We start from the raw sequence: 57671 nt of genomic DNA, 5'->3' as shown, positions 1-57671 counted from the left end.
CGTCATGATTATGATTCTATTTCATGAAAATATGAAGAATTAATCCTTTTTTATTGTGGTAAAGCATCATATACATATGGGTCTGTTGGCTTATTAATTTTCTCCACTTTACTAATTTTCACAAGTGGAAATAGCGTTCTTTTATATGTCGTTTTATCTAATATCCCTGTTACTTTTACCCATGTTTCTTCTGAAATTTTCTCAACATCTTGTCCCGTAACAATCATCCCCCAGACCGATGCATCTGCAATGCAACAAGTTATGCCATATCGAGCCACTACTGCTTTATTCCCCGTCACATCTCTATCCTTATATATGAACCCTGCGAATGTAATTTCTTTCCCTTTAAATCCATTAACATCTTGACCAATTATACTCATTGTTTGAACATAGTCCTTATCCTCTACTTGTATTTTACGCTGCCCTAACATACTTTTTGTTAATTGCTCTTCTGTTTGATAATTTGTTGATAAATTCGAAATTTCATCTTGATCAACTAATACTTCTCGCCAATCTGAATTGACCTGCCCTCCTTCTATTTCGTTCTTTTTCATACTTATCGCTTGGGCACTTTGATTCATACCCCTTTTTCCTGCTAAACTTCCATCAATTGTTACACTTCCAAAGAGAAAAGCGCTAATTATCGGAACAACAAATAAAACATATACAAACAAACTTTCCATCCCTAATTTTGATTCTGTATGATGATTACAACAATTACAATCATCCTGTTTTTCTCTCCCATCTCTCCAAACTTGTAAAGAACCAAGAAGTAAGATCACTACAAAAGCTATATACGTAAATTTAATCATTTTTGGAGCGATAAAATTATATATATTTCCGGTTACAAGTAATTTAAATAAGAGCATTGCTAAACCAATTAAAATAATGCCACGGATATAACGATGATATGCTTTCTGCTCCTCTTTCTCCATTGTCTCTCACCTCCTATAACATTGTAATTTGCACGATTGTGTACACCGATAAAATAATAATTCCAATCAAAAAGAATACAAATCTCCTTTGAAAATATGCAAATAGCATGAACGTATTTTTCATATCAAGCATAGGCCCAAACACAAGAAATGCGAGAAGCGCCTTTACCGAAAAAACATGTCCAAAAGATGCGGCTATAAACGCATCGGCTGCAGAGCAAATTGATAAAACATAACCAAATCCCATCATTATAATTGGAGCAATTACTTCGTTATGTGCTACTGTATCCAGTACATTCCGATCGAAAAACGTTTGAAATACACTTGCTAAAAAAGCACCAATTAATAAATACTTACCAGTATCAAAAAACTCATCTACAGTGTGATTTATAACATCTTTCCAACTCTTATTTTTGCTTTTTTGAACGGAAACCTCTACGTCTTTTAAAACATTTCTCCCGCGATAGCAATAATACACAATTAGACCTATGAATAGAGCAACAAGAATTGTTATCCCAAAGCGTGCATATACAACGTAATCACTTTTTTGAAACGCATATATGGTAGATAAAAGAACAACTGGATTCATTATAGGTGCACTTAGTAAAATAACAATGCCCACATGAAGAGGTAACCCCTTTTGAATGAGCCTTCTTACAATTGGTATAATGACACATTCACACATTGGAAAAAGAATCCCCACAAATACTGCTGGAATCATTGCAACAATTGGAGATCTCAGCATTACTTTTTGAATCATATCTTCTGTCACAAACACTTGAATGAGTGAAGAAACGATTACGCCTAATAAAATAAAAGGTACTGCTTCAAAAATAATACTTAAAAAGAGTGTGTTCACATTCAACCATACTTGTGGCACATTTTTGTGTAAATTTGCTAGGCTTGTAAAATCTACAAAAAATAATAAAAAGAGAAAAATAACAATAAGTACTATGCCTGCTAATTCTTTTGAAACTCTATTAAAAACCAACCTTCTCGCCTCCATTTTATTTATACGTAAACATGTGCTTGTCCAAATGCTTCTGCTACTACAACACAAATTTTATAGTCTATTCCTATTCTTAAATCGTAATCATTATGATTTATTATTGATTTTTTCTTTTTCATCACTTAATATAAAACGTAATCATTACGATTTAAAGGAGAGAGAATTTCATGAAAAAAGTACCTATCACTGTATTAAGTGGGTTTTTAGGAGCCGGAAAAACTACCTTACTACATCATATTTTGACTAATAAGAACAACTTAAAAGTAGCTGTTATCGTTAATGATATGAGCGAAATAAACATTGATGCCTCCCTTATAAAAAAAGGTGGTTTTTCACGTACGGAGGAAAAACTAGTAGAAATTCAAAATGGCTGTATTTGTTGTACACTACGAGAAGATTTAATAATAGAAGTGAATCGTCTTGTTGAAAACGGAGATATTGACTATATTGTAATTGAATCTTCTGGTATAAGTGAGCCTATTCCAGTTGCTCAAACGTTTACTTATACAGATGAAGTTCTTAACATTGATTTAACAACAAATTGTCGCCTCGACACGATGGTTACCGTTGTAGATGCAAATAGATTTTGGGATGATTTTGCAGATGGAGAAAGTTTATTAGATCGAAAACAAGCAATCGATGAAAATGATACTCGGGAAGTTATTGATTTATTAATAGATCAAATTGAGTTTGCAAATGTAATTATCCTTAATAAGATAGACCTACTAGAAAAAGAAGATGTGATAGAACTTCATTATTTACTAAAGAGACTAAACCCTAGTGCAAAAATTATTGAATCTTCATTTAGCAACGTACCACTGCAAGAAATTTTAAATACAAATTTATTCAATTATGAGGAAGCCAGTCAATCGGCTGGCTGGATACAAGAATTAAACAGTGAACATCATACACCCGAAACGGAAGAATACGGTATCAATTCCTTTGTGTACCGTCGTAAATACCCTTTCCATCCTGAACGTCTTATGAATTGGTTAGAAAAATGGCCTGTTGATGTTGTAAGAGCGAAAGGCTTTTTCTGGCTTGCATCTCGAAATAATATGATAGGGCTTCTATCTCAAGCAGGTTCCTCTATTACAATTCAAGGAGCTGGTGAATGGATAGCAGCATTACCTGAAACTGAAAGAAATCAAATGATTGCAGAAGAACCGGAAGTATTAAAAAACTGGGATGAACAATATGGAGATCGAATAATTGAGCTCGTATTTATCGGAATTGACATGAATTATTCTTTAATTGAACAATCATTAGATAGTTGTCTACTAACAGAGAAAGAAATGAAACAAGATTGGGATATATTTATTGATCCTATTCCAGCTTTTACTTACAGTTCATAATAAACAACAAGAAGGCTTCCTTAAAATGGAGCCTTCTTCACTTTGTCGTACTCTTATTTAGCAGATTCGCTTTAATAATAAAAACAATTGTCCCTAAAACAACTAATATAGTATATACGATCGCAACCACATCACCTATTTTTTCTAGGCCAAACGGTAATATGATTGTGGAAACTCCGACTATATAAGAAAACACCCCTGAAAGCTTCGCTAATTTATTTTTATCTCCAACAAACGTCTCTTCCTGATAACCTGCCAACAAAAACAATCGCTTTTTCACCTGTATTTGATATCCTAAAAAGATAATAAGTAATCCAACAAATAAACAAACCAAAAATCCCGCTTGCATATCATCCCCCCTTTACAATATTTTACTACACACAAAAAAGTTTTTAATAAGAAATTTCAGTTTATTAATACTCCATTTCGTGATATATTGCATATTGTATCCAATATCTATTTTCAGAAAGGCGGATTTTAAATCATATGAATCCCAATCGATTAAAAGGAATTATAATGGTCATAATCGGTGCTTGTTTATGGGGCTTGTCCGGAACAGCTGCACAACAACTTTTTCAATATGACAATGTTTCTACTGAATGGTTAGTTACAATTCGATTGCTTATATCCGGCGTTATCTTGCTCATTATTTCATCATTCGGAACGAGAAAAAAAGAAATATTCGGCATATGGAAACAAAGATCGGATGCTTATAAAATGATATTGTTTGGCCTATTCGGTATGCTTGCTGTACAGTACACATATTTTGCTTCTATTAAAGAAGGAAATGCCGCCGTCGCAACATTATTACAATATTTAGCTCCTATATTCATCACTGTATACTTACTTTTTAAATGGAACGTTCGTCCATCAAAAATTGATTTCATTTCAATTACCCTTTCATTAGTAGGCACTTTTCTTTTATTAACAAACGGGTCTGTTCATAACTTGGCTGTTTCTACACCAGCTATTATTTGGGGTATTTTATCTGGATTATCTCTTGCTTTTTATAGTTTATATTCAAAGGAATTGTTAGAAAAATGGTCTTCCTCTGTTATCGTTGGATGGGGCATGATTATTGGGGGTATTGGTGTAACGATTCTACACTTTATTTCTACAAACGAATTCATTTTATTATCGACTATGAAATATGTAAAACTAAGTACCCTACCACTCATCACATTTGTCGTCATTTTCGGGACACTTATTGCCTTTTATTTATACTTAGACAGCATACGATACCTGACTCCGAAAGAAACAACATTATTCGGTTGCACAGAACCACTCGCAGCTATTATTTCTTCTGTACTTATATTGCACGTGCCATTTCAATCTTTTCAGTTATTAGGCGCTTTTTGTGTCATTGTTATGGTACTCATCTTAAGCCAAAAACCGGATGAAGGAAAACAAAAATTAAAGCTTGTTAATGCCAAAAAGGAAACTATACAATGAAAGGATTGAATTCACTATGCCTGTCCCTCAAAATTATAAAAAACCAGGAAGAGTTTCGGCAAAATCACTCGTTTTAAATCAACTACAAGATTGGATTATTGAAGGTGTACTGCAACCTGATGAAAAAATCAATGATGGGGAATTGGCTGAAGCACTAGGAGTAAGCCGAACACCTGTAAGAGAAGCACTTCAAATATTAGAACTTTCTGGTTTAGTGGAAATGGTACCTGGACAAAAAACGAAAATTGCTCCTATTAAGTTAGACGACATATTTATCATTTATGAAACGATGGCTGGTCTTCACTCTATTATAGGAAAACAAGCACTTCAAAACATTACAGACGTTGACATTAAAATACTTTCTGAAATAAATGATGATTTTCAGTACTCTATAGAGAAAAAAAACTCAAAACAAGCTTTAGAATTAGATATACAATTTCACAATACAATTTCTTCTATTGCTAAAAACCAATATATTGAACCCTTTCTAGAAAATATGCAACTTCACGTTTTACGCCTTGAATATTTGTTTTTCCAAAACTTTGTTCCAGCAAGTCAATCTATTGAAGAACATTATTCTATTATTCAAGCATTGCAGAAGCAGGACGAAAAACAAATGGAACAAATGATGTCTCAAAACTGGTTCCGTCCAATGAAAGAAATACAAAGAATAATTTCTACAAAATAATAAAAGAGCTGGCTACACAAAATCGTAACCAGCTCACCTTTTACTAATCTATATAGCTATGCCTGGATATTTGCATAATCTTCCATATCTTCGTACTCTTTTTCCAATTCCTCTAAAGACAGCTCGTATAATTGTCGGTCGCGAATTTTAAACACACCTGCTCCAATTAACTCATCAATTAAATGCCTCTTACGATTTTCAACAGCAAAACGGAGTTGACTACTCATCTTTTAAAAAACTCCTTTCTACAATCATTGAAAATGATAATCTTTATCAATTACCACTTTTGATTATAAAAGATGACTCTTTATAAGTAAAGTAATTTCATGAAATATTTACCTTACAAAGTATTTGTGGCCACATTATATATATGTATGCCGTGCGAAAAATGTTATGACACTTTTTCTTATCCTTTTTCTTTTATACTTTGCAAGTTGTCTCACTATGATGAAATTCACCATCTATTTCTACTTGAATGGTGACATGTTCTACATGAAACTTCTCCTTCAATACATCCGTAGCCTCTTTTAATACATTTTGCGTTTCATTACCTTTAATAATCAAGTGGCAAGTTAATACTTGAAAATCCGATGTGACAGACCATATGTGCAAATCATGAACTTCTTTTACAACCGGAATATTTAATAATGTACTTTTTACCTCTTCAACATTTATGTGCTGTGGTGCACCTTCCATTAATATATGAACCGTATCACGTGTGACACGCCATCCACTAATAATGACTAAAATAGACACAAGAATACTAGCAATCGCATCTGCAGCAGTCCATCCGAAAAATTTAATAAATAGCGCAGCAATAATCGCTCCAACTGATCCTAATAGATCGCCTAATACGTGTAAGAAAGCACTTCTTAAATTCAAATTACCTTTCACATCGCCGCCTCTCATTAATATCCAAGCTGATAAAATATTAATAAGCAGACCAAGTACAGCAATAATGAGCATTCCATTACTAGCAATCTCAACTGGTTCTTTAAAACGGCGAATTGCTTCAATAAAAATGTATACTGAAATGACAATAAGAACGACACCGTTGCATAATGCCGCTAACATTTCGACTCGCTTATATCCATATGTTTTCGCAATTGTTGCTGTTTTTTCTCCGAGCTTAAACGCCAGTAAACTTAAAGCTAAAGATACTGCATCACTTAGCATATGCCCCGCGTCAGATAGTAGTGCTAAGCCATTTGTTACAAATCCCCCAATAACTTCAGCAATCATAAAACTTGTTGTTAGTAAGAATGCAAGTAGTAACGCCTTTTTATTTTTTGAATGACCATGATCATGTGAATGTCCCATACAAATGCTCCTTTAAGTGCAATATCTGTACATTAGTATGAAACAAACTCCCCGTCTTTATCCCGTATTAACTGCCCGTAAACGCCCGCTTCCTCTGTATACACACTTCGCTACTTTTTAAATAAGTCCTTTTTCTCAACAAAAAATAAGACTACTTCTTTTTCAACTTCATATTGTTTACTAATGAAAGAATTTTTAAGGAGGTTACGAAAATGAAACGTTTATTTCTCTGTATGGAGCGTGAACTTGTTGTAGTGAAAGAACAATATGGTAACTATGAAACAGCGTATCACTTACAAAATATGCAGCCTACCTGTATCGCTGTTGATCCATTTCAAAAGAATCGTGTATATTGCGGAACATTTGGACGAGGTCTCTGGTTAAGTGACGATAGCGGAGATTCATGGAGACCGATTGGAGATTCTTATCGTTACTTTGATTTCCCGAAAGAGGATGGTATTTTACACTCTTCTATTACTTCCATTACGATAAGCCCTAATGAACAAGTTAACGGATATGGCGTCGTTTATGTTGGCACAGAACCGAGCGCTTTATTCCGCTCTGAAAATGGTGGTGAAACGTGGACGGAACTTAAAAATATGAAATCATTATTATCTTCTTATACGTGGGCTTTCCCGCCTAGACCTTTTACTCATCACGTACGCTGGATTACAGTTGATCCAAACAATCCAAATACAATTCATGTTTCAATTGAAGCTGGTGCTGTTATTCAAAGTAACGATAAAGGGCATACATGGATTGATAAAAAATTCGGTGCTCCTATCGATGCTCATCAACTACTCATGCACCCTGAAGCCCCAAATCGCCTTTATGCATCATGTGGTGATGGGTTTATGGGCGGACCTGATCGCGCATACCTTGAAAGTTATAACAGCGGAAACAACTGGATTTCATGTAGTGACGGACTGGAGCATCATTATTTATATAGCATGGCTATCGATCCAGCTGATTGCGATACAATTCTCGTTTCTGCTGCACCGAGTGCTGATCTTGCTCATCACCGTATTCCTTATGAATCTTATATTTATCGTAAAACAAAAGATACTCCGTTCCAGCAAGTACAGCAAGGACTACCATCAGCAATCGGTACAGTCATTTCGATGCTTGCGACAAATCCAGCAGAACCACATACGTTTTACACTTTAAATAACAATGGCGTGTTTCAATCCAATGATAGCGGCGAATCATGGGAACAACTAAATATTCCTTGGAAAGATGAATATAAAACGCAACATCCTCATGCGTTACTCGTGACTAGTTCTTAAGGAGAAAAAGACTGCCTAATCGTTTTAGGCAGTCTTTCTTTTATTTCTTTAAATCAATTACGATGTCATCTAAAACAATACCCTTATTGCCTCCCAGTTTTCGAGACACGAAACTCTCCTTTACGTGTCCTCCAACTATTGTTACCGAGCCATAATTTTCAGGAGTGTGAATTCTTAAATTAACGTGAGGCGTTATTATTAGTTTGGTTGCATTCTCATTGAGTTGTTGGAATGTTTTACTCCAATTAAAATTATAAGAATCCTCACCTGAGCCTCCATTTCCTTCCCCAGAATACTGATTACCTAAATCATCACTCACTTCTAAATCGATATCCACCCCATCCCATACACCCCTTATTTCTTGAGATACTTCTTGGTTATAGTATAAAATAAAAGACATTGGTGTTATTTCCATTCTCTCCATATTTACTTTTACACCATCTTTTTCTGTACTACCTCTAATCAATTGCTCTTTATTTTCTATTCCTCTTAGATTAATATTAAAATTCCAATCTCCCTTTATCGTTTCCTCTGTTTCTAAAATGTCTATACTTTTTATACTCCATTCAATGTTCACTGTAGTTTCTTTACTACTAACTAGATCGCTACTTGTTTTTATTAAACCTGTATATTTTCTATCAGCGACTTTAGTAATTTCATTGCTTCCTGATTGGACACCTGCTCCTTTAATAGTTAAAAAATCCAATGTACTTGGATTTCCGCCTAAATCTCTGTTACTTTCTATAGAATAGTTTATTGATACTGTCTTCCCATCGAAAATTGCATCATTTATCGTTATCTTAATTCCATTGCTTTCTTTTGTCATATTTAGTACTGTGGCGTATTGTTGATAATTATAATGAAGCTCCGTTTTCTTCTCTGCGTCCGCTTTATAATTTTCATATAACCCTGTTCTACCATTATCTAAAAATCGGAATATATCACCTACAATTGGCAATCCCCCTGCATATGTAGGAAATCCAATACCAAGCGTTGCAACTGATAACCCTACTAAAATAGATGCAGCAGCGACACCTTTTTTCCAACTTTTCATCTTTTTCTTCATACGTATCGATTGTTTTACATTGCGCTTCACTTTTTCTTTTTCAATTTCAGAAGCTTCAATTTCCTCAAGTTCTTTTTCATCTATATCAATATCATTTAATAGTTCATAAATGTCTTTCATATTGCACTACCTCCAAAACTAATATTCGTAGCATTTTGTTGTAGTTTCTTTTTCCCCCGGTACACTCGATTATCGATTGCTGCCCGGGTTAATCCTAACTTGTCTCCTATTTCCTCGGTCTTCATACCGAGAAGATATTTCATAATGAACACTTTTTGATCTAACGGTTCTAATTGATTAATAAGCTTCAATAATTCTTCTCTATCTTCCATAACGATTAATTCGTCTTCTGCTGATTTCTCCGTACTGATATGAAATTCATCCGAAATAATTTCTACTTTTTTAGTCGCTTTCCGGTAATAATCAATTGCTTTAAACTTCGCAATTGCCGCAATCCATTTTTTAAAATCACTCGGCTCTCCATGAAACTTATTTGCATTATTCCAAATGGATAGGAAAATATCATTTACACATTCCTCTATCAATCCATCATTTTGAACTGGAAAAAGAACTTTGTGCGTGATTCCCTTTATGAGTGGTAAATATGTATCGACAACAAATTCTAGCGCATCTTCTTTTTGCCGCTTTAATCTTTTTATATAATTTTTCTCATTTGATTTCATGTAGCGATTCCCCTTATTTTTTTGTAAAAGCTTTTACACCCTATATAACGTCTTAAAAAATATTTTCTCTCATCTTTTTATTATTTTTTGTATGTAATGGAATACTTTCCCTTAGCCATTGTCTCACATAACTATGCATTCAAAGAAAATTTTCTCAAGTCTGTAATTTAATTCATGTAGTACACTATTTATATAGTCATTCTTTAACTTAGTGTACATTTTATTTCGTTAATCTACTTTTTAAAATTAGGAGATGAGATGTGTATGTGTGGAATTACAGGTTGGGTAAATTGGAATAAAGATCTTTCTAATGAACATGTTATTTTAGAAAATATGGTAAATAGTATTCAGCATCGTGGTCCTGATGCTGAAGGATTTTGGTTTTCACCTCGTGCGGCCTTTGCACACCGGCGTTTAATTGTAATTGATCCAGAAGGCGGAACACAGCCGAAGACATTTCGTACTGGTGATTATACGTATGCTCTTACTTATAATGGGGAAATTTATAATTTCCGTGAGCTGAGGGAACAACTTCAAAAATGTGGTCATACATTTGAAACGCATTCAGATACAGAAGTGTTACTACATGCTTATTTAGAATGGAAAGAAGACTGCGTACAACATTTAAACGGCATTTTCGCTTTCGCCTTATGGGATGATCAGAAGCAACAACTGTTTTTAGCTCGTGATCATTTAGGCGTAAAACCACTCTTTTATACAGAAAGAAATGACAGTATTATTTTCGGCTCTGAAATAAAAGCATTATTAGCTCATCCATCTGTCCCTGCTGAAATTGATGCGAATGGCATAAATGAAATATTTGGATTAGGCTTATTTCGAACTCCAGGATGTGGCGTCTTTAAACATATTCAGGAAGTGCGTGCCGGACATTCTATAACATTTACACGTGATAAAAAAGTGGTTCAAAAGTATTGGAATTTAGAAAGTAAGATCCATACAGATTCTATAGAAGATACATCATCACATATTTTATCTATTTTACAAGATACAGTAAAAAGACAATTAATTGCCGACGTCCCTCTCGTTTGCATGTTATCAGGAGGATTAGATTCTAGCGGTATTACTGCACTAGCGGGGAAAGAATTTGCTGCTGAAAATAAAACACTTCATACGTATTCCGTTGACTTCGTAAATAGCGCAAAAGATTTCGAGCTGACATTTGCTCGCACTGGTTTAGACGCTCCTTGGGTAAAACGCGTTTCTGAACATGTAGGGACATCTCATCATGATATTATTGTGAATGCTGAAGAATTAGCAAAACACTTATTCGTTCCCCTTCGTGCAAAAGATTTACCGAGCGCTGGTGAAATGGAAACTTCACTATATTTACTATTTTGCGAAATGAAAAAAGATGCGACCGTAGCTTTATCCGGCGAATCTGCTGATGAAGTATTCGGTGGATACCCTTGGTTTCATCAAGAAGAATTACTATATGTAGATAAATTTCCTTGGCTAACAAATTGGAAAAATACATCTCCTCTTCTACTAAATGAAGTAAGTAACCAATGTAACTTAGAAAACTATATTGATACACGATTCCAAGAAGCGGTTCTTGAAGTACCTACTCTTGAAGGCGAAAGTAAAAAATCCGCGAAACAACGTCAAATGTTTTATTTATTTTTAACGAGATTTCTCCCATTCTTACTTGACCGTAAAGACCGTATGAGTATGGCTGTAGGATTTGAAGTTCGTGTACCATTTTGCGATTATAGATTAGTTGAATATTTATGGAACGTTCCTTTCAACATAAAAAGCATTGATAATATTGAAAAAGGCATTTTACGTAGAGCACTGAAACCTGCTTTACCTGACGATGTACGCAATAGAAGAAAAAGTGCGTATCCAACTTCACAAGACCCACATTATTTACAAACAATCCGTCATTTATCACTCGACATGTGCAGTAATAAAAACAATCCTATTTTCTCACTTATTAATCATTCCACATTACTTGCCATTGCCGATCAGAGTAATAAAGAAATTAACAATTTCGAAGCAAGAAGTGCTATGGAATATATGCTTCAAGTAAATGAATGGTTAAAAACGTATCACATCCATATCGCTTAACAAAAAGGAGTTCAAGGACAAAAACCTTGAACTCCTTTTTATATTAATTAGCACATTGTTTATTTTCAGTGTCAATGGACCATCCAATAATTGTGGCGCAATCTCTACCTTTCCACTGCAGTACATTTGTTAATACTGGTTCAATCTGCAAGCAACTTCCGTCGTGCAATATTTCTATTAAAGATTGCTCATCATCAAACCTTCGTTTATCACACTCTAAAATACCGTCCGTTGCCATTACAATGTGATTCATTCCTTTTTCTAATCCTCTTACACCTGACGTAAAGCAAGGTGTATTTGCAGCGAAAATATTTTTCCTACCGATATATTCGTAATTCTTCCGTTTATTTAATCGCCCTTTTCCATTTTTCGTTTTCTCAGAATGAAATAAATAAGCGAAGCAATCACCAACTGATAGCCAATATAAAAATTCACCTTTTCGTAAACATATTAAACATGCAAGTTCCTCATCCTCTTGATCACATTTTTCAATAAACAACTCATCTGTAAATAACGCTAATAAGTACATATGTGTATGATGAAAAGCTAAATGTATCGGGTAGGAAAATAACTCTTTTAGTTTCTCTTTTCTTTCTGAAATTGCTTCTATTATATAATCTATATTTTTTGTTTTGTGGTGTGTATCAAAAATCATAACAAATTCAAATTGTAATTCAGGATCCCACCAAGCAAGCACCGCATCTCCTCGTTCAAATGCATCACTCTCTTGATTCCCCCCATATACGCCGACTGAAAGAGGACCACATTTTTCAACATGTATTTCATCTACATACATCTGTTCATGACTCATCCATTTGAATGTATTCACAGCTATCATCCTCTCTCTTGCTAAATGTATACCTTTACACATAGATTACCTTATATTTCAATAAAAATAAACTTTTTCAATATTTTTTATCCAAATAAAAGGATTTTACTTCTAAGTTAACGAATATATCTTATTATACGATATAAAAACAGGGGGATATATTATTATGAAAGACATCAATGAACATTGGGAAAGCATTTATTATCACTTACGATATGAGTATGAAGACAACCTTTCCCACCAAGCTATTCGTATTTTACAAATCGTTTCTCGTGAGAAAGATATAACAATTGGAAAAGTTGCTACTGAGCTTAGTCTCTCTCATAACACAGCGTCTGAGCATGTAAAGCGCCTTATTCAAAAAGGATTTATCATAAAAGAAAGAAACAAACAAGATGAACGAGTGGTGAACCTTACATTAACGAAAGAAGGAATTGAAGTATTAGAAAAGCATACTTTACTAGATAAAGAAAAGATAAAAATATTAGAATCTCAGTTATCAAAAGAAGAACAACAATTAATAGAAAAAGCCTTTTCGTTATTAGCGAAGGAGGCAAAGTATGCATTTCCTCGTTAAAGTAATTGTTTCGGCACTTATTATCGGCGTTATTACTGAAGTCGCTAAACATTTTAGTACGATAGGCGGCTTTATTGCTGCCCTTCCTCTCGTAAGTTTACTAAGCCTATTTTGGATTTCTTTCGAAGGCGGGAACAAACAAGAATTGAGCCAATTTGCTATAGGCGTATTATATGGATTTCCTGCATCCGCACTACTATTATTTATCGTCTATATTGGTTTAAAAAATTCGTTTTCACTTAGTACATCTGTCCTATTCGGTATAGGTGTTTGGTGCATTGTTTTTGCTTGTCAAAAATTATTTCAAGCTTAGGTGGGGATTATTATTCGTAAAATTGTAGAGGTATTAGGAAAAAATATAGAAGTAAATATAAAAGGAAGTAGTAAACAAACTGTAGTCATTCAAACCGGAATGAGTTGTTCGTTTTATGATTGGCTTCCTATTATAGAAAAGCTTTCACAACATTTTACAGTCGTTTCATACCATCGCCCAGGTTACGGAAGAAGTCAATTAGGGAATTATTCGCGTACTACAAGACAAGTGACAAAAGAGCTACATATGTTACTACAGAAATTAGCTATTCACGAGCCTATCATTCTAATTGGTCATTCCTATGGAGGCTTATGTGCACAACATTTTGCGATGTTACATGAAGATAAGTTGCAAGCACTTATTTTAGTTGATTCTACTTCTATGAACTTACACCGATTAGATGAACTTCATTTACCAATTTCTGATCAGACTGATTCTGATGATATGTGGCTGCAAAAATATAATACATACTCCCAAATGGATGTAGACATGCTTTCTAATGAACTAAAACCAATGCTAGCCGATCAATCAAGACAGCAAATTGAATTTTCTACCTCTCCTTCATTATATAAAGCGACAGCTTCTGAACTATGTGAGTGGAAAAATTGTGCCCGCTCAATAAAAGAGCTATATAAAACATTAGAAACACCTTTAATCGTTATAGGTAGAGACCCTCAATATTCTATTACTAAGTTGACTGCGGACGGCATGCCAAAAGAGGAAGCGATACAACTTGAAGCAATGTGGCAAAAACTGCTTCATGAACAATTACAAATCTCAATAAATAGCCAATATATAGTTGCTGAACATGCTAGTCATGGGATAGAAAATGATCGACCAGATATGATCATCGAAGCGGTTCACTCCCTAAAAATAAAAAAAGGAAGCAACTAAAGCTGCTTCCTTACTTATCTATTCATAATCTTCTTCATCATCGATTTCTTCGTAATACGAATTCCCATTACTTACATATATAGGGCCATTCGCAACATCAATACGTAATACCCATGCCCATGGCACAGCTAAACGCTTATGTATTGCTCGCCAAAAGCTCATTGATTTTCTTTCGTACTCCTGGAACTCCTGAAGTAACTCTTTGTAGGAGGAACCGTCTAACTGAATATTTGCTTCTAACAAACGAGAATGGGCATAGTACTGCAGCTCTAGTTCAGCAGCAATTTCCATTTCTTCTTCCGTTGCCATACCAATAATTGTTCCATCTGCTGGTGCAATTTCATATACGTTGTGAACTTCAATAAGCCCTTCTTTCTCTTTCTCAAACATGTAAACAGCCTCCTTTAACATATATTTTTTATGTTACAAAGTCATACTTCTACAATAACATCTCTCTTTCCTCTTTTTTTGATAAACTTTTACAAATTATTTATCTGATAATCTGTAGACTCTAATCTTTCAGCAGAACTGAAACGATTATTATCAAAAACTAATTTATACACATCAGGCATATGAATGGTTTTCCAAAACTGAAAATCATATTGCGAATCAAAATAATTCATAAGTAATACCATAATATTCCCATGCGTACCTATTACAATATTCTTACCTTTATATTTTTTTAATATACTTTGCATACATATTACAGCCCGTCTTTGAGCTACATCATTTGATTCTCCGCCTTCGTATGCAAAACTCCAATCTTCCCACACATTCTCAATAGCATCATTAAAATCTGCTACTGGCTCTGAACTTAATAACCTTTCTCGTAAATCTTCTTCTATTTGTATCGATATATTATATGTATTCGCAATTTCTTGTACAGTTTGAATTGCTCTTTTGTACGGGCTAGAGATCACAACATCTATATGTTTATCTTTTAATAAGCGCGTTACATTCTCTGCATCACAATGCCCCTTTTCAGATAAAGGCCGTTCCCGTTCTTCTTTTGTATATGTAGAGTGGGCATGGCGAACGAAATATATTGTCGTCATTTATCCATCTCCCTTTTCCGTTTTTATCCAAATTCAATACATTACCATCAAATCCCTTTACCTTTATAATAAGTGCTGTCAAATTTAAATGTTGATTTTCATATTAATAAAAGGGAAACACCTCATATGGTATTTCCCTCAATTAAAATAGACTACATTCAATTAAATACTTTATCAATTTTATTTCTATCGTATTCTAATATCCAATCATTATATGTATGATAAATATCCCTAATTGTATTAGGGGAGGTAGCTAATACATCACAACCTCTATCATCATAAACGTGAAATATAGTATTCTTGTTAACATTTATAAAATACACCCTATGAAAAATACTCGGTTTTATTCCCATATCTTGATTACAAATTGCTTTTAGCATAGGAATGTATGTAAAGTCAGAGATTTTACATTTCAAAGTATATCTATGTGTTTTATATGCTCCGTCTTCATCGTCTTCTGGAAAAACATAAGGGATTGTATTTTTCTGTAACTTAAACAAATCGGACTTCTCTTTTACATACTTAGAAAAGATATTCAATTTCTGTTTGAAAGTTTCACCGTCTGCATAGTCATTTACATCCACTACGATATAAATATCATCTTCTGTTGCATGTAAAGACTGAAATAAAGTAATCGCTCTATTATAAACGCCTTCTAAATATGGGCAGTTTTCATAAATGTTATTGTAATCATAGTTCACACCTAATCTAAAGCGAATACCAATATCCCCATTATAAAATAGAGGTGGTCTAAGTTCTAAATTTGGAAACGTTTCAAGCATATACTCATTCAACCCCATCTCAACACCTACCTTTAATAGCATCTTGTTTACATAATAAAATTATTCTATTATAATTTATTTCTGAATTCCTCACTTGTTATAATATCTCGAATAAAATAGTCTACATTATTTCTCAGCTTTTGATATGCAACTTGATCTTCTATATCGTTAAACATAATGACAACTTCTACTTTATTCCCTTTCTTATCTGTAGTATACAAGCTTTTTGTCAATACGAATGCGGTAGAACCACCTTTTTGACCAGCATATTCGAACTTACTATTTTTAACTGTTCCTTTGAAAATGTTCTCGATTTCTTCTTGCATTGATTTTGGAAAATAATTTCTACTATTTATCTTTTCCATTATACTCATATAATCTTTGGCGTTTGCACCCACTAATCGATCTGACCAAATTCGCTGAAATTCCATATCTACCTTTAATGGGATATCCCGTTTTTTCCATTCTTCTTCATCTTTCATCCATTCATGTATTTGTAACACATGTTTATTATACTCATCCTTTGACATGTTACGTATCATTTCTAACGATTGATTTTCTGGCTCATGAAGCTCTTTTTCTACATACCCTCTCATATATAATGAAGCAGTATACGAAGAGAACTTGTCATGACTAGTAAGCTCTAACTCTTTTATACTTTCATTTACTCTTTCTATTCCAAGCTTATCTAACAAATATGTTGTATTTGCATTAGAACTATAATGAATCATCCCTTTAGCGACTTCTTCTAAAGCGATCTGTCCATTTTTCACTAATTCTCTCGCTTTAGCATCTTCTAACCAGTCAGGATGCGCTCCACCATCAGTGTTTTTAACGTAATATTTTTCTAACTCGTGCAATGAAATTTGTTCATCTCGACTTATTTTTCCTTCTGACACTTGCTTAGCAAATTCAACTGCTATGACGATTTTCGCCGTACTCGCTAATGGTAATTTTTTATTTGTATTTATAGAAGTTAATACTTCTCCATTTCTTTTAATAAATAATGAGCATGTTTCATCATCTTTATGTTCTTTTATGTACTTTAATACATAACCAGGATCTTCTTTTGACAAATAGTACTTCATAATGACAAAGAAAGCTATAACGGCTACTATAATCACTCCTGCAACAATTCCTATAATCTTTAATATGTTCACAATATGCCCCCTCTAATAAATCCGCTTCTATATAATCATTATAACGAATCAAATTACAAATTTATACAAAATAGAGTAACTCTTCCTAAAAAAGAAAGAGTTACTCTATTTCACATGCTGTTATTTGTCCATTTAACGTAACAACTATATTTGAGCCGTCACTTTCTTTAACACTTTTTAGTCGATTTGAATTAGGAGGACCAATTACAACTGACTCCTTAATTGGCGAAAGTTCCTTCCCTAATTTTTCTGCACTTACACCATATGCAGCTTGAAATACTTCTGGTGGTGTTAATCTAAGTATGTCTGACCCTTCTACTGTTTCAAACTGATCATTATTGAAGAACAAATGTAATTGTACTTCTTCTGTTACCGCTGTAATCCAATGCCACCATCCCATTGGAATAAATACAGTTTGCCCCGCTTTTACATGATAATTTTGCAATTGATTCGTTTCAGGATTTAAAATGGATGTAACTGCTTCTCCTGATACAACAACATCCAACTCCCACGCATTCGGATGCCAATGCGGTTCCCGCATATGCCCTTTTGTCATAAATAAATCAACAAACGCTCCTCCTATCATCGCCGGTAACTGCGTTGACGTAACTTCATAGGCAACGTTTTTCTCATCCCTTTTAAAAAAGACATTTTTTCTCGAATCAAAGAAAAGATTTGGAGTTCCTGAACTTTTCTTTAAATTTTTATTATCTGGAACATAACCTGAACTACTCATTTTATCCCTCTTTTCCACTCCGAACATTTCGACTTTCACACTGTATCGTATGGAAAAAATGTATGAATGTGCCTAAGCATTGATATAACAAAAAAACATGCCTTCATAAGGAGAGCATGTTTTATGATATTCTTCACATTGATTAGCTAAAAATAACTTTTTACTTACCATGATGTAACATTAAATCACTAAGTTCTTCTTCAATGTGATTTAATTTCGCAACGCCTTCTTTCCATTTATGAATATAACGTGAAACCCCAACGAAAAATAAAACGATAATTGTGGAAAGAATAATACCATACACGATTGCTACAGTACTCATAGTTACACTTCCTTGTAATTAGTAATGTGGTTATTAGTTATATTTTTATTATAAACCTTTTTCTTTTAAAATACTTCGATTTCAACTTTTTGTAACAAAATTGATTTTTCTAATATTTCGTTCATAAAAATGGCATATTTTTCACAAATTATACAAAACTTCACCTTATGTACTATTACCATATGAGTTATATTATTTAATAGGAAAAAGGGGATGATATAGTATGACGACTTGGTTTATTGTAATGTTAGTTGTATTTGGAGCATTTAAAATTATCGTTTCTAGCCTTCCCAACTCTGTTATTGAATCCATTATTAGTAAGTACGAAACACATCCACAGCTTGAAGAAGCGAATGCGACTGTTACAATCAATGGAAATAACGTAGAAGGCGAAAAGAAATCCAAAATTATTCATGATTTTAACGAAGGTTTATTTTTAGATCGCTATTATGCACCGCCACATAATGAGGGTACTCCTTTAATTATTCATGCAAAACGTGGCAAAAAAGATTTTACATTTTATATTTATAGTCATGAAGAGCATGTTGATGTTGTTAAGCAACATAAAAAGAAAGTAGTTGCTTATAGTTTACGCTCTAAAAATCTTCAAAATAGTGATATGTTCGTGTCAGCTGATTTAGCGTAATACTCATATATAAAAAGGAATCCATGGCATATGGATTCCTTTTTACTATTTACTGAAAAATAAGTTCTGTCTTCAAACTATCTTTCGGTAACAGCCATCCTTTTTGTTCTAAACTCTTCATTAATAATTCTCTTTGTTCTTTTGCAATACTTTCCTCATTTGTTTTAAACGACACTTCTATTACGAAATCATCTTCTATTTTCCCTGTATTACTTAGTGGCCAAACTTCAATATTCGTTTTACTATTTTCAAACTCCCCTGTATACCTTTTCATTAATACAGGACCGTAAATACGGGAATCCCTTAACATCTCTTCTCCCCAATTCGTATACAGCCATTTGTTCATTTTCCCTGGTAACTTTTCTATTAACATGTTTTGAGCAGCTTGTTCGTCTGGTAGATCAAGTACTCCATATCCTTTAGCACTGTAACTTTTCTTATTTGAAATACTTAACGTTTTCTTCTCAAATCCCCAGTCTATTTCTGCCTCATAATTATCAGTTTTACTGTCAAATCCATCTTTTTTAGCTACTTCTAGTGCATCTTGAATTGCACCGTTTTGAATCGGGTATCTTTTTTTATATGTTAGCTCAAAATCTTTACTAAATTCTTTCTTTCGAATTCTGGCAAACCAGCCTTCATTACTTAAATTTTTATTTGCCGTATCTAAAAACTGTACTTGTATTCTTTCATAATTTGTACCAGCCTGGAAATGCTCTAGTACATCTTGCTTCATCTCTTTGTTAGAACCTAATACTTGTTCTGGCTTTAATAATAACTTCACTTCAAAACTAGGTGTCATTGGACTAGCAGCAAACCCTTCCTTATCGTTATAAAGGAAACAACAAAAGAAAATACTCACGAATACAAATACTTTTTTCATATACCTATCCCCTTTACATTTCAAATAACTTCTATACGTTCCATAGTAAGTGAATATACATTTTCATACCCTGCCGTGCTAAGCTTTTTCTGTAATCGATCCGTATCCTCTTTCAAAGCGTGTACTAACACCGTATGTTCCGGTAATAATGCATTTAACATCTCTTTCACATCTCTTATACTTTGATGAACTTTATATGGAACTCGCTTCACCCTACATTCTTTACCTGCACGTTCTTTCAAAACTTTTTCTGCAAAACTCCCTTTAGCAACATGCCCAGTAAAGATAATGGAATTTCGTTCTTCATACCGAATTTGTTCATAATATAACTGCGCTCGTTCCGTTTGCATATTCGCATCGCTCATTACAACTATTCCATAACTATGTTGCGTACCAATGTCATCATCCATAACTATTACGTTTCTTTTTAAACTCTCCACTAGCTCTTCAAGTTCTTCATTATTTTTGATCCAATCTTTATATACGATCATCTCTTCGAATCCATCCAAAATTTCTTGATCTACTATAATGGGAAATCCTTTATATTTTTCATATAAATACAATACGATATCTTGCGCCCTCCCAAGCGGTGGCAATGGTAATAATGCTCTTCCCTTCTTTTGAGCAACTCGTTCAATTTCTGCACAGAGTTCGTCTACTCGTTCATGTTGCGAAACATCATCAGTGTGATACGCGGCATCTACGATTGCAACTTTTATATCGCCGCGCAATTTCTCAGGTAAATTCGCTCGTAGTATGTTAGACTCTGCTGAATAATCGCCAGAATAAAATACATATGTATGACTCATATCCACTAAAAACCAAACAGCTCCTAATACATGCCCACTATACCCCCATTGAAACCGCAATGTAGGAGTAATCTGTATCCATTCATTCGGATTACTAATCTCATCAACATATATATAATTTAAATCTTTCACATTTTGGTCGTTATAAGGTACATTCCATCCTTGCGTCACATTGTAGTTTCTCCATTTTTCATAATAAGCGGGAAGTTGCTCCTTCGTATAACGAGTTGTCCAGATTTTTTTCTTATATCCATACTTCGCTAATAAAGGTAAGCCCATCGTATGATCTTCATGAATATGTGATAAAAATACTGCATCTAAAAACGGTACAACTTCCCGCTCTATTTTTGGATAACTATCCTCATATGATCGATTAATACCACAATCAAATAATATTTTTGTCTCTTTATTTTTTACGAAATAGCAGGAACGACCGTATTCTCCCGCTCCTCCCCATACTTCTATCCTCATCATGCTACCCCTTTTCGTTTTTGCTCCATATGCTGCAGAAGTAATAAACATAGCGTTGTAAGTCCAACTGAAACGACAGCCATTGCCATTCCAATAGATACTTCTCCTTGTTCAAATTGAGCAAAAATAAATGTTGCTGACGTTTCTACTGATGGAGGTAGTACGAGAAGCGATGCTACTAACTCCCTTATCGAGATTGTAAATGTCATCGCCCATCCGGCAAGAATACCTGGGATAATAAGAGGTAATATTATTTTTCTAAAAATATAAATATAATTTCCAGAAAAAATACTTCCTGCCTGCACGAGAGAATCATCGATTTGCCCGAGCGATGCTTTTACATACTGCACTGTATAAGGTAAAAAAAGAACAACATACGTTACGATTACCATGACTGGTGTATTATAAATTGACAGGGGCATATAGGGAGAATTCCAAAATAAAATAAGCCCTACAACCATCACGATTCCTGGTACCATATTCGGTAACATACCGCACATATCAAGCCATTTTTCAGAGGACTTTTTCCCCTTTCGAATCATAAGTGCCAAAAACACTCCAATCATAACAGCAATAATCGCTGTTATAAGTGAAAAAAGAAAACTGTTCCATAAAGCTTCTAATCCTGGAGATCCAATTGTAAATAGTGCTTCATAATGACTCGTTGTAAAGTTATTTACATGTAAGCCGCCGCCTCTTAATTTCGATAATGATGCGATTAGTATAGAAAAATACGGGATTCCAATTGATACGATTAATAAACCAATTACATAAAACCATGCTACAACGCGCACAAATATAGACAAAGTATACCTTTTAGATTTCACACCTTTTCCACTAACCATTGCATATGAATACTTTCGATTCAATACATTTTGCATATACCAAATGAGCATACATGCACTAAGTAATAAAGAAGATAATGCTGTTGCACTACTAAAATCAATTGGCCAACTCGAAATAAATTTATGAATTTCTGAAGTTAACACATGAAAGCCTATTCTCCGCCCGAATGTAGCCGGTGTTCCAAATTCAGCAATCGTCTTTACGAAAATGAGTAAAGCACCCATTACATAACTTGATACTAATAGCGGCAATATTATTTTTCTTAAACGATAGAAAAAGCTTCCACCATGAACTGCTGCCGCTTCTTCTTTACTACTCCCAATCTGAAGTAACGTGTTTTTCAACATGAAATAAAGGAATGGAAATAAATGCAGACTCATAATTAAAACCATACCTCCTAAACTAAAAAATGAGGATGATATCGTCTTTAGCATCGGAAAAAACTGTTCGAAATAGCCGTTCGGTTGCATGAACAAAATCCAGCCCATCGATCCAATATACGGCGGAGTCATAAATGGAATCATAAAAACAATATCTAACTTACTATGCTTTCCAACATCTGTTTTGCTCATAATGAAAGCTAGTGGAAATGCAAAGATGGTTGCTCCTATTACTACAAGTACACCGAGAAGCATCGAGTTTAGAAAAATCCCAGCTAATCCACCACTCTGCATCACTTCAAAAGGCTTTAAAAAATCCCAACTACTATTTTCATATACACTAGAAAGTAAAATGAGAAAAAGCGGAATGACGATTAACATCGCCACAAGTAACAACGCTACCGTCATTCCAACTTGTCTTACTGATACGAATCGATTTACCATGTAATCACCATCTTATTGAAATACTTTCTTAAATTGTTTTCCTATTTCATCTTGTTCTTTCTCAACTGTTTTCCAATCAATATTTAATACTGTAATCTCTTCCACATTTGGTCTATTTTCAGCTTTTATATCTGTTCTACCAGGCAATAAATATGCTTTAGAAATTTGTTTTTGCACATCATCTGATAATAAATAATCAATAAACTCTTTTGCACCTTCTACATTTTTACTATCTTTCATAATGCCTGCTGCGCGTGGACTAATGACTGTTCCGCTTTTTGGATATACGATATCAACTGGTTCACCCTTTGCCTTTGCACTGTACGTCATATAATCAACACCCGCAATGACCATATCTTTTGCACCTGTTACAACTGGATCTAATGCTTCTTGGTTTGCCCCCGCTACTGTAACTTCATTTTTCTTAAGCTGTTCAAATAAATTCCATCCATCTTTTCCATTCTTTTTCACGTATCCTGTTACAAAGTCTAAAGCCGAACCTGAAAGTGCTGGATCTGGAAGATTCACCTTCCCTTTCCATTCTCCTTTTGTTATATCGCTCCAATCTTCAGGTGCTGCCTTCACATTTTTTGTATTGTACACAATTCCTAATGCCGAAGCACTATACCCGAAATAATGACCTTTATCATCCGACCATTCAGAACGAAGCTTATCAGCTTGTTTCGCTTCTTTATAAGCTAACGTTTGACCATCTTTCTTTAACCCTTCCATCGCTGGTAAAGAAGCAAGTACCACTACGTCAACGACTGGTTTTTTCTTTTCAGCTTCCATTCTTGCTAAAATTTTTCCAGTTGTCCCTTGAAACATTTCCACTTTTATATCCGTTTTCTTTTCAAAGTCCTTTTGAATTTTTTCTGCTAATCCTTTTGGCCCTGCACTATATACAACAATTTTCTTTTCATTAGTAGTTTTACTTTTTGCATCTGCATTACCTGTCTTTGAGCTACACCCTGTTACTACTGCAGAAAACAGTAAAGTACATACAAATAAAGACTTAAGCGAACTGAATTTCTTCATACGATTCTCCCCCTATATGATGAATACATTTTTTCGGTACATATAACGATACTGGTTTCCCGATGCTTAGCTTACTAGTGTGATAAGCTGTCCATACACCGAGTGTCCCCATGTCTACTTTCACTTCATAACGTTCTCCTACATATGTAACGTGCTGAATTTCACCTGTATACATTTCACACACTTCATTTTTCGCCCAGCTCACATGCTCTGGACGAACCATTTGTTTACCCTCTACAAGCCAATTTGCCTTACCAACAAATTTTGCAACAAATTCATGAGATGGCTTCACATAAATGTCTTCTGGTGCTCCTTTTTGTAATACTTCTCCTTGTTTCATGACAATGATTTGGTCTGACATTGACATAGCTTCTGTTTGATCGTGGGTTACATACAATGCCGTTAAACCGATCGAATGAACGATATCCATAAGCTCTAATCGCATTTCTTCTCGCAAAATTGCATCGAGTGCACTAAGCGGTTCATCAAACAAAATAAAATGTGGCTTTGTTACAATCGCTCTAGCAAATGCGACACGTTGCTGCTGTCCGCCAGAGAGTTCATGCGGATATCGTTTCTCCATCCCTTGTAAGCGAACTCGCTTTATTGCATCTTCTACTTTTTCCCGTAATTGATTCGTTTGCTTTGTAGCCCTTAAACCAAATGCGACATTTTCAAATACAGTCATGTGTGGCCATAAAGCAAAATCTTGAAATACCATACCGATATTACGTTCATGAGGAGATGTTTTTATTTTTTTTGCACTAGAATACATGCACGTATCTCCGAAATATATTTCACCTTTATCTGGCTCTTCAAGTCCTGCAATCATTCTAAGTAAAGTCGTTTTCCCGCATCCCGAAGGTCCTAAAAGTGTGGTGAATTCACCTTGTTTCATAACAATTTGTAGCGGTTTTAACGCCTGTGTTTTTCCAAAATTCTTTTCTAATCCAATAATTTTAATGTCCATCGTTTCACCTCTCTCCCCTCACTCTTAACCTGCTTTCATTCTATATGGAAGATTTATACTGAATGTTAATGTACTGTAAAGATTAAATTAAAAAACTTCTAATAAACTATTTATTTCTATAGATTTTTTCTATAGTTAAAATAAAAAAGGCGGCAATTCATAATGAATCTCTTAAAATTGGAAATTGTAGTGCTTATTAAGAAATACAAAAAGCTTACGATCGTTGCAGAAAAACTAGGTGTTAAACAACCTACTATTACATTCCATATAAAAAGCCTAGAAGAGGAACTCGGTGTATCTTTATTCGAATTACGTTCGGGAAGGTATTTCTTAACAGAGGCTGGTGAGGCATTACATCATTATGCTTGTAAAATAGATGCACTCATGAAAGAAGCTAGACGGGTCACGCAAGAGTTTAAAGATTTTCATAAAGGCGCTATAACAATTGGCGCTAGTTATGTACCAGCGACTTATCTTTTACCAGAAATTGTTCATCAATTTCAACGCGAATTTCCAAATATAAAAATAACACTTATGGTAAAAACAGCTCCTGAGATTCGAACGATGCTACAAAATCATGAAATTGATCTCGGTGTAATTTCCGCAGCACCGTTTGATGAATCATTTTTAAAACAGACGAATGTAATGCCTGATACACTTATTCTTGCCTTTTCCAAAGAACATCATTTTTCAAAAAAAGAAAATGTATCATTACAAGATATCGAAAAGGAACGAATATTACTACATCGTAATCCATCTACAACGAGAGATTTACTTACAAAATGGATGTTAGCTCATAACATTACATTCCAATCTGAAATTGAATTAGATTCATTAGAAACGATGAAACAAATTTTAAAATATGGTAATGGAGTTGCCTTTATTTCTAAACTCGCTATTGAACAAGAAGTACAACGAAATGAACTATGCTATATACCTATCCCTGGATTTGAATTTCAACGTAACATTTATACGATTCATCATGAGGACAGATGGAATTCTAAAATTATTTCTTTTTTACTACATAACATCACTTCTTATGCAACAAAAAATTAAAAGGCTGTCGTTATACACGACAGCCTTTTAAACTATAACTCTATTTATTTTTCTTCGCTTCAATTTTCGCTTGCGCCTCTTCAGCCTTATCTAATGTTTCTGAAACTTTTTTCTCTTTTTCTTTCACATCATCTATACTATCTACAGCTTTAATGAGTTTATCAATTCCTTCTTCTTCTACTTTTCTCCGCTTTGCTACTCTTTCATTCACTTTCTTTTCTACATCCTTTGCTTTTTGAAGCAAATTCTCTGCATTTGATGTTACAGCTTTTTCAAGTGCATCGTCTTTTTTCTTTTGTAACACTTCATTTGCAATGTCTTTCGCTTCTAAATACTTACCGTCTTTTAATGCTGTTGCTCCGTGATCCATTCTCTCTGCAACTTCTTTATATGATTTCGCTTCATTTCCTGATTTCTCTTTTTCTGCTTTTTCAAACCACATTGTTGCATCACTATATTTTTCATCTTTCAATGATTGCATACCTGTTTCAATATATGTGTCATAATTGCTACATCCAGCCATTACGACTAATAGAAAAAGCATAACAAAACTTAATTTTTTCATGCTGTTGTCTCCTTTTCTTTGCCTGCTCACTATACTGTAACATACATGAAAAAGAGTTTCAAAAACTAAAATACTAATTTGGTCATTTTTATAATGATACGTCAAATTTTTATTATTTTCTTATTTTTAAGCCGACACATCTACTTGTTTTTTCGCCATATGTTGCTTTACTCCAACTAATACAACTAACAATAAACCTCCGCCTATTGTCATCATAACAATGCTAGTTGGCAACATATCTAATAATAATCCATATACAATCATACCGAGTGGTGCGATTGCAGTAGCAATTGTTTCAAGTAGGCCAAACACTCGCCCTAAGTAGCTCGGATCTGTTGTTTTTTGCATATGTACTTGCATCGGAATGTTTACAATCATAATTGCTATACCAGTTAACATCATGAAAGCAATATAGTAAATAAAACTTGTCACTTTTGGAATGGTAACTAACAACGGGAATACTGTACATAAACTCAAACCAGCAAACAAAAACAGTCCAGTATAAATAGAACGAAACGGATTATTCACTTCTTTACGCACTGATAAAGCAATCGCACCCATTAGCATCCCGACTGCTAACATTCCCTCTACGGTACCGAGTTGCTTTGAAGATAAATGCAATGTATGGACGATAATGTATGGAAGTGCAACAGTTAGCCCACAAGCAAAAAAGTTTACCCACAATGCTATTTTCATTAAGCTATATATTTCATGCTGTCGTTTTACATATGAAAAACCTTCTTTTATACTCGTCAAGAAATGCTCTTTACTCTCAGCCACTTCTTTTTTATATAAATCAAACACAATAAATAATTGCAAAATAACCGCTAAAAAGAATGTAATGCTATTTAACAAAAAGAACGACTTAATTGAAAAGAAACCAAATACAACTCCACCAATAATCGGCCCTAAAATATTTGATAAAGAAGCTGCCGTTTGATTTAAAGCACTCGCTTTTTGAATACGCCCCTCATCTACTAAACTCGGAATAGACGATGTTAATGCAACAGAATAAAAACTTGCACAAATTGATAATAATGCTGCTGAAATATAAATAAAAAGAAGTGATGGTCCAAATATAGTAGCAAGAATAAACATAATAAGCATCGTTAAACTACTTAATAAATCAGTACCAATGACAAGCCACTTTCGATTCACACGGTCTGCTACAGCACCTGCAATCGGACCACAAATCATCCTTGGAAGTGATCCACAAACGAGCGTAATTGCAAACCCCATTCCTGAACCAGTTGTCTTTAGTACGTATAACCCCATTGCGAACGTATAAATACCTGCTCCTAATAAAGACGTCATTTTTCCAATCATCATTAAAATGATATTTCTCGTTGCAATCTTCATTCTTGAATCAGTTTGACCTATACTTACATCTTCCATTATGACACTCTCCCCTTAAAAGTTAAATTGTGTTAAACTTATTATATAATCAACTTTCCAATTATTACAACAAAAAGTTTAATTGTATTTAACTTTTTAATTATAAAGGAGCTACAATATGGCAACTCTCGGAGAAAAAATTAAGGCATTGCGAAAAGAAAAAAAGCTTACTCAAACAGCACTGGCAGGTTCCGAATTGACAAAAAGCATGCTTAGTCAAATCGAAAATGGAAAAGCTACACCTTCTATGAAAACATTACAATATATTGCAGAAAAACTTGAATGTGAAACGAGTTTTTTATTAGAAGAAGATGATATAGAAATTGCAGAACTCATTCAACAAATGGAACAACTAATAAAGGCAAATAAATGTGATGAAGTATATGAGGCTTTATTACCTATCGTTCAAAAAGAGCTACCTTCTACTTTAAATACAGCTCGTTTATATAAACAATTTGTAACCGCTGCGGCGATTATGAAAGATTACAACATTGAATCTTACGTAGAAAAAGCTGTTTCTATTTTTGAAAAATATAAGTTATACCGTGACAGTACGGAAACAAAATTAAAATTATCTTTTGCGATATTCACACGTAAAAAGTATGCTGAATGTTTACAACTTATAGCTAATATTAGAAATGATTATGAGGAGAAACATTTAGAAATGGATCTTATTATACATATTGAATTATGTTTATATGAAGCCATCATTTTACTAGCATGTGGCGATTATGAAAAATGTGAAAAAACGATATTAGAAGCACTCGCATTTTCAAAAGAGCATCAAGTGTATTTTAAAACAGACGAATTTTACCGGATTTTATCTTACCAAAAAGTCATTACAGCTGATAAAGAACAATATTTATATTACATAAAAAAATCGGAGCAATTTGCCATTTTTACAGAAGATACTCTATCCATTGCGATTATTGATATTTTAAAAGCTTACTACTACAACACGATTACTAATGAATATACAATCGCATTAAAACATCTAGAACAATTTCGAAAAAAACTAAAAGATAAGCCAATTTTTCAAGATGACGGATTGTATTATCTTGAAAAAGGAAAATCTTTATACGGATTAAAACGTTACGAGGAAGCTTTACAAGCATTGCAATGTGGTAGTATTATACCGGATTATATGAACCATCCACTGGATCAAGCGTGGCTTACAACAGCAGGTGCATATCGTGCACTTTGTTACGTCAAACTAAATGATAAAACAAGAGCTCTTGAAGAAGCAACAAAAGCAAATGAAATGATACAAGCTTATCCAGACTCTACTTTTTCCGAATTTATTAAAGAAACATTACAAATAATACAAAAATTTTAAGAATGTCTCGAAATGGTATATTATTCCTCTTTTTTAGCAAAGATAATAATGATGGGAGGAATATAAATGAATATTCAACGTGCAAAAGAGATTTCTGTGTCAGCGGAGCAAGCTAATGTTAGTTTTCAAGGCATGCCTGTTATGATTCAACACGTCGACGAAAGCAATGAAACCGCCCGCATATATGAAGTAAAAAATCCAGGACGCGAATTAACGGTTCCAGTTAATAGCTTAGAGGAAATATAAGAAATGCCACTTCATTTTTTTGAAGTGGCATTTTTCTTCCTTTAGATTACTTATTATAAATTTCTTCTATTTTACAGGAGCTAAAAAAATAAGAATTTTCTACTTCTTTTCTTTTTGTGACCTGCTAAAATACAAACTATGGATTAATCATTCACACTATACATTAAGGGGGAAAAATAATGGCATCTAATTTAGAAAAAAACAAGTCTTATTATGCAGTTATATTCACTTCTAATTTATCAAATGATACAACAGATTATAGTACAGTTGCCGACAAAATGGAGGAACTCGCAAAGCAGCAACCTGGATTTCTAGGTGTAGAAAGTGCACGAGACCATTCAGGGCTCGGAATCACAATTTCTTATTGGAAATCACTTGAGGCGATTGATAATTGGAAACGGAACGCCTTACATAAAGAAGCGAAAAAAAGAGGTCGTGAGCAATGGTATGAAAACTTCCACCTACGTATCTGCCTTGTTGAGAAAGAATTTAAGTTTCATAGAGGTACTTTATAAATATGAAGAAAAAATTAGCTCTCGTTGTTGTTCATGAAATATATGGTGTGAACGATCATATGCATCACGTTACCGACCACTTCACTTCATCTCAAATAGATGTATTCTGTCCTAATCTGCTACAATCGCAACCTGCATTTCATTATAGTAATGAAGAAAAAGCATATGAATATTTTGTAAATCATGTTGGATTTGATGATGGGAAATACCAAATTGAAGAATTCATCAATACTCTTTCACGTAATTATACACATATTGGACTTATCGGCTTTAGCGTTGGAGCTACCATCTCATGGCTATGTAGTAACAATCCGAAAATAGATTTTATTATCGGATGTTACGGTTCTCGTATACGCGACTATGTTCACATAAAACCTACATGCGCTACATTACTTATATTCCCTGAAAAAGAATCTAGTTTTTCAGTATCCTCTTTAATCCAAACATTGCAGCAACAAAAGAATCCTTTATTAGAAATACAACAACTACACGGTGAACATGGTTTTCTAAATCCGTACACTGAAAAATATAACGTGCACTCTACAAAACAAGCATACCATTTAATAGATTCGTTTCTTGTAAAGTGAAACTTTAATCAGTAGGGGACTCTTTATCCCCCACTGATTATTAGCCCTCACCAATCGGGCTTTTACGGGCAGTTGATCCCCCATCTAACCTCTTTTCTTAAGCTGAATTTTGAGGTGGGATCTTACTGCCCATTAATGCGGGGTAAAAACACTCTTATAAAGGAGGCTCAAATGACGCTTACATTACTCTTACTTATTTTCATATTCATTGCCTTTTTCTCAGCGCTAACTATCATTTTTATAACCATTAAAAAAGGGACATTTTTAAAACGTCCCTACTTACAATCCATTATCGTTTGCCTATTATTCTTTACAAATTGGATCTTATATTTAACATCTTTTTATACGTTACTCCCTGAGAAAGTTAGCGAGTTCATATTCTTGCCCATTTGGTTTTCCCTTTGTATTTTAGGTTTTATAACTTTCTGGCGTGAATGGAGAAATAGTCGTGTGTTCTCCATATGTATCGGTTTTCTTTCCTTTATGAGTTTTATATTTGGGCTGTTTTTGTTAGTTCTTTCGGGGATGTGACTATGAAATGGGAGTAAAGACCTAATTACTTTCTTTCATTAACAGCTTTGACCTGAACTTGGTATAATATCAAGTTTGGGTCTTTTAATTTCCCCTTAATCTTAATGTGATTATTAAATCCATAGTACTAAAGAACTGCCCGGCCGCTTCATTCTCCTCAATATACTTTTGAAGTCGTATAATCATACCAGTTTTAATCAATTCTCTAATTATTTTTTAACAATTGAACTCTCTTCTTTTAAACAAATTGAAACTATATGGCATTTTCTTAATGATCGTAAAACCAATGTAAAAAATTATTAATCTTTATACTTTATTATTTACGTGTTCAATTAAATAGATTATCCTCTTTATTGAGAAGGCCTCTCAACAATAAATTAACAGGGAGAAACATATGAAGACAAAAATTTTTTCTATTATCACTGCCTTAACTTTAATGACATGTTTCGCTATACCAACATTAGCAGCATCTAGTAGTTACAGTTTTAAAATGGACTATCGAGTGGTAGATGGTAGTAAAAACAAACAATTTCACACACTTTCTAAAGGTAGTGTATATATCAATGGGAGTGCATATGTATATTCTACTGATGGAGGAGCTGTGGGACCTTACGATGTAAATTATACTCTGTATAGATCTGCATGGGGTTCGGATCCTAGTTATGGAACAGTTAATGGCGGCATAAATAAATCTTTCTCTGGTGCATATAATGTTGATACAAATTCAAATGAATACTACTTATTTATTTGGAAAACAAATGACGATGGACAAAATATACGAGGGAATGGAAAAATATCTAATTAAAATATTACCACTAAACTATGATGTCTATTATTAGACATCATAGTTTAAATATGAAAATATGAGGGTTTTACACATGCTAATTGACTTTGATGGTTTTATTCTTATTGGAGCGTTTATTATGTTGTTATTTTTACTTCTCTTTTTTAAGTTACACCTAAAAAAGAGAAACATGCACTTACTATTTTTCTCAATATTTTATTTGTACCTTTGTATGGTATTTAATTATACCCAATTCCCAATTATTATAGATGAAAATATGAAAAAAGAAATTGGACAAAATGTATGGAGAGATGCTAATTTTATACCATTTAACACGGAACATTTTGCTATAACAACATCAATACTTAATATACTACTAACAATTCCTTTTGGCTTTGGTTTTCCTTATATAAAAAAGACGAATTTCAAACATGTTGTTTTATTAGGGATTGTATTAGGAGTCTTATTAGAAACTTTACAACTTTTATCAGCACTTTATGCCGGATTCACTTTTCGATATGTCGATATAAACGATGTAATATTTAATTGTATGGGTGTCATTTTAGGATACAGTATATCAAAAGGTTTTACCCTTGTGTATAGAGCATTTATACACAAATTTGATATTAAATTGAATTCTTTTTTAAGGTATATTTATGAAACGAACGACCGGTCTATATAATTTGGTCTTTAAAATTAATACAAACACAAGTATTTATACACCGCGGACAAAAATGGATGTTCCAAAAATAGTTACTCAGCTATCTTTGGAACATCTCTCTATCTTTTTATATTGCATCATACATGGAATTATAAAATATAAAGCATAAGCAATAACCAGCCAAATAGTAAAGAAGGAAGAAAAGTAAACTTTCAACTTTTCTTCCTTCTATGTTTACCTTTAGATTTCACTGTCACTGATTCACAAGGTGTATAATAAATTTGAGGTGTCGCCCTATCAACAAACATCATAAATGTAATAAAACCGATAATAAAGAAAATAAACAGCGTTAACAAAATTGCTCCTATCGTTAAAAGTATCATAACACCACCCCTATATCTTTCATGTAATTACACTTTTCGCTATTATATGAGCTGAATCCTTTTTAGAAAAAGAAACGTAACAAAATAATCACAATCACGCCAGTTAATACTGTACCTAATAGACTGCGAGTATATATTGCGACAAGAAATGTTGGAATTGCTGCGATAAGGTAATCCCACTGCATCGTCTCATACATAAATAAAACTTGTGCTAAAAGTGCTGCTAATATCGCAATTGGTATGTAATTTAACCATTTTAAACCCCAGTCTGGAATTTGAAGTTTGCTAAATACGAGTAGAGGTAAAATACGTGGCACGAGTGTGACAGCACCGGCTGCTAATAAAAGTAATAATACGTCTAATCTCATTTCCATTTTTCAATCACCACTCCAATCGTCGCAGCTAGTAATGTTGCGATAATAACCGCTATACTATCTGGCATAAATAAGTGTGAAACGTACGCAATTATAATCGCTACAATTGCAACACTTAAATGAATCGCTAGTTTTGGTTTACTACTTATGAGCTGAAGTACAAATAACCCGATAAACATCGCTGGTAATGCATAATCTATTCCGTACGTATGCGGGTCTGGTATCCACTCGCCAAACAGCCCCCCGATAATAGTAGCAAGTATCCAATTTAAATATGCTGTTACATTAAGTCCAATCATCCATCTTTCACCTAAATATCCTTTTTGCGCTGCATGCTGCACTGCAACGCCGAAAGTTTCATCTGTAATTTGCGAACCGATGATTAAGTTTTTAAATAGAGGAATTTTCGTGAAATACGGCGCAAGCGCTGCGCTCATTAATAAATGGCGTAAATTAACAAAAAAGACAGTGAAAATAATTGCAGAAGCAGGAGCACCAGCTGCATACATACCAGCTAATATAAATTGGGCAGAACCTGCATAAATTAAAGTGGACATAAACGCAATTTCAATGATGGAGAAACCTGCTGTTTTTGCAATGACACCGGCTGCAATACCGATACTCAAATAACCAAATACAGTTGGTAAACAATCTTTTACTCCTTGCTGAAATGTATCATCGCTCTGCAAAGCTACATGTGCCTGAGCTTTACTCATCCCTATCATCCTCCATTCCTTCTAAAGTTCGTTTTCCTGTTACGACATGAACTAAATCTATATTTTCACGCCATAACGTGTCTAACTTATCAGCTCCAAATTCCTTCGTGATTTCTTCAACCATAATATCGTGCCGAACATACTCGGTAGCAACGAGAACTAGTGCTGGGTCATACGTTGTAACGGCCCATGAAGTGCTATCATTTGAGAAATTCGCAATTAATACTTCTTCCCCATCACGCGCGATTACAGTTAAATGACCACCCATTCTCTTTTCAACAACGTGGGGCGTCATATAATTATGGTGAAACGTCGCGCCTATTTTTGTTTCTGGAGCGCCAAATAGGATTGAAAATATATGTACGCCTTCCTCTTCCTTTTGATGAATGTATGGCTCAATTTCATGTACTTGATCTTCCCATACAGAAATCCATAACTCTTCCTTCGCTCTACTAATTATATTGCATATTTCTTTTAAAACACGATCATTTGAGCGAATATGCGAAATTACATCTATTTGTCGCTCTTGCTCTAAACAATTTAATTTCTCATCTAAAAATTCAAAGGACTTCTCAAAGTCTTTTCGCATTCGATTCATTAACTCGGTAGCGGGTACTGGTACATATTTCACCGGTTCTGACGGAACAATATGCACCGCTCCTTTATCCATCAATTTACCGAGTACTTCATAAATCATCGAACGAGGTACTCCTGTCTGTTTACTCACTTCATACCCAGTTACTGGGGAATGTTTTAACAGCCCAATATAAGCTTTACATTCGTATTGGGAAAAACCTAATTTTTGTAATTCCTTTATAATTTCATCCATCAGTAATCCCTCACATTCTATATAACTCTCATTTCAAAACGATGCATGTATATTAGTAGTTATTACTATACCTACTAATATAAAAAAACAGAACCTCAAAGTCAATTGATAATTCTGAAATTTAAACAAAAAATAAAAAGCCTTCTTATGAAAGGCTTTTTATACGTATCCTGTTATTTTAACTGCAATGTTTTTGATGTATTTCCCTCCAAATGTTCGCGTAAAGTAGAACCTGTATACTCTTCCCTAAATACACCTGCTTTCACGAATAAAGGAATGACCCTACTTAAGAATAGATCCAATGACTTTGGAGATCCTCCTGGAATGGCGATAAATCCGTCTAACGCCCCTGCCTCAAACCTATCCATAATTTGCTTCGCAACGTCTTGTGGTGTACCAACTGCAACCCAATGAGCCGATCCAACAACTTCTGGTCGTTCTAGTATTTGTTCAACAGTTGGTTCATTTTTAATAATGTAGTTCCGTAATAATTCGGCATGTGTTTTACTGCGAACAGCTTGATCTCGACTTGGCAGCATCTCTTCCGTAATTTTACTTTCTAGTGGAAGCCCTCTAGCGTTTAATCCGAGAACCATTTCAAGTAACGCATATCTCTTCTCTTTTGTGAGATGTTGATGAGCTTGCCTATGCATTTCTAACGCTTCTTCATATGTATCACCTATAAAGAAATATAATCCAGGCAATACGCGTATATCATCTTGGTTACGGCCATGCTGCTTTGCTCTTCTTCTTAAATCTTGACGCAGTTCCATTCCTGACTCTACATCCGGCGTTGCAGCAAAAATTGCATCCGCAACAGAAGCAGCAAAATTCCGGCCAGCTTCTGAAGCACCAGCTTGGAATAATGGCATTTCCCCTGACCTATGCTGCGGAATATTAAGTGGACCTTTTACCTCAAAATGCTCGCCACGATGCTCAATTGGCTGTACAATATCTCTAATTACGTCAGCGTTATCTATCTTCAAAACTTCATAGGGATGGCTCCTCCAAAGTTTTTTTACTAACGCTGTACATTCTGCTGCCTTCGCGTATCGCTCTTCAGATGGCGGCATCTCTGTCTCACCAAAATTTTCTGCACCATCAATGGATGTAACAATATTCCAACCTACTCGGCCGTTACTAATCCAGTTCAAAGATTGTAATTGCCTTGCTAATATATATGGTGGATAAAACGAGGTTGAAGCAGTCGTCACGACTCCAATTTTTTCTGTTGCGTACGCAATAGCGGTAAACAGTAACGTCGGATCTAAAATGACATTCCCCTTATTACGGGCAATTAAATCTGGGTGCGCCACTAAATAATCTGCTTTAAAAACAAAATCTAACTTAGCCTTTTCTGCCTGTTTCGCTAACTCTACTTGTTCAGCAATTCCCGAATTAAACTCACTCTCTTGCTCTTTCTTTCTAGAAATTAAACATAACCCAATGCAAAGTTGTTTCTTTGTAGACATATACACACCTTCCCCTTACTTTTAATTCACCTAGTTAAACAAATATTGCTATCATTATGAAATTCCATTCTTATAGAAATGGATAAAATGATAATGATTATCAATATCATTTTATGATGTAACTGTAATAAAAGCAATAAAAAAAGACTTCCGCTAACGGAAGTCTCTATCTCAATATTTCATTCGCTTCTTTTTCATAAATTTTATCAAATGAAGTCATAACGCGTTGTGACGCTGAAATCATTTTTTGATCTGTCATAAGATCAGCCATCTCTTTCGTCATATCTACATTTGAATTTTCTAGCATATAATTTTTTACTGTCCCTACTCCGTTCGGTAAATCAGCAATGTTTCCTTCTGCTAGTGTAAAGCTTTTGTTCTCTCTTTGTACGAGACGATTATTCGCTTCTGCACCTACTGTTTTTGTTTGCAGGCGGGCAATATTATTTTGTGTTACAGCATCATATAACGTACCGTCTGCTTGTACAGCTACTTTTGCTCCTTCTGGAATACGAATACGTTCATTATTCTCTCCCATTACGAAAGCTCCTGAAGTTGTTTGTAAATAACGATCACTATTTAATGTAAAACTACCGTCTCTCGTTAAAAACGTTTCATTATTTTTAGATGTAACGAAAAACGAAGCTGTGCCAGCAGTTCCATCATCTAAAAAGAAATCTGTATCACTATTTGTCATTTGTATATTTCCTTGTACTAAGTTCACATGCGTTGCGGCTGGTACTACAGCGTAATCGACCGAACCGATATTTGTCACAGCCCCATCTCCGCGGCGATATGTGTCTTGTACATCAAATACTTTAGAAGTCATATTTTCTGCTTTAAATCCTGTCGTTTGAGCATTTGCAACGTTATTTGAATGAACATTAATACGCTGCATGTAATTCATCATACCCATAGAACCTATATAAAGACCGTTCATACTCGTTTGAATAAGGCAGTTGCCTTATCCTTCACCTCTTTTCTATGATGTTTGCAACATTTGTTTTGCTAAATGTTCAGCTGTAGCGATATGTATATGTTGCTTCACGTCTTGTCCGTCTGTCATTAATACAATTGGAGCTGATGATACTGCTGGAATTTTTAATAATTCACCACTACTTGCCGTTTCATCAAATTTTGTAAATACGATTCCATCAATATGAATATCTTTAAAGTTCGTAATGATTTCAATCATATCTTTACTTTTCATCGAAGCTGATAACGTTAAACAAATATAATCTGGCTCTACTTGTCCCATCGTTTCAATCATTTCTTCCACTGTTTCTGACGCACGATAATTTTTTCCGGCGGTATCAATTAAAATATAATCGACGCGCGCTTCTTCTTTAAAATACGTAAGTGCTCTTGTCATTGCAGCTTCATCACGTACAGCGATTACTTCAAATCCAATTGTCTTTACGTAATCTTGCAGTTGCTGCACTGTCCCAATGCGCGAATGGTCTGTCGTAATAAAGCCAACCGTTTTTTTCTTACCGTGAAACTGCCATGCCATTTTCGCAAGTGTTGTCGTTTTTCCAACACCAGTCGGACCGATTAATGCAATTGTTTGCACTTCTTTTTCAAATACGTTTTCCGTATTGAAATGAGATCTCATATCTTCCAATATATATTCGATCACTTCTTCTTCTGTAATCATCGTTGCATTCTCAAACTTCACTTTTAACTTTTCAGCATATGCATGAATGAAGTATTGTTCTACATCGTTTTGCTCTAGCATACGAATTACTTTTTGAATAATAAACGGTACAGATTCTTGCTTTTCTATTTTGACAACTTCTTCTTTCTTGACCGGAACAACTTTCTTCACAGCGTTTTGCTTTTTCGTTACTTTCGTTTCTTTCGTTTCTTCCGTCTGTTTCACAACGACGATTCCTTTTTCAAACAACTTTAATAGTTTCTCTTTCTTTCTCGTCCATTCTTCACTATTTCCAGTTTGCATCGCCGCGTATGACATAGAAGTCGTCACGTTTTCTAAATTGTGCAGTACCGATTGAATTCCATACGCCTTCTCAATTTGTTCTGAAGGATCATTCACAACATCCATTAATTGTTCATGAAATTGAGTAGCGCCTTCGTTCACTTCTTCCTGTTTATCCTCTGGAAACGCAACTAACATTTCATAATTCTTTTTCCAAAAAAACGGGATATTTCGTTTTACACTTTCATCGACAACGTAATAATAATCTGTACCATATTGGTCAAATAACTTTCGATACAATTCATTTTTCGAAGCTGCTTTTATTCGCATTAACGCTTCTTTCTTTTCTGTACTTTCCATTACTTCACCCCCTACTATTCAATATAGGCAATTTGATCTACAACAATTTCTGGTGCTAATTCGCTAATACAAAGTACTTGTGCTTCTATTTGATAACGCTCAAGAAGTCTTACAATCGCAAACCTGAAATCTTTTCTACGCGTTAATAACACTGGTTCTCTTCCCATTAATCGGGCTTGTTTAAAGACACGCTGTACTTGTTCAACAACACGTGTTTCTAAATCTAAATCCCAGTTTAATAAGTAACCTTGGTATGAATTATTTACAACATCCGCATCTAACTCGATTGAATCTGAGAAGAGCGCCGCATAAATTTTACCGTCAGGATTTTTTGCATTTTCACAAATCACTTTTGAAATACATTCACGGACGAATGACGTTACACCGTCTACATGATTTTGATAAATTTCTTTTCCGTCAATAATACCTTCGATAATAGTTGGTAAATCACGAATAGAAATACCCTCTTTTAGCAATTGTTTAATAACATTTTGAACGAGTGATAAGTCGATTTCTTTCTTCTTAATCTCTTCTAATAAAACACCGTTATCATTTTCAAGCGAGTTAATTAAGTCTTTTACATGTTGACGCTGAATTAACTCATGAAGATTACGTCTAACGACAACATCTAAATGTGTAATTAATATGCTAAGCGGCTCTAATACTTGATAGCCTTTCATTTGTGCATCTTGTACCATATGCTCTAAAATCCAATATCCATCTTCACCGAAAATTGGATCTTTCGCTGGTTCTGCATCTAAATCGGCCATTACATTCGGTGTCTTCAATGCTAATAAATAACCTGATTTTAAAACACCTTCAGCTGCCTTCGCACCTTTAATACGAATAATGTAACGTCCGCGTGGTCTAAAACTCGTATTATCTTTAAAGTTAATGCCAGGAACGTTAATACCAAGGTCGGTAATAATCGACTTCCTCATAAGGACAACTTTATCACGAGCTGTTTCCCCGTTAATCTTCTGCTTTACAAGTGCTGCTAAATCTAAACCGAGTTCTACTATAATTGGATATTTATCTGTAAATACTCCGAATGAATCTTCCACTTGTTGCAGTTGCTCATCTTCGCCTTGAATCATTTCTAATTCTTTTTGAAGCTCGTCTTCTTTTTCTTTCTTTATTCGGTTTTTATTACGAATTCCTAAGAAAATAATTGTTCCACCAACAAGAGCAAACGGTAGAAATGGTAGCGGAGTGAAAATACCCATCGCAATAAATAAACCACCAAGCGCATATACAACAACTTCATGTGCTAATAACTCTTTAAAGATACCTTCTGTTACTGTATCCGCTGAACCATCAAATACACGTGTTACGATAATACCTGTTGAAATCGCAAGCATTAACGAACCGATTTGGTTTACGATTCCGTCACCGACAGTTAGCTGTGTATAGTGAATAGCTGCTTCAGCAAAACTCATGCCCTGCTGCATCATCCCGACAATTAAACCGAAAATAATGTTTACGAATAAAATGACAATCCCGAAAATAACGTCCCCTTTAATGAACTTTCCGGCACCATCCATCGCTCCGTAAAACTCTGTTTCCATATTTAATTTTTTTCGTTTTGCCTGTGCATCTTTTTCAGTAATAATACGCTGGTTTAAATCCGCATCGATCGACATTTGTTTCCCCGGTAAAGAATCAAGTGTAAAACGAGCTGCAACTTCAGCTGTACGAGATGCACCGTTTGCAACGATAAACTGGAATATGATTAATACTATGAAAATAACGATACCAATTAATAAGTTCCCGCCAATAACAAACTGACCGAACTCTTCAATAACATGCCCCGCATTTCCATCTGTCAAAATCGCTCGCGTCGTCGATACGTTAATCGATACGCGGAAAATCCCGATTAATAACAGCATCGTCGGAAATGACTTTAATTCATCCCACTCGTTAATACTTGTTGCTCGCATATAAATAAGCACTGACATACTTAGTAAAAAAACGATAACGATATCAAGTATAAATGGTGGAAGTGGAATTAAGAGCGCCACTACGAATGACGCTGCTAGAAAGATAGAAAAATAGGTTCTTGCAGAATCTATCTTAAACACAAGAGATCTCCTCCAACCGCGCTATTATACTTCAAGTTCATTCGTTTGAATTAAATAGCGCATAACTTCAATTACAGCTACGTATAAATCTTCTGGAATCGTCTCATCTTCCTCGACTTGATAATATAAAGAACGAGCAAGCGGACGGTTTTCCACCATTGGTATTTCTTGTTCACGGGCAAGCGTTCGTATGTATAATGCGAGCTCATCTTCCCCTTTTGCAACGACAATTGGAGCTGCATCAACTTGTTTATTGTAACGAAGTACAACCGAAATATGAGTCGGGTTGTTTACAATAAACGTTGCACCATCCATCTTCTTCGCAATTGTTCCTTGCAAAATCGCATGCATAAAGTTTTTTCGTTTCCCCTTTACTTGTGGGTCTCCTTCATTATCTTTATGCTCTTGTTTTACTTCTTCTTTTTTCATCTTAATATCTTGTTCATACTCCCATTTTTGATAAATGAAATCAATAATAGAAAGAACGATTAAAATAATTAAAATTGCTAAGAAGATAAATTTAATTTGCCTAATAATTTCAGTAAGTGACGCAGTCCAGTTAAATCCAATCATACTAACGATTTTCTCTAAATTCTTTTTAAAGAGAACGTAAGCAACATAACCAATTAATCCCATATAAAATAGGGATTTCAAAATATCTACTAAACTTTTACGACTAAACAATCTCGTAAAATAGTTTTTTGGGTTAATACGTGACGCTTTCGGCTTAATGACTTTAGAAGAAAATAAGAAACCGACTTGAATCATATAATTAAATAAATGAAAAGCGTATACGAGTATTAATATCGGAGCTGATACTTTTAGTAATAAAATACCCATTAAATAAAAATACTCGGTAGAATCTGTGTTTTTTCCAATTTGATCAAACAACACCGCTACAGAGTTTGCAATCTCATAACCGAGCCAATCTCCGAAAAAGTAAACGACAACTGCTAATACAAGTATGGAAAACAAGTTATTTAAATCTTTACTCCGGGCAATATTCCCTTCTTCACGCGATTTTTTACGCTTCTGCGGGGTGGCCTTTTCTGTTTTATTATCCTTTGCCATGCGCGTCCCCCTACTTCGTTAAGAAAAAGTTAAATAGTTTCGTATATTCCTCAAGCAATACATCCGTCATGTTTTTAAACACATAACCGAGCATCGGTACACTCATCGCAATAAACAAAATACCACATGTAATTTTAATGACATACGCATTCATAAAAACGTTTAATTGCGGAGCGTTTTTTGCGATTAATATAAGAACAAAGTTAATGATGAACAAACTTCCCATTAGCGGAAGAGCAATTTCAACCGCTGATGTGATCGCAAATAATAACGTTGCGAGTAGACTATCTAAAAAACTAGTCGTCAGCAATTTTGAAATCGCCTCTGTATATTGAAACGACTTTAAAATCGTGGCAACGAAATAATTAATGCCGCCAAGTGAAATAAAAATAATGAGGAAAAATATATCAAAAATAGTTGAAAGTAACGTAGACTGTGAGCCTGCATTTACATCAAACAAACTTGCCTGTGATAAACCGATATCAAAGTCTAAAATATGCCCTGCCATTTTTGGAATGTTCCACAACATTTCTACAATTTTTGAAAGCGATAATCCAATTACAATTTGCGTACCTGCATAAGCTGCCACGTCCCAAGTTGTCTTTATGTGAGAGACATCAACTTGATCGGCCACTGTAATGGAAAGAGCAAGTCCAACTGTAACCTTCGCCATTGCTGGAATGGATCGACCTGAGAAAAACGGTAAAAAATATAAAAATGAAGTAATGCGGCAAAACGCAAAAAACGTCGCCGCCCATAATTCCATATTCATTTCATTCCACCTATCTTAGTACGAACGCAATAGCGATGGGATTTTATCAAATAAATCTAAAATGAGCGTCGTTAACTCTTGAAACATCCACGGACCTAAAATGATAATAACGAGCACAATACTCGCCATTTTCGGTAAAAAAGTCAGCGTTTGCTCTTGAATTTGCATCATCGCCATAATGACAGCGATGATAATAACGACAATCATACTTACGCCGGCAACCGGCATTAAAATCATAACCCCTTTATAAAAAAAGGTTTGAAAAATATCTATAATTGGTGACGTATTCATTTATATGACTCCTATCACATAGCATCAAACGCTTCAGGCGACCGTTTTAAACATAATGTCGACGATTTTTGTATATCCACCTAAATATACGAAAACGAGTATTTTAAACGGTAAACTTAAAATCATCGGCGGTACCATCATCATCCCGAGGTACATTAACAGTGTACTAATAATCAAATCTATAAATACAAACGCTAAATAAATGAACATCCCCGTTAATAATCCTTTTTGGATTTGTGTTAACGTAAAGGATGGTACGAGCGTAAATAAGGAAAGATCTTTTAAATCTTTCGGCAACTCTTCTCCACGTACTTTCAACATCATTTTTAAATCATGCTTATACGTATGCTTTGACATATACTCTTTCATAATTGGAGCTGTCGTTTCCGCAGCTTGACTTACTGTTATTTTCTCTTTCGTCATCGGATCCCACACATCGCTCTTTAGCTGCCCAAGTACAGGCTGCATCGTAAAGAGTGATAAAAATAATGCAAGTCCAACAAGTACTTGGTTCGGTGGTAAATTCATTACCCCAAGTCCTTGACGTGTAATTCCAAGAACGATCATAAAATAAGTAAAATGTGTAAATAATAGAACGATAGAAGAAGATAATGATAAAAGGGTAACGAGCGCAAATAGCTGTACACTTGAATTACTCGTAAACTCTTTTCCATTTTCGAAATTAATAAAACCGTTCGGGGCCGCATACGCTGGATTTACAAAAATAATTGAAAAAACGATAGAAAATACGAAAATAACGGCTAATAATGATAACTGTTTCTTTATTCTCATGATGGATCCTCTACTTTTTTCGTTTCACTCTTCACCGCGTCTTCTAGCGCTTGTTGAAACTGATTTCCTGTTCCTGTTAATTGCACTGATTGTACACCGTTATTACTAATAACAGTGAACACTTGCTTGCCGTCTACTTCAAATAAAAAGGCGCTCGTTTGATGATTTAAATAAACGCCGTCCTTCACTTGAATGTGGCCATTTTCACCTTGTTTAAAAAACTGCTGCTTGCGCGTCTTTTTCGTCATATAATATGCACCGTAGCCGAGCGCACCAAATAGTAAAACGACTTGAAATAAGGTCGTCATATACGACATATGACTCCTCCTCTACTCTTTATCTTGCATTTGACTTTGCGCTTTCATAAGCGCAGCTTGCTTCTTGTCAGCTTCAATTTCAGAAATGATAATACCGAACTTCTCGTCCATTACGATCGCTTCCCCAATGCCGACTTTCATATTACTTAAATACACATCTACTTTATGTCCTAAGTTTTTCTCTACTTCAAGAACATCGCCCACTTTTAACTCTTTCACATCACCGAGTGTAATAGATGACTTCCCAAGCTTTACACCAAGTTCAATCGAAATATCCGAAACAGTATCAATATGTGCTTTACCCGCTTCATTTCGCTTTCCTGCAAATTCTTCTAATCCCATTAATGACACAGGAGATACTTCATGTTTCATATGGATCCTCCTACTCTACAAAACTTTTAAATAGGAGCGCCTTACGCGTTCCATCTTTTCCAATAAAGCAATTAAATTTATGCTTTCCATCTACATAACCAATTAATTCATCTGAAACTTTCGTATGAAGCGGAATAATATCGCCTTCTTCAATTTGTTCAATCTCACCCATTGTCATCTTCTGCTCACCAATTGCAACGTGAACAGTTTTATACACTTGATTTACTTTCACTTCCACTTCAGAAGTATACTTCTTACGTTTATCCGAAGAATGTTCGACAATATTTTCAGATGTTAACTTATCCATAATTTCTTCAACAGATAAGAACGGAATTCCGATGCGCACCGTCGTATCCCAAAACTCTGTTTTCATATTTACATTCAATAATGAAATAATATCACTTGCTGTCGTAATCTTTAATGCATTCGGATCTGTCTCCGTCGTTACAAATTTTGGTTCAATCGCAACAACGCTTTCAAATGATTGCTCTAAATTTTTGCAAAGGAGCATAAAAATATTATCCAGTGTTAAAAACTCAAATGCGGTAAGTGGTCTACGCATCGTAAAGTTACGCTTACTATCTCCACCAAGCCAACATTCATGAATATAAATAACGAACGCTAAATCAATCTCAATGACAATTTCTCCAAGCTCCGGGAGGCCAAGATCAATAACGCAATATAAATAATAATCTTTCGGCATTTTCTCCACATACTCACTCGTAAATGGAACTTGCTCAACCGTTGAAGGCTCTAACTCAATCGGAATACGCATACGCGCTGACAACGTCTGTGACGTCTGTTTACCAAATGTAGAAGCAATTGCTTGCAAGCTACGTAAATGCTCAACACCGAACTTCTCCGGTCTATTAAAATCATACTCTTGAAATTTCTCTTGCTTTCCTGCTTCTTGTGCGAAAGCTGGCATTTCCTCGCCTTCATTTACCGCCTTCAGCAGGGCATCAATTTGCTCTTGGCTTAATTTTTCGCCACTCATGACAATCCCCTTCCCTACCTTTTCAATTCAACGATTTCAACGTACATCTTTCCATTCTTCGTCAAAATCTTTCCGGTTCCAATCTCTTCATTCTCAAGCATAAGACGCACCGTATTTTTCGTTGAATTTTCAAGACGATACAATGTACCTTTCGTAATATGAAGCAAATCTTCAATTTTCTTTTTCGTATTTCCAATTTCAAAATAAATTGTTAACGGAATATCATCTTGTAATTTCAAATCTAGCCAACTCCCATATCATGTTCACGAAAATTTCATGTTCTCTCTATATATGAAACTTCTTATTTTGAAACGTCGATATTTAATATTTTTTTAATATATCCTTGCGTTTCTTTAAATGGTGGTACGCCTCCGTACTTTCTCACATTACCAGGACCTGCATTATAAGATGCAAGCGCTAATACGAGATCGCCGTTATTTTTCTTTAAATAACCGCTTAACTCTTTCACGCCGCCTTCAATACTTTCAGCTGGTGAAAATGGATTTTTTATACCCATCTCTTTCACATTCGCTGGCATAAGCTGCATAAGTCCCATCGCACCTGCATGTGACACCGTTTTCGGATTAAAATTAGACTCTACTTCAATCATTTTTTGAATTAACGTTTTCGGAATTCCGTATGTACGGCTAGTGCGATCAATAATATCCTCATACTTCCCCTCATTGTAAGAACGTATTTTTTGAATATTATACTTCTTCGTTAATCCCCACGTATCAGCAGCCTCATTTTTCGTTTCTGGGAAACGTCGTTCAAACTCTTTTTGTGCGACTTGCACTTCATCTACGTTCTTCGTTTCAGCCTTTTCTTCAGGCTTACTCGTTTCCTCTACTTTATTAATAGATTCTTCCGGTTTATTAACGACCGTTTCTATTTTCGTAGATTGTACCGGCTGACTCATATCCTCTACCTTTGCCGGCTGCGTAGTACCCTTCGTCTCCTTCGCAGGTTCACTCTGCAACTTCTCTTGAAAACGACTACTAACGAATGCTTGTGGACTACTTAGCTTTTGCTGAATTTGTCCTTTCTTATATGCAAGCACTTCTTTTACTATATTTCCAACTATCATAATATCACCTTTTCGGTAAACAAAGATAATCTAATATTAGAGTTTTTTTTTAAAGTTTGCAATAATCCTTTTAATAATATTGTAATAAAAAAATGAATATATTGTTAAACTGTTATTTTTTTATATTTATTAATTCGAATTTTTAGTTGACACCCGCTATGACAGGGATTACAATAAATCTCGAAATTGATTTTTTCGCATATTACCGTTTTTCAATTTGCAGAAAAGTCAATATAAAAAAATGGAGGTTCTTAACATGAGAATTAATACAAACATTAACAGTTTACGTACGCAAGAATACATGCGTCAAAACCAATCAAAAATGAGCAATTCTATGGACCGTTTATCAAGCGGTAAACGTATCAACAACGCTTCTGACGATGCAGCAGGTCTTGCAATCGCAACTCGTATGCGTGCACGTGAAAGTGGATTAGGTGTTGCAGCTAATAACACACAAGACGGTATGTCATTAATCCGTACAGCTGACTCTGCAATGAACTCAGTATCTAACATCTTACTTCGTATGCGTGACATTGCTAACCAATCAGCTAACGGTACAAACACTGATTCAAACAAATCTGCACTACAAAAAGAATTTGTTGAATTACAAAAACAAATCACTTACATTGCAGACAATACTCAATTTAACGATAAGAACTTATTAAAAGAAGATAGCGAAGTTAAGATTCAAACACTTGATTCAAGTAGCGCTGATCAACAAATTGGTATTAATTTAAAAGCAGTTACTCTTGAAAAATTAGGAATCGATAAAATTGCAATCGGTAGTGCTGGTGGCGCTACAGCTCCTGTAATTGATCAAAAAGACCTTGATGCTGTAACAAATGGAATTGCTAATTTAAAAACTAGTTCTACTATTACGACGGATATCAAAGCTATTAAAGATGCTCTTACTAACATTAAACCTGGTATGGATGCAGGACAAGCTAAAGATATAGAAGATGCTCTTAATGGTTTCCAAGAGGGTAAAGCAAATGAGACAGATGCTGGTATTACAGCTATTAAAGATGCTTTAAATGCTGCTACACTTCCTACAGCAACAGCTGCAGCTGACAAAGCAAATGCTTTAGCAGCTGTCGAAGCAATTGATAAAGCTCTAACAACAGTTGCCGACAACCGTGCAACTCTAGGTGCTACATTAAACCGCTTAGACTTTAACGTAAACAACCTTAAGAGCCAATCTTCAAGTATGGCTTCAGCTGCTTCTCAAATCGAAGACGCTGACATGGCGAAAGAAATGTCTGAAATGACTAAGTTCAAAATCTTGAACGAAGCTGGTATCAGCATGCTTTCTCAAGCAAACCAAACTCCACAAATGGTTTCTAAATTATTACAATAAGCCATTTTGAGCTAGTTTCCTGAATAAACCTCTCTGCTTGCGGAGAGGTTTATTTTTTCTATATAGATAGATTATTTATAAAAGCTTTCTTTTTTATGCGGAAGAGAGTATCCGCGATGCGTAGAAGCGGTCAGTGCTTATCATGATCCCCTCCTACGTTAAAACAAAAACAGTAAATAAGCATAAGCCCCCTTACCCTTCCATAACTGATTATTAGATTAAGAGATACCGACTATATCAATCTATAAGGAGTGTCTATTATGCGTATTGGTACGAATGTTTTGAGTATGAATGCTAGGCAGTCGTTGTATGAAAATGAGAAACATATGAATGTTGCGATGGAGCATTTGGCGACTGGTAAGAAGTTGAACCACGCTTCGGATAATCCCGCTAATATTGCAATTGTGACTCGTATGCATGCGAGAGCCAGTGGTATGCGTGTGGCAATTCGTAATAATGAGGATGCGATATCGATGCTTCGCACGGCAGAAGCTGCTCTTCAAACTGTGATGAATATTTTGCAGCGTATGCGTGATTTGGCCGTTCAATCTGCGAACGGTACAAATTCAAATCAAAACCGTGATACACTAAATAAAGAGTTTCAGTCTTTAACAGAACAAATTGGCTATATTGGCGAGACGACTGAATTTAATGATTTATCCGTGTTCGATGGCCAAAAACGTCCTGTTACATTAGACGATATCGGTCATACAGTAAATATGACGAAACATATTCCTCCTTCCCCTACACAACATGACATCAAGATTTCAACAGAACAAGAAGCAAGAGCTGCAATTCGTAAAATTGAAGAGGCTTTACAAAATGTATCACTTCATCGTGCGAATCTTGGGGCTATGATGAATCGTTTACAGTTTAATATTGAAAATTTAAATAGCCAAAGTATGGCCCTAACAGATGCTGCATCTCGAATTGAAGATGCGGATATGGCGCAGGAAATGAGCGATTTTTTAAAGTTTAAATTGTTAACTGAAGTTGCACTTAGTATGGTTTCACAAGCAAATCAAATACCGCAAATGCTTTCCAAGTTGCTACAATCTTAAAAAATCATCTTCCTTCTTTGAAACGATTCCATACAAAACAAAAGGGAAATACATATACACTATGTATCTCCCTTTTATTTTGTACCCAAATTTTATTACTGCGTTACAGTCATAACCTGCCCACTACGATCAACCATAATTTTCATTTTACCGTCTTGTGCGTTATATAACCCTAATTTATGCAAATCTTGTTTACATTCTTTTACGAAGAAAGGTAATGTGCGAATTTGATCGATATCAGAACTCGTAATGAAATGAATTAAATGATGCGTCATTTCTTTTATATCATGAACAAGCTCTTCCTTTTCTCGCTTGATCCTTTCATTTTCAGCTCGTAATACATGTAATTCGCCTTCGAGACCACGAGCATTCTTTTCATCTTTTGAACGCTCTGCAGCCATGCTAGAAAGCTTATAGATTCCTTCCATAAACTGATGTAGTTCATGCTCTTTTCTTTCACTACACTGGCTAATCGTTTCAAAATTATCAACAATGCCAGATATAACTGTTACAAGGTTTTTTTCACCCTCCGTATTTTGAACTTCTCCTCTTAACTCTTGCTTGTTTTCTTTTTTCATCTCAACAATCGGTTCTTTTACAGGTTTATATTTTCGCTTTCGTCCTGGTTTTTGTTTTTCAATATTTTCAAACGGTATTTCACATTTTTTTAATTTGTAATATGTATTTTGTAATTGACTTGCTGTTTTTGGAAAAAGATTTAGTTCTTTTTTACTAACATATTTTGAAATATTAATAATGTTTAAACCGTGACGTTGGGAAAATTGATACACTTCATACAGTAACTCTAGCTCAGACTTCAGCCATGTAATTGTAGATTTTTCATAAGCCCGTATCCCGCCATGTTTTTCGATATCTATTTGAAATAATACCATTCTATTATATAAATCAACTAATTCTTCATACTCTACTCGGAATTGTTTCTCTATTTTTTTTAATTCCCCTTCTAGTTGCACATCGTTCATTTTATTATTTGACATGTTTTGCAAAAGATTTAATACATTGATTGCTGTGTGGTGATACATAATCTGTGCCACTCCCCCCTCATCCTTTCACAATTCTCATCTGACTCCCATGTCTTTTTAGAAAATAGCAATTTTTTCATATCCATATTATAACATTTCGAAATTATCTGTCAAATATTAAACATACAAAAATGTATAGAAAGTATAGAAATGGAAAAATTATTTTTAATTAATATGTATAATTACATATTAATTATATCATATGGTATTTCAGATATATTTTCACCGAAAAAGTTTGCGTTACTACGCAACCTTACTAGCATATTCCAAACATACGCTCTCTTATATTTTCAAATAAATAAGCTCGCTATTTATTCATTAAACGAATTGAAAATCTCGAAGTAGAGACTATTCATACAGCCATAAACACTCCAGAAATGTTTAATCTTTCTACCTGTACAGCAGAGTATAGAATGCAAAAAAGGAACTAGCCCGTACTACTTACACGTGGCTAGTTCCCTCCTCCCTACTAAAAAAAATAGAGTTGTATATCAGTTCTTCAAACCCTCATTCAAAGGCTCTTTTCTTCTACTGACCTAAAACCACTCCATATATCCGGTCTCACATCGCATGGGGCTCTATTAGGTACTGACCGCCACCACGCATGGCTAGCTACTCTATTCTTGATAAATAGAATGTAACTGTACACCGGTTCTTCTCAAACTCTCTCGGTATACCACTTCCTACTTTTACCCAAAACGGCTTCATTTCATATCTCTGGTCTCACATCGCATAGGGCTCTATTAGGCACTGATCGCTCTACGCATGGTTAGAGCTTCTATTCCAGCTAATAAAACTTTTCAAAACGTTTTTTACAGCACTAACTTATCAACTAAACCAATTAACTCTTGAATATCTGGCTTACTTACTTGAGCATTTGCTCCTACAGCTTCGCCTTTATGGAATAATTCATTTGTAATTAATGAAGAGAAAATAATGACCGGTAAACAATTCATTACTTCACTATCCTTAACAACTTTCGTTAAATGATGTCCATCCATTTTCGGCATTTCAATATCCGTAATTAGCAAGTGAATATGTTCAAACATTTTTTCCCCTTGCTCTTTCGCTAATTTTTCAATTTGCGCTAATGCTTCTGCACCATTGCTGAAGAAATTCATCTTCGTATATCCAGCTGATGATAATGTTTCTTCTAATATTTGGCGGAGCATCGCTGAATCTTCTGCAATATAAATCACTTTTTCAGCTCGATCTGTTTTCTGTTCTAATCCTGCAAGTGATTTATTGTCATAACCAGTACCGCTAATTTCACATACAATTTTTTCATAATCTAATAGCAAAATGATTTGCCCATCTAGTTTTACAATACCAGATGTCGTTTCTTCTAGTCCCATAGACAATGAAGCTGGTTCATCAATTTGTTCCCAAGAAATACGTTGAATACGATGCACTTCATCAACACGGAAAATAACTTTCATTTGATTTAATTCTGAAATAATAAATTTTGTTTGATCAAGTGACTTTGTCGATTTTAAATTAAGAGCTGTCGCTAAGTTAATAACAGGTAAAATTTCACCACGTACTTGTACAACACCTTCAACTGCATGATGAGATTCTGGCACAGTTGTAACAGGGAATGGATTAATGATTTCACGTACTTTCATTACGTTAATACTAAATAGGTTTTCACCAACAGTATATGTAACAATCTCTAATTCATTTGTTCCGCTTTCTAATAAAATACTTTGTGCTTGTGACATAAAGGTGTCGCTCCCCTTCCATTAATTCCGTATATCTAATTATTAAGCTTTACTAAACCGAAAAAGTCAACTACCTATATGAAAAATATAGATAGTTGAACGATTTATTTTAAAAGACGCTTAATCTTGTATAAAAGAAGCAAGTGTCTCTAATAACACTTCTTGTGCTCCTACAATTTCTGTCGGCATTGCTTCCCACTTTTTCGAAAGCTCCGTTTCTACTCTTATTCTTAGCTCCGAATCCATTTCTTCTAGCACATATTCTTTCGTCGCTATATCAACATCAAGTAGCGCAAGTGCATATAATTCTGGATCATTTATTTTTTTAAATAATTGTTTCAATATAGCTGGTGCTATATGTTTTAATTTTTCAATATGAATTTCCTTATCCGAAAATAGTAACTCATATTGAATAAATGTAATATTTTCTTTAATCACTTTAAAATAGCAATTATTTTTTTTATCATTTACAAAATAACCGTTCGGATCTGCAATAATACTCTCTACTTTACGAATTAAATACGGCAAACTACTCGCCGCCATTACAGTCCGTTGCTCAACCTCACTTGGCGAAATGAATGTAACGCGATACTTATTCTGCGCCATCCTCCTCACCTCTCCTTTTATAGAAATCTATTGTCACATACTATCGGAAGGCACTGGTCTGCCATAAAACGATTAACCATCCCAGTAACCTTCCATAGATCCATTTTTGCAACTCCACTTCACTTACAACTTCTCAAACTACTCTAGTAGCTCTCCGTATCTCTGTTCTTACACATCGGTCGAGCATCCTCATAGGCACTGACCGCTACCACATACCGCCAGATCCTCCCTCAAAACCTAAAAAAGGGCTTTTAAAAGCTTTTTAAGAGCTTTTCAATAACTCGATGTTATTGAACCAAAATGCAATCTGCTGATCCGTTATACCTGATAGTGTAATAAAAAACTCACGGCACTTCATCTCGTCCTTAAACAGTTGATACTTCCATTCTCCTTCGCTACCAACACTTACGAAATAAAACTCATGAATACGGCCAATGATTGATTGCTTTTCGCCAAATGAATATGGAGGTACTTGCTTAATTTCAAATTGATCAGGTAAATATATATGCTCTTCTCGTTCCATTTTTAACACTTGCTCAGCAAGTTCACGTTTATTTTCGAAAAAAGGCAATTGTAAAATTCGCTCTTGTCTTGTCGTCATACGAATAAAAAACCCTTTCTACTACATTACAATTTCACTTTATAATATATTATCGAATTAAGTTTACAACTTCATTTAATACTTCATCTGACACTTTAATTACTTTCGCATTTCCTTGGAATCCACGTTGATAAAGCATTAAATCAACAAATTCTACAGATAAATCTACATTTGAACTTTCTTTTGCTGACCCTCGCACATTACCTGCACCATTCTCACCAGCAACACCTATTCCTGGAATACCCGCTGATGGTGTCGCAACGTAATTTCCATTCCCTGTTTTCATTAATCCACCTGAATTCGGGAATGTAGCTACAGCTAGTTGTCCTACAACTTTCATACTACCATCTGAATATTTCATCATAACGAAACCACCGTCAGAAATAGAATAGTCATTTGCAATTGCAGCTGGGCGCCCCGTTACTTCTGTGGTAGAAATAGTTTTCCCTGTCGGATAATTTGTTAATCCGCTTAAATCAAGTGTTAGACCACTACCAAAAGGAATTTGAACAGATCCACCTTTAGTAATTTCACCCGTTACTGGATCTTTTTGTACAGCCTCATCTGTCTCCTTTAAATTTCCTAATGTATCAAATTTAAGATTTTTTTCGCCCGTCATGCCTTCGACAGGCTTAAATTCTTTTTCGTTTTTAGAATCATTCCTTACAGAAACTGTATATGTATATTCGCCTGGCACTGGCTTTTCAACTTCTTTACCATCTACAGTCTCTTTTGTAGTCTTTTGCTTAATATTTACACGTAACGTTAACGAGTTTCCTTCTGCATCAAAAACTGTGAATTCGTGAGATAATGCATTTTGGTTTCTAGGAAGGTTTCCCCCTATTGTCGCTTTATCTGTTTGAATCCCACCAACAGCTGATCCCATCGGAATATGAATTGGGCCTGGTCGTGAAGAAAAATCTATTTCTTGTGTTCCTGTTTTCACACCATAACCTAGCACATACTGTCCACCTGTAGTTGTAACATAGTTATCTTTCGATACACCGAAAGACCCTTTTCTCGTATACTCTACATTTCCACCGTTACGATCACCAACTAAAAACAAACCGTTTCCTTCTATCGCTGTCTCCATCTTATCACTAGTTAAAGTAATAGAACCATCACTAAAATCTGTAGATGTCCCACTGAACTTTACACCGTTACCAATACTTTTTGGATTCGTACCAGCATAAGCACCATCACCACGTGAACCAACCGTATTATTATATAGCAAATCATCAAAAATAGCCTTTTGCTTTTTATATCCAACTGTTTGTGCATTTGCAATATTATTTGAAGTAACACTTAATGCATTTTGTGCTGCATTCATCCCTGTAATACTTGTATATAACGCTTTAATCATAACCTTTGTACACTCCTTTTATTAATCTTGCTTAACCTCTTCATTTTTTTCTATATCATCTTTCTTCTCATCTTCTGGATTAGTTTCTGTTATTGGTTTATCAGAAACCCTTTCTATGAAACGAAGTGAGATAACTTGATTATCAACAATAAGTTGCACATCGTTATTTTCGGCAAGTCGAACTGTTTCCACTTGACCAGTCACTTGCTTTCCATTATTGCTTACACCTCTAACGTACTTTCCTAAAAACTTCATCCCTCCATCAAGAGCTGTCGAATACATTGTTGATTGCAGTTTATCTACTGCTTTCGTCATATTCTGTACTTGCTCCATAAGAGATAGCTGTGCTGTTTGGTTCATCATTTGGTTCATATCCATTGCATTAAACGGGTCTTGATGTTGAAAGCTTGCTAAAAAAAGTTTCAGGAAATCATCTTTATCCATAATACCGGGTGTTTTTTGAGTACTTGCTGATACTCCGTTTGCTTGTTGAGCTGATGACTGTGCGCCAGTAACAGATGTGTTTTTTGTTTGTGCTCCTGCTTGTAACGGAATATGATTTGTACTCGTTGTATTTAATCCAACTGTTGGCACGCTTTATTCCTCCAATAACCCCGCAAATTCTTTTGCATGTTGTTTCTCATGTTTTGTATTTGCTAATTTCTGTTTTTGCCTTTGTTCTTGTTCTCGCTGTTCTTTACGGTTTTCATCTTTATCTGAATAGCTAATTTGAATATTGATTTCTTTTTCTTTTAATTTTAATCTCAATTCATCAAAAATGATTTCAACACGTTTTTTCGCATCATGTTTTTCCATTTCTACGTGAACATCAATTTGATCTCCATGTTTTTTCATAAACACTGTTAATGTACCAAGTTTTTCTGGGTTTAACTGAAATAAAACACGCTCTTGTTTCACTACAAATTTTTGCAATGCTTCTACTTGCGCTTCCATTTTCTTTCCTAAATCAGGCAATGAAACTTTCTCAGCGCCACTATTTGATTTCCCTATTTGATCCGTACCCGTTGCTTTATTTAGCAACTCCGCACCCGTTGAACTCGAATCGTTTAACACATCACCTTCCGGCAACTCTATCTTTACATCATCGCTCTCAACTGTCGGAAGATCTACATCTTTAGACTCTTCTTGTTTCTTTGCAATATTACAAGTCTCTGTTTCTACGACTTTCAATACTTGCATCAATTGTTCCGGCATCTTCACTTTATCTAATGCCATTTGCATTGTATCTTCTAAACATATAGCATTTTTGATATTCATATTTGAAAGAAGCTCTTGCAACTGTTGTAATTCATTGGCGGGTAATTCGTTAAGTTTTATATTCCCATATTCTTTATATAGCTCTTGTATTTTTTGTATGTATTGATATAACAATTCCGGTTGCACACGTAATTGCTCAATTGCAACCATTTGCTCAGATACAGCTAATAGTAACTGTTCTGTTTCTTTTTTTTCTTCTTTCTTTACAATTGGCTCTTCTTTCGTTACTGATTGTTTAGAAAGAATATATTCTTTTTTTTCTTCTTTTGGTGCTTCTTCTTGTTTCATTTTCTCCGTTTTCGGCTGCTTTTTATTTTCCATTCTCATCGTACGATCGAATGAAGAATCTTCACTTTTTGATTGTACTTCTAGCCCTTTTTCTTTTTGCGGAGGTAAACTTTGTTGCACCGGTAATACAGACTGTATCACTATATTCACCTCATCCATTCATACACATTTTCAAATCAAGAAGCATTTTTTCTTCCTGCTTTTCTCGTACTTTAGCAAGCTTTTTACAATCTTCTTGATACATCTCATCAATGACACGTTCTTTTTCTTTTACTTGCTCTAAAAGGCTTTCATTTTTTCGAATAAAATCTTCCGTTTTTTTAATTTTCCGATTCCATTCTTCTATTCTTTCAGGTGAAAACGTATGTGAGGAAAGCATACCAGCCATTATACGTTGCCCAGTTTGTACGACTTTACTACGCGATTTTACTACATATAAATCATATTCTTTTTTTTGTTCTATTTTTCTTTTTTCAGCTGTTAATTCATACACTTCTTTCAAAATCTGTTCTTTTTCTTGATTTATTTGCAATTTTATCGTGTTGTACTGCTGCTTATCCACCTGTTTTAACAGCCCCTTCCTATTATAACGCTCTCTTTTTCTATTATATAGTTTTTTTCCAAAAAAATCTGTGAAATATTAAAAAACAAAAAAATAAGACCTCTTGGGCAGAGGTCTTATACGATATGGTGCATCGCTTCAACAATATCATCAAATTGGAAACTATCAGATCGACCTTGTTTTAAAAACGTATTTATACCTTCTACTTTGTTTTTACATTCAAAAATATAAGCATTTTCTGCATTTTCTTGAATTGTCCCTAATTTAAAATACAATTCATTTTCTTTATAAACAGATAAGATTTTTCTCATTTCATTTGCAAGTTGCCAATGGTTAGATGACACGATTTCTTCCATAATCCTACTTACTGAATCTAACACTGAAATGGCAGGGTAATGACTGAGCGTTGCAAGTTCACGCTTTAATACAATATGCCCATCTAAAATACCACGTGCTAAATCTGGTACAGGTCCGTTTAGATCATCCCCATCAACGAGTACAGTATATATACCTGTTATAGACCCCTTTTGTGTTTTCCCAGAGCGCTCTAACAGCTTCTTCATATAACTTTCCATTAAGAGTGTTTTACCACCGATTGGCAACTCTTTAACAGCAATATCAACACTTCTACGCGCATCAGCAAAACGAGTAACAGAGTCCATCATAAGTAGTACATTATTACCTTGATCACGGAAATATTCAGCAATAGATGTCGCAAGCTTCGCTGCACGAAGTTGCATTAGGTGACTTTCATCTGACGTCGCTACAACAACGACGCTTTTTCGCATTCCTTCTTCACCTAATTCTTTTCGAATAAAGTCTTTTACTTCTCGGCCACGTTCTCCTACTAAACTAATAACATTTATGTCAGCTTTTGCGTTTTTCGCAATCATTCCGAGTAAAGTAGATTTACCAACACCAGAACCAGCAAAAATACCAATCTTTTGACCGCTCCCAATTGTTAGCATAGAATCAATTGATTTGATTCCTGTTTCAAATACATCGGTAATTTCTTCACGTTCAAATGCATGAATAGGCGGGGCATCTAGTTTTATTTTTTGTAATGGAATATTCTCTGCATCCTCATTTAGTACTTCGCCATTTGCACTTAATACTTTTCCGAGTAAATGATTACCACGAGGTACAACAACATCTTCTGCAATTAGTGTAACTGAATCTCCGTAACATACTTTTTCTGTTTGTTCAAATGGAAGTAACATGTTGT

67 protein-coding genes (1 of these 67 cut by a window edge) are annotated in these 57671 nt (G+C 34.7%); 19 read left to right on the top strand and 48 right to left on the bottom strand.

The annotated features are described in order from the left end of the window. Positions 1–50: 50 nt before the first annotated feature. Both ACYVEC_RS10875 and ACYVEC_RS10870 read right to left on the bottom strand, forming a co-directional pair. A complete protein-coding gene (locus tag ACYVEC_RS10875) occupies positions 51–935 on the bottom strand; it encodes a TIGR03943 family putative permease subunit (RefSeq protein WP_098555103.1) in 885 nt (294 codons plus the stop codon). A gap of 13 nt (positions 936–948) precedes the next feature. Next, the gene (locus ACYVEC_RS10870) at positions 949–1926 is read right to left on the bottom strand and encodes a permease (RefSeq protein WP_275718661.1); all 978 of its coding nucleotides are present in this window, start codon (positions 1924–1926) and stop codon (positions 949–951) included. Positions 1927–2111: 185 nt separating this feature from the next. Here ACYVEC_RS10870 and ACYVEC_RS10865 point away from each other — a divergent pair, with 185 nt between their 5' ends. Continuing rightward, positions 2112–3299 carry a GTP-binding protein gene (locus tag ACYVEC_RS10865; RefSeq protein WP_098555099.1) on the top strand — a complete coding sequence of 396 codons (1188 nt, stop codon included), beginning with the start codon at positions 2112–2114 and terminating at the stop codon, positions 3297–3299. Positions 3300–3336: 37 nt separating this feature from the next. Here the strand turns inward: ACYVEC_RS10865 and ACYVEC_RS10860 are convergent, their stop codons facing one another. Continuing rightward, positions 3337–3648 (bottom strand): DUF3784 domain-containing protein, encoded by a 312-nt coding sequence (locus tag ACYVEC_RS10860; RefSeq protein WP_063224032.1) that lies wholly within the window; start codon positions 3646–3648, stop codon positions 3337–3339. Positions 3649–3785: 137 nt separating this feature from the next. Here ACYVEC_RS10860 and ACYVEC_RS10855 point away from each other — a divergent pair, with 137 nt between their 5' ends. Both ACYVEC_RS10855 and ACYVEC_RS10850 read left to right on the top strand, forming a co-directional pair. Next, positions 3786–4751, top strand: coding sequence for a DMT family transporter (locus ACYVEC_RS10855; RefSeq protein WP_063224033.1), 966 nt, complete (start codon positions 3786–3788; stop codon positions 4749–4751). A gap of 16 nt (positions 4752–4767) precedes the next feature. Then, positions 4768–5439: a GntR family transcriptional regulator gene (locus ACYVEC_RS10850; RefSeq protein ID WP_460506364.1), complete on the top strand. Its 672-nt coding sequence runs from the start codon at positions 4768–4770 to the stop codon at positions 5437–5439. 56 nt (positions 5440–5495) lie between these two features. Here ACYVEC_RS10850 and fbpA read toward each other — a convergent pair whose 3' ends face one another. Together fbpA and ACYVEC_RS10840 are read right to left on the bottom strand one after the other, a co-directional pair. Next, on the bottom strand, positions 5496–5666 hold the full coding sequence (fbpA, locus tag ACYVEC_RS10845) for a Fur-regulated basic protein FbpA (protein WP_000098302.1): 171 nt from the start codon (positions 5664–5666) through the stop codon (positions 5496–5498). Positions 5667–5859: 193 nt separating this feature from the next. Then, on the bottom strand, positions 5860–6759 hold the full coding sequence (locus tag ACYVEC_RS10840; RefSeq protein WP_460506360.1) for a cation diffusion facilitator family transporter: 900 nt from the start codon (positions 6757–6759) through the stop codon (positions 5860–5862). Positions 6760–6971: 212 nt separating this feature from the next. Here ACYVEC_RS10840 and ACYVEC_RS10835 point away from each other — a divergent pair, with 212 nt between their 5' ends. Beyond that, on the top strand, positions 6972–8045 hold the full coding sequence (locus tag ACYVEC_RS10835) for a WD40/YVTN/BNR-like repeat-containing protein (RefSeq protein WP_460506357.1): 1074 nt from the start codon (positions 6972–6974) through the stop codon (positions 8043–8045). A 40-nt stretch (positions 8046–8085) separates the two neighbouring features. On the opposite strand, the gene ACYVEC_RS10830 is transcribed toward ACYVEC_RS10835, so the two are convergent. Together ACYVEC_RS10830 and ACYVEC_RS10825 are read right to left on the bottom strand one after the other, a co-directional pair. Beyond that, a complete protein-coding gene (locus tag ACYVEC_RS10830) occupies positions 8086–9231 on the bottom strand; it encodes a DUF4179 domain-containing protein (protein WP_098555096.1) in 1146 nt (381 codons plus the stop codon). Next, a complete protein-coding gene (locus ACYVEC_RS10825) occupies positions 9228–9794 on the bottom strand; it encodes a sigma-70 family RNA polymerase sigma factor (RefSeq protein WP_098555095.1) in 567 nt (188 codons plus the stop codon). Before ACYVEC_RS10825 ends, ACYVEC_RS10830 begins: the two co-directional genes overlap by 4 nt. Positions 9795–10058: 264 nt before the next feature. Between ACYVEC_RS10825 and asnB the strand changes: the two genes are divergently transcribed. Next, entirely contained in the window at positions 10059–11882 is a 1824-nt protein-coding gene (gene asnB / locus ACYVEC_RS10820; protein WP_098555093.1) for an asparagine synthase (glutamine-hydrolyzing), read from the top strand. A gap of 43 nt (positions 11883–11925) precedes the next feature. Here asnB and ACYVEC_RS10815 read toward each other — a convergent pair whose 3' ends face one another. Then, complete coding sequence (locus tag ACYVEC_RS10815) at positions 11926–12753, bottom strand: protein phosphatase 2C domain-containing protein (protein WP_063224040.1); 828 nt, start codon at positions 12751–12753, stop codon at positions 11926–11928. A gap of 124 nt (positions 12754–12877) precedes the next feature. Here ACYVEC_RS10815 and ACYVEC_RS10810 point away from each other — a divergent pair, with 124 nt between their 5' ends. From ACYVEC_RS10810 to ACYVEC_RS10800, 3 genes are read left to right on the top strand one after another with little or no spacing between them, the layout of a single operon-like run. Beyond that, positions 12878–13288, top strand: coding sequence for a MarR family winged helix-turn-helix transcriptional regulator (locus ACYVEC_RS10810; protein WP_063224041.1), 411 nt, complete (start codon positions 12878–12880; stop codon positions 13286–13288). Continuing rightward, a complete protein-coding gene (locus ACYVEC_RS10805; protein ID WP_242251318.1) occupies positions 13272–13601 on the top strand; it encodes a DUF3147 family protein in 330 nt (109 codons plus the stop codon). The genes ACYVEC_RS10810 and ACYVEC_RS10805 overlap by 17 nt, the downstream gene beginning before the upstream one ends. Positions 13602–13658: 57 nt before the next feature. Next, a complete protein-coding gene (locus ACYVEC_RS10800; RefSeq protein ID WP_231428570.1) occupies positions 13659–14495 on the top strand; it encodes an alpha/beta hydrolase in 837 nt (278 codons plus the stop codon). An 18-nt stretch (positions 14496–14513) separates the two neighbouring features. Here the strand turns inward: ACYVEC_RS10800 and ACYVEC_RS10795 are convergent, their stop codons facing one another. The 7 genes from ACYVEC_RS10795 to ACYVEC_RS10765 form a co-directional block, all read right to left on the bottom strand. Continuing rightward, positions 14514–14885: a hypothetical protein gene (locus ACYVEC_RS10795; RefSeq protein WP_000461767.1), complete on the bottom strand. Its 372-nt coding sequence runs from the start codon at positions 14883–14885 to the stop codon at positions 14514–14516. 89 nt (positions 14886–14974) lie between these two features. Further along, positions 14975–15550, bottom strand: a complete 576-nt coding sequence (locus tag ACYVEC_RS10790) for a histidine phosphatase family protein (RefSeq protein ID WP_098555090.1) — start codon at positions 15548–15550, stop codon at positions 14975–14977. A gap of 158 nt (positions 15551–15708) precedes the next feature. Continuing rightward, on the bottom strand, positions 15709–16350 hold the full coding sequence (locus ACYVEC_RS10785; RefSeq protein ID WP_275718655.1) for a DUF3885 domain-containing protein: 642 nt from the start codon (positions 16348–16350) through the stop codon (positions 15709–15711). Positions 16351–16400: 50 nt separating this feature from the next. Beyond that, complete coding sequence (locus tag ACYVEC_RS10780) at positions 16401–17492, bottom strand: serine hydrolase (protein ID WP_199677555.1); 1092 nt, start codon at positions 17490–17492, stop codon at positions 16401–16403. A gap of 100 nt (positions 17493–17592) precedes the next feature. Beyond that, positions 17593–18228: a cupin domain-containing protein gene (locus tag ACYVEC_RS10775; RefSeq protein WP_336448479.1), complete on the bottom strand. Its 636-nt coding sequence runs from the start codon at positions 18226–18228 to the stop codon at positions 17593–17595. A gap of 160 nt (positions 18229–18388) precedes the next feature. Further along, on the bottom strand, positions 18389–18550 hold the full coding sequence (locus ACYVEC_RS10770; protein ID WP_000108701.1) for a hypothetical protein: 162 nt from the start codon (positions 18548–18550) through the stop codon (positions 18389–18391). 65 nt (positions 18551–18615) lie between these two features. Further along, positions 18616–18732, bottom strand: a complete 117-nt coding sequence (locus tag ACYVEC_RS10765) for a hypothetical protein (RefSeq protein ID WP_002052063.1) — start codon at positions 18730–18732, stop codon at positions 18616–18618. 41 nt (positions 18733–18773) lie between these two features. Here ACYVEC_RS10765 and ACYVEC_RS10760 point away from each other — a divergent pair, with 41 nt between their 5' ends. Then, on the top strand, positions 18774–19196 hold the full coding sequence (locus tag ACYVEC_RS10760; RefSeq protein WP_098555084.1) for a YfmQ family protein: 423 nt from the start codon (positions 18774–18776) through the stop codon (positions 19194–19196). 49 nt (positions 19197–19245) lie between these two features. Here the strand turns inward: ACYVEC_RS10760 and ACYVEC_RS10755 are convergent, their stop codons facing one another. Genes ACYVEC_RS10755 through ACYVEC_RS10735 form a run of 5 tightly spaced genes read right to left on the bottom strand, consistent with a single transcriptional unit; the run spans position 19246 to position 25037 of the window. Continuing rightward, positions 19246–20079, bottom strand: coding sequence for a hypothetical protein (locus ACYVEC_RS10755; protein ID WP_063224047.1), 834 nt, complete (start codon positions 20077–20079; stop codon positions 19246–19248). A gap of 20 nt (positions 20080–20099) precedes the next feature. Then, positions 20100–21362, bottom strand: coding sequence for an MBL fold metallo-hydrolase (locus ACYVEC_RS10750; RefSeq protein ID WP_063224048.1), 1263 nt, complete (start codon positions 21360–21362; stop codon positions 20100–20102). Then, positions 21359–23029: an ABC transporter permease gene (locus ACYVEC_RS10745; protein WP_460506345.1), complete on the bottom strand. Its 1671-nt coding sequence runs from the start codon at positions 23027–23029 to the stop codon at positions 21359–21361. The genes ACYVEC_RS10750 and ACYVEC_RS10745 overlap by 4 nt, the downstream gene beginning before the upstream one ends. Positions 23030–23041: 12 nt before the next feature. Further along, the gene (locus tag ACYVEC_RS10740; protein WP_460506343.1) at positions 23042–24067 is read right to left on the bottom strand and encodes an ABC transporter substrate-binding protein; all 1026 of its coding nucleotides are present in this window, start codon (positions 24065–24067) and stop codon (positions 23042–23044) included. Continuing rightward, positions 24045–25037, bottom strand: a complete 993-nt coding sequence (locus ACYVEC_RS10735; RefSeq protein ID WP_063224051.1) for an ABC transporter ATP-binding protein — start codon at positions 25035–25037, stop codon at positions 24045–24047. Before ACYVEC_RS10735 ends, ACYVEC_RS10740 begins: the two co-directional genes overlap by 23 nt. A 162-nt stretch (positions 25038–25199) precedes the next feature. Between ACYVEC_RS10735 and ACYVEC_RS10730 the strand changes: the two genes are divergently transcribed. Then, complete coding sequence (locus ACYVEC_RS10730; RefSeq protein ID WP_063224052.1) at positions 25200–26093, top strand: LysR family transcriptional regulator; 894 nt, start codon at positions 25200–25202, stop codon at positions 26091–26093. A 40-nt stretch (positions 26094–26133) separates the two neighbouring features. Here the strand turns inward: ACYVEC_RS10730 and ACYVEC_RS10725 are convergent, their stop codons facing one another. Both ACYVEC_RS10725 and ACYVEC_RS10720 read right to left on the bottom strand, forming a co-directional pair. Then, complete coding sequence (locus ACYVEC_RS10725; RefSeq protein ID WP_063224053.1) at positions 26134–26658, bottom strand: COG3014 family protein; 525 nt, start codon at positions 26656–26658, stop codon at positions 26134–26136. A gap of 126 nt (positions 26659–26784) precedes the next feature. Then, positions 26785–28053, bottom strand: coding sequence for an MFS transporter (locus ACYVEC_RS10720; protein ID WP_063224054.1), 1269 nt, complete (start codon positions 28051–28053; stop codon positions 26785–26787). 118 nt (positions 28054–28171) lie between these two features. On the opposite strand from ACYVEC_RS10720, the gene ACYVEC_RS10715 reads away from it, so the two are divergent. From ACYVEC_RS10715 to ACYVEC_RS10685, 7 genes are all read left to right on the top strand, one after another. Next, a complete protein-coding gene (locus tag ACYVEC_RS10715) occupies positions 28172–29389 on the top strand; it encodes a helix-turn-helix domain-containing protein (RefSeq protein WP_098555077.1) in 1218 nt (405 codons plus the stop codon). Positions 29390–29455: 66 nt separating this feature from the next. Continuing rightward, positions 29456–29635: an H-type small acid-soluble spore protein gene (locus ACYVEC_RS10710; RefSeq protein WP_063224056.1), complete on the top strand. Its 180-nt coding sequence runs from the start codon at positions 29456–29458 to the stop codon at positions 29633–29635. Positions 29636–29814: 179 nt separating this feature from the next. After that, on the top strand, positions 29815–30150 hold the full coding sequence (locus tag ACYVEC_RS10705; RefSeq protein WP_063224057.1) for an antibiotic biosynthesis monooxygenase family protein: 336 nt from the start codon (positions 29815–29817) through the stop codon (positions 30148–30150). Positions 30151–30152: 2 nt separating this feature from the next. Next, positions 30153–30737 (top strand): dienelactone hydrolase family protein, encoded by a 585-nt coding sequence (locus tag ACYVEC_RS10700; protein WP_063224058.1) that lies wholly within the window; start codon positions 30153–30155, stop codon positions 30735–30737. Positions 30738–30908: 171 nt separating this feature from the next. After that, positions 30909–31268 carry a hypothetical protein gene (locus ACYVEC_RS10695; protein WP_080468636.1) on the top strand — a complete coding sequence of 120 codons (360 nt, stop codon included), beginning with the start codon at positions 30909–30911 and terminating at the stop codon, positions 31266–31268. 394 nt (positions 31269–31662) lie between these two features. Continuing rightward, positions 31663–32073, top strand: coding sequence for a hypothetical protein (locus tag ACYVEC_RS10690; protein WP_098555075.1), 411 nt, complete (start codon positions 31663–31665; stop codon positions 32071–32073). Between the two features lie 73 nt (positions 32074–32146). Continuing rightward, positions 32147–32734, top strand: a complete 588-nt coding sequence (locus ACYVEC_RS10685; protein WP_063224059.1) for a VanZ family protein — start codon at positions 32147–32149, stop codon at positions 32732–32734. A gap of 191 nt (positions 32735–32925) precedes the next feature. Here the strand turns inward: ACYVEC_RS10685 and ACYVEC_RS10680 are convergent, their stop codons facing one another. The 17 genes from ACYVEC_RS10680 to ACYVEC_RS10600 all read right to left on the bottom strand — a co-directional run bounded on the left by ACYVEC_RS10680 (position 32926) and on the right by ACYVEC_RS10600 (position 46566). Continuing rightward, positions 32926–33096, bottom strand: a complete 171-nt coding sequence (locus tag ACYVEC_RS10680; protein ID WP_063224060.1) for a DUF3951 domain-containing protein — start codon at positions 33094–33096, stop codon at positions 32926–32928. Positions 33097–33158: 62 nt separating this feature from the next. Continuing rightward, a complete protein-coding gene (locus tag ACYVEC_RS10675) occupies positions 33159–33470 on the bottom strand; it encodes an AzlD domain-containing protein (RefSeq protein WP_063224061.1) in 312 nt (103 codons plus the stop codon). Next, entirely contained in the window at positions 33461–34186 is a 726-nt protein-coding gene (locus tag ACYVEC_RS10670) for an AzlC family ABC transporter permease (protein ID WP_460506332.1), read from the bottom strand. Before ACYVEC_RS10670 ends, ACYVEC_RS10675 begins: the two co-directional genes overlap by 10 nt. Continuing rightward, positions 34179–35015 carry a TrmB family transcriptional regulator gene (locus ACYVEC_RS10665; protein WP_000343360.1) on the bottom strand — a complete coding sequence of 279 codons (837 nt, stop codon included), beginning with the start codon at positions 35013–35015 and terminating at the stop codon, positions 34179–34181. Before ACYVEC_RS10665 ends, ACYVEC_RS10670 begins: the two co-directional genes overlap by 8 nt. A 173-nt stretch (positions 35016–35188) precedes the next feature. Further along, positions 35189–36487, bottom strand: coding sequence for an NtaA/DmoA family FMN-dependent monooxygenase (locus tag ACYVEC_RS10660; protein ID WP_336448600.1), 1299 nt, complete (start codon positions 36485–36487; stop codon positions 35189–35191). Positions 36488–36653: 166 nt separating this feature from the next. After that, positions 36654–37427 (bottom strand): flagellar basal-body rod protein FlgG, encoded by a 774-nt coding sequence (locus ACYVEC_RS10655; RefSeq protein ID WP_098555072.1) that lies wholly within the window; start codon positions 37425–37427, stop codon positions 36654–36656. A gap of 42 nt (positions 37428–37469) precedes the next feature. Beyond that, positions 37470–38786 (bottom strand): flagellar biosynthesis protein FlhF, encoded by a 1317-nt coding sequence (flhF, locus tag ACYVEC_RS10650; protein ID WP_098555071.1) that lies wholly within the window; start codon positions 38784–38786, stop codon positions 37470–37472. Between the two features lie 14 nt (positions 38787–38800). Then, positions 38801–40867, bottom strand: a complete 2067-nt coding sequence (gene flhA / locus ACYVEC_RS10645; RefSeq protein ID WP_098555069.1) for a flagellar biosynthesis protein FlhA — start codon at positions 40865–40867, stop codon at positions 38801–38803. A 24-nt stretch (positions 40868–40891) separates the two neighbouring features. Continuing rightward, positions 40892–41938: a flagellar type III secretion system protein FlhB gene (gene flhB, locus ACYVEC_RS10640; protein ID WP_001040116.1), complete on the bottom strand. Its 1047-nt coding sequence runs from the start codon at positions 41936–41938 to the stop codon at positions 40892–40894. A gap of 10 nt (positions 41939–41948) precedes the next feature. Beyond that, positions 41949–42710, bottom strand: coding sequence for a flagellar biosynthetic protein FliR (locus ACYVEC_RS10635; protein ID WP_001055716.1), 762 nt, complete (start codon positions 42708–42710; stop codon positions 41949–41951). A 15-nt stretch (positions 42711–42725) separates the two neighbouring features. Next, on the bottom strand, positions 42726–43001 hold the full coding sequence (locus ACYVEC_RS10630) for a flagellar biosynthetic protein FliQ (RefSeq protein ID WP_001098085.1): 276 nt from the start codon (positions 42999–43001) through the stop codon (positions 42726–42728). Positions 43002–43034: 33 nt separating this feature from the next. Further along, entirely contained in the window at positions 43035–43793 is a 759-nt protein-coding gene (locus ACYVEC_RS10625; protein WP_001220582.1) for a flagellar type III secretion system pore protein FliP, read from the bottom strand. Next, the gene (locus ACYVEC_RS10620; RefSeq protein ID WP_000121176.1) at positions 43790–44110 is read right to left on the bottom strand and encodes a hypothetical protein; all 321 of its coding nucleotides are present in this window, start codon (positions 44108–44110) and stop codon (positions 43790–43792) included. Before ACYVEC_RS10620 ends, ACYVEC_RS10625 begins: the two co-directional genes overlap by 4 nt. 12 nt (positions 44111–44122) lie before the next feature. Further along, entirely contained in the window at positions 44123–44482 is a 360-nt protein-coding gene (gene fliN / locus ACYVEC_RS10615; RefSeq protein WP_048543384.1) for a flagellar motor switch protein FliN, read from the bottom strand. 10 nt (positions 44483–44492) lie between these two features. Further along, positions 44493–45479, bottom strand: a complete 987-nt coding sequence (gene fliM, locus ACYVEC_RS10610; RefSeq protein WP_460506324.1) for a flagellar motor switch protein FliM — start codon at positions 45477–45479, stop codon at positions 44493–44495. A 14-nt stretch (positions 45480–45493) separates the two neighbouring features. Next, the gene (locus ACYVEC_RS10605) at positions 45494–45718 is read right to left on the bottom strand and encodes a flagellar motor switch protein FliN (protein ID WP_000775712.1); all 225 of its coding nucleotides are present in this window, start codon (positions 45716–45718) and stop codon (positions 45494–45496) included. 62 nt (positions 45719–45780) lie between these two features. Further along, complete coding sequence (locus ACYVEC_RS10600) at positions 45781–46566, bottom strand: transglycosylase SLT domain-containing protein (RefSeq protein ID WP_460506322.1); 786 nt, start codon at positions 46564–46566, stop codon at positions 45781–45783. A 256-nt stretch (positions 46567–46822) separates the two neighbouring features. Here ACYVEC_RS10600 and ACYVEC_RS10595 point away from each other — a divergent pair, with 256 nt between their 5' ends. Together ACYVEC_RS10595 and ACYVEC_RS10590 are read left to right on the top strand one after the other, a co-directional pair. Next, complete coding sequence (locus tag ACYVEC_RS10595) at positions 46823–47923, top strand: flagellin N-terminal helical domain-containing protein (protein ID WP_460506320.1); 1101 nt, start codon at positions 46823–46825, stop codon at positions 47921–47923. Positions 47924–48183: 260 nt separating this feature from the next. Beyond that, a complete protein-coding gene (locus ACYVEC_RS10590; RefSeq protein ID WP_460506318.1) occupies positions 48184–48984 on the top strand; it encodes a flagellin N-terminal helical domain-containing protein in 801 nt (266 codons plus the stop codon). Between the two features lie 95 nt (positions 48985–49079). Here the strand turns inward: ACYVEC_RS10590 and ACYVEC_RS10585 are convergent, their stop codons facing one another. The 9 genes from ACYVEC_RS10585 to fliI form a co-directional block, all read right to left on the bottom strand. Further along, positions 49080–50027 (bottom strand): DNA-binding domain-containing protein, encoded by a 948-nt coding sequence (locus ACYVEC_RS10585; RefSeq protein WP_460506416.1) that lies wholly within the window; start codon positions 50025–50027, stop codon positions 49080–49082. 812 nt (positions 50028–50839) lie between these two features. Continuing rightward, positions 50840–51748 (bottom strand): chemotaxis protein, encoded by a 909-nt coding sequence (locus tag ACYVEC_RS10580; protein ID WP_098557279.1) that lies wholly within the window; start codon positions 51746–51748, stop codon positions 50840–50842. 120 nt (positions 51749–51868) lie between these two features. After that, positions 51869–52354, bottom strand: a complete 486-nt coding sequence (locus ACYVEC_RS10575) for a LysR family transcriptional regulator (RefSeq protein ID WP_098557277.1) — start codon at positions 52352–52354, stop codon at positions 51869–51871. Positions 52355–52616: 262 nt separating this feature from the next. Continuing rightward, positions 52617–52955 carry a DUF3964 family protein gene (locus ACYVEC_RS10570; protein WP_000213336.1) on the bottom strand — a complete coding sequence of 113 codons (339 nt, stop codon included), beginning with the start codon at positions 52953–52955 and terminating at the stop codon, positions 52617–52619. Between the two features lie 49 nt (positions 52956–53004). Beyond that, positions 53005–54318 (bottom strand): flagellar hook protein FlgE, encoded by a 1314-nt coding sequence (gene flgE / locus ACYVEC_RS10565; RefSeq protein ID WP_098557276.1) that lies wholly within the window; start codon positions 54316–54318, stop codon positions 53005–53007. 21 nt (positions 54319–54339) lie between these two features. Continuing rightward, the gene (locus ACYVEC_RS10560) at positions 54340–54912 is read right to left on the bottom strand and encodes a flagellar hook assembly protein FlgD (RefSeq protein ID WP_098557275.1); all 573 of its coding nucleotides are present in this window, start codon (positions 54910–54912) and stop codon (positions 54340–54342) included. Positions 54913–54915: 3 nt separating this feature from the next. Then, a complete protein-coding gene (locus tag ACYVEC_RS10555) occupies positions 54916–56025 on the bottom strand; it encodes a flagellar hook-length control protein FliK (protein WP_142332889.1) in 1110 nt (369 codons plus the stop codon). 10 nt (positions 56026–56035) lie between these two features. Further along, positions 56036–56446: a cytoplasmic protein gene (locus ACYVEC_RS10550; RefSeq protein WP_098557272.1), complete on the bottom strand. Its 411-nt coding sequence runs from the start codon at positions 56444–56446 to the stop codon at positions 56036–56038. Between the two features lie 116 nt (positions 56447–56562). Beyond that, positions 56563–57671, bottom strand: partial view of a flagellar protein export ATPase FliI gene (gene fliI, locus ACYVEC_RS10545; RefSeq protein ID WP_098557270.1) — the 3' portion only. 196 nt of this gene lie beyond the right edge of the window; the window shows 1109 of its 1305 coding nt (coding positions 197–1305); its start codon lies beyond the right edge, outside the window; it ends in the stop codon at positions 56563–56565.

Source organism: Bacillus sp. MN7755 (assembly GCF_054771475.1).
The sequence above is the reverse complement of the archived record's forward strand: the minus strand, read 5'-3'. Positions and strand labels throughout refer to the sequence as shown.

What these genes read in the sequence shown, in the direction of transcription:
- ACYVEC_RS10875 (WP_098555103.1), bottom strand. Translation starts at nt 935, where the DNA reads ATGGAGAAAGAGGAGCAGAAAGCATATCATCGTTATATCCGTGGCATT.
- ACYVEC_RS10865 (WP_098555099.1), top strand. Translation starts at nt 2,112, where the DNA reads ATGAAAAAAGTACCTATCACTGTATTAAGTGGGTTTTTAGGAGCCGGA.
- ACYVEC_RS10860 (WP_063224032.1), bottom strand. Translation starts at nt 3,648, where the DNA reads ATGCAAGCGGGATTTTTGGTTTGTTTATTTGTTGGATTACTTATTATC.
- ACYVEC_RS10855 (WP_063224033.1), top strand. Translation starts at nt 3,786, where the DNA reads ATGAATCCCAATCGATTAAAAGGAATTATAATGGTCATAATCGGTGCT.
- ACYVEC_RS10850 (WP_460506364.1), top strand. Translation starts at nt 4,768, where the DNA reads ATGCCTGTCCCTCAAAATTATAAAAAACCAGGAAGAGTTTCGGCAAAA.
- fbpA (WP_000098302.1), bottom strand. Translation starts at nt 5,666, where the DNA reads ATGAGTAGTCAACTCCGTTTTGCTGTTGAAAATCGTAAGAGGCATTTA.
- ACYVEC_RS10840 (WP_460506360.1), bottom strand. Translation starts at nt 6,759, where the DNA reads ATGGGACATTCACATGATCATGGTCATTCAAAAAATAAAAAGGCGTTA.
- ACYVEC_RS10835 (WP_460506357.1), top strand. Translation starts at nt 6,972, where the DNA reads ATGAAACGTTTATTTCTCTGTATGGAGCGTGAACTTGTTGTAGTGAAA.
- ACYVEC_RS10830 (WP_098555096.1), bottom strand. Translation starts at nt 9,231, where the DNA reads ATGAAAGACATTTATGAACTATTAAATGATATTGATATAGATGAAAAA.
- ACYVEC_RS10825 (WP_098555095.1), bottom strand. Translation starts at nt 9,794, where the DNA reads ATGAAATCAAATGAGAAAAATTATATAAAAAGATTAAAGCGGCAAAAA.
- asnB (WP_098555093.1), top strand. Translation starts at nt 10,059, where the DNA reads ATGTGTGGAATTACAGGTTGGGTAAATTGGAATAAAGATCTTTCTAAT.
- ACYVEC_RS10815 (WP_063224040.1), bottom strand. Translation starts at nt 12,753, where the DNA reads ATGTGTAAAGGTATACATTTAGCAAGAGAGAGGATGATAGCTGTGAAT.
- ACYVEC_RS10810 (WP_063224041.1), top strand. Translation starts at nt 12,878, where the DNA reads ATGAAAGACATCAATGAACATTGGGAAAGCATTTATTATCACTTACGA.
- ACYVEC_RS10805 (WP_242251318.1), top strand. Translation starts at nt 13,272, where the DNA reads ATGCATTTCCTCGTTAAAGTAATTGTTTCGGCACTTATTATCGGCGTT.
- ACYVEC_RS10795 (WP_000461767.1), bottom strand. Translation starts at nt 14,885, where the DNA reads ATGTTTGAGAAAGAGAAAGAAGGGCTTATTGAAGTTCACAACGTATAT.
- ACYVEC_RS10790 (WP_098555090.1), bottom strand. Translation starts at nt 15,550, where the DNA reads ATGACGACAATATATTTCGTTCGCCATGCCCACTCTACATATACAAAA.
- ACYVEC_RS10785 (WP_275718655.1), bottom strand. Translation starts at nt 16,350, where the DNA reads ATGGGGTTGAATGAGTATATGCTTGAAACGTTTCCAAATTTAGAACTT.
- ACYVEC_RS10775 (WP_336448479.1), bottom strand. Translation starts at nt 18,228, where the DNA reads ATGAGTAGTTCAGGTTATGTTCCAGATAATAAAAATTTAAAGAAAAGT.
- ACYVEC_RS10770 (WP_000108701.1), bottom strand. Translation starts at nt 18,550, where the DNA reads ATGAGTACTGTAGCAATCGTGTATGGTATTATTCTTTCCACAATTATC.
- ACYVEC_RS10765 (WP_002052063.1), bottom strand. Translation starts at nt 18,732, where the DNA reads ATGGTAATAGTACATAAGGTGAAGTTTTGTATAATTTGTGAAAAATAT.
- ACYVEC_RS10760 (WP_098555084.1), top strand. Translation starts at nt 18,774, where the DNA reads ATGACGACTTGGTTTATTGTAATGTTAGTTGTATTTGGAGCATTTAAA.
- ACYVEC_RS10755 (WP_063224047.1), bottom strand. Translation starts at nt 20,079, where the DNA reads ATGAAAAAAGTATTTGTATTCGTGAGTATTTTCTTTTGTTGTTTCCTT.
- ACYVEC_RS10750 (WP_063224048.1), bottom strand. Translation starts at nt 21,362, where the DNA reads ATGATGAGGATAGAAGTATGGGGAGGAGCGGGAGAATACGGTCGTTCC.
- ACYVEC_RS10745 (WP_460506345.1), bottom strand. Translation starts at nt 23,029, where the DNA reads ATGGTAAATCGATTCGTATCAGTAAGACAAGTTGGAATGACGGTAGCG.
- ACYVEC_RS10740 (WP_460506343.1), bottom strand. Translation starts at nt 24,067, where the DNA reads ATGAAGAAATTCAGTTCGCTTAAGTCTTTATTTGTATGTACTTTACTG.
- ACYVEC_RS10735 (WP_063224051.1), bottom strand. Translation starts at nt 25,037, where the DNA reads ATGGACATTAAAATTATTGGATTAGAAAAGAATTTTGGAAAAACACAG.
- ACYVEC_RS10730 (WP_063224052.1), top strand. Translation starts at nt 25,200, where the DNA reads ATGAATCTCTTAAAATTGGAAATTGTAGTGCTTATTAAGAAATACAAA.
- ACYVEC_RS10725 (WP_063224053.1), bottom strand. Translation starts at nt 26,658, where the DNA reads ATGAAAAAATTAAGTTTTGTTATGCTTTTTCTATTAGTCGTAATGGCT.
- ACYVEC_RS10720 (WP_063224054.1), bottom strand. Translation starts at nt 28,053, where the DNA reads ATGGAAGATGTAAGTATAGGTCAAACTGATTCAAGAATGAAGATTGCA.
- ACYVEC_RS10715 (WP_098555077.1), top strand. Translation starts at nt 28,172, where the DNA reads ATGGCAACTCTCGGAGAAAAAATTAAGGCATTGCGAAAAGAAAAAAAG.
- ACYVEC_RS10710 (WP_063224056.1), top strand. Translation starts at nt 29,456, where the DNA reads ATGAATATTCAACGTGCAAAAGAGATTTCTGTGTCAGCGGAGCAAGCT.
- ACYVEC_RS10705 (WP_063224057.1), top strand. Translation starts at nt 29,815, where the DNA reads ATGGCATCTAATTTAGAAAAAAACAAGTCTTATTATGCAGTTATATTC.
- ACYVEC_RS10700 (WP_063224058.1), top strand. Translation starts at nt 30,153, where the DNA reads ATGAAGAAAAAATTAGCTCTCGTTGTTGTTCATGAAATATATGGTGTG.
- ACYVEC_RS10695 (WP_080468636.1), top strand. Translation starts at nt 30,909, where the DNA reads ATGACGCTTACATTACTCTTACTTATTTTCATATTCATTGCCTTTTTC.
- ACYVEC_RS10690 (WP_098555075.1), top strand. Translation starts at nt 31,663, where the DNA reads ATGAAGACAAAAATTTTTTCTATTATCACTGCCTTAACTTTAATGACA.
- ACYVEC_RS10685 (WP_063224059.1), top strand. Translation starts at nt 32,147, where the DNA reads ATGCTAATTGACTTTGATGGTTTTATTCTTATTGGAGCGTTTATTATG.
- ACYVEC_RS10680 (WP_063224060.1), bottom strand. Translation starts at nt 33,096, where the DNA reads ATGATACTTTTAACGATAGGAGCAATTTTGTTAACGCTGTTTATTTTC.
- ACYVEC_RS10675 (WP_063224061.1), bottom strand. Translation starts at nt 33,470, where the DNA reads ATGGAAATGAGATTAGACGTATTATTACTTTTATTAGCAGCCGGTGCT.
- ACYVEC_RS10670 (WP_460506332.1), bottom strand. Translation starts at nt 34,186, where the DNA reads ATGAGTAAAGCTCAGGCACATGTAGCTTTGCAGAGCGATGATACATTT.
- ACYVEC_RS10665 (WP_000343360.1), bottom strand. Translation starts at nt 35,015, where the DNA reads ATGGATGAAATTATAAAGGAATTACAAAAATTAGGTTTTTCCCAATAC.
- ACYVEC_RS10660 (WP_336448600.1), bottom strand. Translation starts at nt 36,487, where the DNA reads ATGTCTACAAAGAAACAACTTTGCATTGGGTTATGTTTAATTTCTAGA.
- ACYVEC_RS10655 (WP_098555072.1), bottom strand. Translation starts at nt 37,427, where the DNA reads ATGAACGGTCTTTATATAGGTTCTATGGGTATGATGAATTACATGCAG.
- flhF (WP_098555071.1), bottom strand. Translation starts at nt 38,786, where the DNA reads ATGGAAAGTACAGAAAAGAAAGAAGCGTTAATGCGAATAAAAGCAGCT.
- flhB (WP_001040116.1), bottom strand. Translation starts at nt 41,938, where the DNA reads ATGGCAAAGGATAATAAAACAGAAAAGGCCACCCCGCAGAAGCGTAAA.
- ACYVEC_RS10635 (WP_001055716.1), bottom strand. Translation starts at nt 42,710, where the DNA reads ATGAATATGGAATTATGGGCGGCGACGTTTTTTGCGTTTTGCCGCATT.
- ACYVEC_RS10630 (WP_001098085.1), bottom strand. Translation starts at nt 43,001, where the DNA reads ATGAATACGTCACCAATTATAGATATTTTTCAAACCTTTTTTTATAAA.
- ACYVEC_RS10625 (WP_001220582.1), bottom strand. Translation starts at nt 43,793, where the DNA reads ATGAGAATAAAGAAACAGTTATCATTATTAGCCGTTATTTTCGTATTT.
- ACYVEC_RS10620 (WP_000121176.1), bottom strand. Translation starts at nt 44,110, where the DNA reads ATGTCGTATATGACGACCTTATTTCAAGTCGTTTTACTATTTGGTGCG.
- fliN (WP_048543384.1), bottom strand. Translation starts at nt 44,482, where the DNA reads ATGAAACATGAAGTATCTCCTGTGTCATTAATGGGATTAGAAGAATTT.
- fliM (WP_460506324.1), bottom strand. Translation starts at nt 45,479, where the DNA reads ATGAGTGGCGAAAAATTAAGCCAAGAGCAAATTGATGCCCTGCTGAAG.
- ACYVEC_RS10600 (WP_460506322.1), bottom strand. Translation starts at nt 46,566, where the DNA reads ATGATAGTTGGAAATATAGTAAAAGAAGTGCTTGCATATAAGAAAGGA.
- ACYVEC_RS10595 (WP_460506320.1), top strand. Translation starts at nt 46,823, where the DNA reads ATGAGAATTAATACAAACATTAACAGTTTACGTACGCAAGAATACATG.
- ACYVEC_RS10590 (WP_460506318.1), top strand. Translation starts at nt 48,184, where the DNA reads ATGCGTATTGGTACGAATGTTTTGAGTATGAATGCTAGGCAGTCGTTG.
- ACYVEC_RS10585 (WP_460506416.1), bottom strand. Translation starts at nt 50,027, where the DNA reads ATGTATCACCACACAGCAATCAATGTATTAAATCTTTTGCAAAACATG.
- ACYVEC_RS10580 (WP_098557279.1), bottom strand. Translation starts at nt 51,748, where the DNA reads ATGTCACAAGCACAAAGTATTTTATTAGAAAGCGGAACAAATGAATTA.
- ACYVEC_RS10575 (WP_098557277.1), bottom strand. Translation starts at nt 52,354, where the DNA reads ATGGCGCAGAATAAGTATCGCGTTACATTCATTTCGCCAAGTGAGGTT.
- ACYVEC_RS10570 (WP_000213336.1), bottom strand. Translation starts at nt 52,955, where the DNA reads ATGACGACAAGACAAGAGCGAATTTTACAATTGCCTTTTTTCGAAAAT.
- flgE (WP_098557276.1), bottom strand. Translation starts at nt 54,318, where the DNA reads ATGATTAAAGCGTTATATACAAGTATTACAGGGATGAATGCAGCACAA.